Origin of the sequence: Rhizocola hellebori (genome assembly GCF_016862955.1) — a bacterium.
Classification (GTDB): domain Bacteria; phylum Actinomycetota; class Actinomycetes; order Mycobacteriales; family Micromonosporaceae; genus Rhizocola; species Rhizocola hellebori.
The window spans coordinates 1-57,671 of sequence record NZ_BONY01000056.1 but is presented as its reverse complement, the minus strand read 5'-3'; the positions used below and the strand labels follow the sequence as shown (position 1 = coordinate 57,671).

At 68.0% G+C, this 57,671-nt stretch carries 46 protein-coding genes (1 of these 46 running past the window's edge); 16 read left to right on the top strand and 30 right to left on the bottom strand.

What is annotated here, in order from left to right; genetic code table 11:
- Positions 1 to 739: the 3' portion of a dTDP-glucose 4,6-dehydratase gene (gene rfbB, locus Rhe02_RS34360; protein WP_203912615.1), read on the top strand. It extends 284 nt beyond the left edge of the window; the window shows 739 of its 1,023 coding nt (coding positions 285-1,023); its start codon lies off the left edge, out of view; its stop codon occupies positions 737 to 739.
- A gap of 131 nt (positions 740 to 870) precedes the next feature.
- On the opposite strand, the gene Rhe02_RS34355 is transcribed toward rfbB, so the two are convergent.
- From Rhe02_RS34355 to Rhe02_RS34345, 3 genes are all read right to left on the bottom strand, one after another.
- On the bottom strand, positions 871 to 3,120 hold the full coding sequence (locus Rhe02_RS34355; protein WP_203912614.1) for a serine/threonine-protein kinase: 2,250 nt from the start codon (positions 3,118 to 3,120) through the stop codon (positions 871 to 873).
- Positions 3,121 to 3,189: 69 nt separating this feature from the next.
- Complete coding sequence (locus Rhe02_RS34350) at positions 3,190 to 3,567, bottom strand: hypothetical protein (protein ID WP_203912613.1); 378 nt, start codon at positions 3,565 to 3,567, stop codon at positions 3,190 to 3,192.
- A gap of 47 nt (positions 3,568 to 3,614) precedes the next feature.
- A complete protein-coding gene (locus Rhe02_RS34345; RefSeq protein WP_203912612.1) occupies positions 3,615 to 4,817 on the bottom strand; it encodes a MalY/PatB family protein in 1,203 nt (400 codons plus the stop codon).
- Between the two features lie 62 nt (positions 4,818 to 4,879).
- On the opposite strand from Rhe02_RS34345, the gene Rhe02_RS34340 reads away from it, so the two are divergent.
- Positions 4,880 to 5,860 carry an aldo/keto reductase gene (locus Rhe02_RS34340; RefSeq protein WP_203912611.1) on the top strand — a complete coding sequence of 327 codons (981 nt, stop codon included), beginning with the start codon at positions 4,880 to 4,882 and terminating at the stop codon, positions 5,858 to 5,860.
- Positions 5,857 to 6,294 carry a hypothetical protein gene (locus tag Rhe02_RS34335; protein WP_203912610.1) on the top strand — a complete coding sequence of 146 codons (438 nt, stop codon included), beginning with the start codon at positions 5,857 to 5,859 and terminating at the stop codon, positions 6,292 to 6,294. The genes Rhe02_RS34340 and Rhe02_RS34335 overlap by 4 nt, the downstream gene beginning before the upstream one ends.
- 3 nt (positions 6,295 to 6,297) lie before the next feature.
- Here the strand turns inward: Rhe02_RS34335 and Rhe02_RS34330 are convergent, their stop codons facing one another.
- The 4 genes from Rhe02_RS34330 to Rhe02_RS34315 form a co-directional block, all read right to left on the bottom strand.
- Positions 6,298 to 6,846 carry a hypothetical protein gene (locus tag Rhe02_RS34330; RefSeq protein WP_203912609.1) on the bottom strand — a complete coding sequence of 183 codons (549 nt, stop codon included), beginning with the start codon at positions 6,844 to 6,846 and terminating at the stop codon, positions 6,298 to 6,300.
- Positions 6,847 to 6,898: 52 nt separating this feature from the next.
- The gene (locus Rhe02_RS34325) at positions 6,899 to 7,237 is read right to left on the bottom strand and encodes a YkvA family protein (RefSeq protein ID WP_203912608.1); all 339 of its coding nucleotides are present in this window, start codon (positions 7,235 to 7,237) and stop codon (positions 6,899 to 6,901) included.
- Between the two features lie 178 nt (positions 7,238 to 7,415).
- Entirely contained in the window at positions 7,416 to 7,958 is a 543-nt protein-coding gene (locus Rhe02_RS34320) for a CHRD domain-containing protein (RefSeq protein WP_203912607.1), read from the bottom strand.
- 114 nt (positions 7,959 to 8,072) lie between these two features.
- Entirely contained in the window at positions 8,073 to 9,446 is a 1,374-nt protein-coding gene (locus Rhe02_RS34315; RefSeq protein ID WP_203912606.1) for a glycoside hydrolase family 16 protein, read from the bottom strand.
- Between the two features lie 200 nt (positions 9,447 to 9,646).
- On the opposite strand from Rhe02_RS34315, the gene Rhe02_RS34310 reads away from it, so the two are divergent.
- Complete coding sequence (locus tag Rhe02_RS34310; RefSeq protein ID WP_203912605.1) at positions 9,647 to 10,114, top strand: VOC family protein; 468 nt, start codon at positions 9,647 to 9,649, stop codon at positions 10,112 to 10,114.
- A gap of 51 nt (positions 10,115 to 10,165) precedes the next feature.
- Here Rhe02_RS34310 and Rhe02_RS34305 read toward each other — a convergent pair whose 3' ends face one another.
- Positions 10,166 to 10,873 carry an SDR family oxidoreductase gene (locus Rhe02_RS34305; protein ID WP_203912604.1) on the bottom strand — a complete coding sequence of 236 codons (708 nt, stop codon included), beginning with the start codon at positions 10,871 to 10,873 and terminating at the stop codon, positions 10,166 to 10,168.
- A gap of 126 nt (positions 10,874 to 10,999) precedes the next feature.
- Between Rhe02_RS34305 and Rhe02_RS34300 the strand changes: the two genes are divergently transcribed.
- Positions 11,000 to 11,842 (top strand): helix-turn-helix domain-containing protein, encoded by an 843-nt coding sequence (locus Rhe02_RS34300; protein WP_203912603.1) that lies wholly within the window; start codon positions 11,000 to 11,002, stop codon positions 11,840 to 11,842.
- Here the strand turns inward: Rhe02_RS34300 and Rhe02_RS34295 are convergent.
- The 9 genes from Rhe02_RS34295 to Rhe02_RS34255 form a co-directional block, all read right to left on the bottom strand.
- A complete protein-coding gene (locus tag Rhe02_RS34295) occupies positions 11,826 to 13,316 on the bottom strand; it encodes a hypothetical protein (protein ID WP_203912602.1) in 1,491 nt (496 codons plus the stop codon). The genes Rhe02_RS34300 and Rhe02_RS34295 overlap by 17 nt on opposite strands.
- Before the next feature lie 32 nt (positions 13,317 to 13,348).
- Complete coding sequence (locus Rhe02_RS34290; protein WP_203912601.1) at positions 13,349 to 15,286, bottom strand: multicopper oxidase family protein; 1,938 nt, start codon at positions 15,284 to 15,286, stop codon at positions 13,349 to 13,351.
- The gene (locus tag Rhe02_RS34285; protein WP_203912600.1) at positions 15,283 to 15,738 is read right to left on the bottom strand and encodes a DUF6220 domain-containing protein; all 456 of its coding nucleotides are present in this window, start codon (positions 15,736 to 15,738) and stop codon (positions 15,283 to 15,285) included. The genes Rhe02_RS34290 and Rhe02_RS34285 overlap by 4 nt, the downstream gene beginning before the upstream one ends.
- A gap of 87 nt (positions 15,739 to 15,825) precedes the next feature.
- Entirely contained in the window at positions 15,826 to 16,590 is a 765-nt protein-coding gene (locus Rhe02_RS34280) for a M23 family metallopeptidase (RefSeq protein ID WP_203912599.1), read from the bottom strand.
- Between the two features lie 94 nt (positions 16,591 to 16,684).
- Complete coding sequence (locus tag Rhe02_RS34275; RefSeq protein WP_203912598.1) at positions 16,685 to 20,065, bottom strand: caspase family protein; 3,381 nt, start codon at positions 20,063 to 20,065, stop codon at positions 16,685 to 16,687.
- 13 nt (positions 20,066 to 20,078) lie between these two features.
- Positions 20,079 to 20,438 (bottom strand): effector-associated constant component EACC1, encoded by a 360-nt coding sequence (locus tag Rhe02_RS34270; RefSeq protein ID WP_203912597.1) that lies wholly within the window; start codon positions 20,436 to 20,438, stop codon positions 20,079 to 20,081.
- A gap of 97 nt (positions 20,439 to 20,535) precedes the next feature.
- A complete protein-coding gene (locus tag Rhe02_RS34265; protein WP_203912596.1) occupies positions 20,536 to 22,974 on the bottom strand; it encodes an XRE family transcriptional regulator in 2,439 nt (812 codons plus the stop codon).
- A gap of 121 nt (positions 22,975 to 23,095) precedes the next feature.
- Entirely contained in the window at positions 23,096 to 23,560 is a 465-nt protein-coding gene (locus Rhe02_RS34260; RefSeq protein ID WP_203912595.1) for an SRPBCC family protein, read from the bottom strand.
- A 20-nt stretch (positions 23,561 to 23,580) separates the two neighbouring features.
- Positions 23,581 to 24,414 (bottom strand): enoyl-CoA hydratase-related protein, encoded by an 834-nt coding sequence (locus Rhe02_RS34255; protein WP_203912594.1) that lies wholly within the window; start codon positions 24,412 to 24,414, stop codon positions 23,581 to 23,583.
- Positions 24,415 to 24,521: 107 nt separating this feature from the next.
- On the opposite strand from Rhe02_RS34255, the gene Rhe02_RS34250 reads away from it, so the two are divergent.
- From Rhe02_RS34250 to Rhe02_RS34240, 3 genes are read left to right on the top strand one after another with little or no spacing between them, the layout of a single operon-like run.
- Positions 24,522 to 25,754 carry an aspartate aminotransferase family protein gene (locus Rhe02_RS34250; RefSeq protein WP_239124239.1) on the top strand — a complete coding sequence of 411 codons (1,233 nt, stop codon included), beginning with the start codon at positions 24,522 to 24,524 and terminating at the stop codon, positions 25,752 to 25,754.
- Entirely contained in the window at positions 25,751 to 26,764 is a 1,014-nt protein-coding gene (locus Rhe02_RS34245; RefSeq protein ID WP_203912593.1) for an SDR family oxidoreductase, read from the top strand. The genes Rhe02_RS34250 and Rhe02_RS34245 overlap by 4 nt, the downstream gene beginning before the upstream one ends.
- Before the next feature lie 14 nt (positions 26,765 to 26,778).
- Positions 26,779 to 27,249 carry an SRPBCC family protein gene (locus tag Rhe02_RS34240; protein WP_203912592.1) on the top strand — a complete coding sequence of 157 codons (471 nt, stop codon included), beginning with the start codon at positions 26,779 to 26,781 and terminating at the stop codon, positions 27,247 to 27,249.
- Here Rhe02_RS34240 and Rhe02_RS34235 read toward each other — a convergent pair.
- Entirely contained in the window at positions 27,246 to 32,531 is a 5,286-nt protein-coding gene (locus Rhe02_RS34235; protein WP_444544534.1) for an SDR family NAD(P)-dependent oxidoreductase, read from the bottom strand. The two genes, Rhe02_RS34240 and Rhe02_RS34235, sit on opposite strands and share 4 nt — an antisense overlap.
- Before the next feature lie 122 nt (positions 32,532 to 32,653).
- On the opposite strand from Rhe02_RS34235, the gene Rhe02_RS34220 reads away from it, so the two are divergent.
- Both Rhe02_RS34220 and Rhe02_RS50140 read left to right on the top strand, forming a co-directional pair.
- Positions 32,654 to 34,297: a fatty acyl-AMP ligase gene (locus tag Rhe02_RS34220; RefSeq protein ID WP_203912590.1), complete on the top strand. Its 1,644-nt coding sequence runs from the start codon at positions 32,654 to 32,656 to the stop codon at positions 34,295 to 34,297.
- A 21-nt stretch (positions 34,298 to 34,318) separates the two neighbouring features.
- The gene (locus Rhe02_RS50140) at positions 34,319 to 36,463 is read left to right on the top strand and encodes an acyl-CoA dehydrogenase family protein (RefSeq protein WP_239124238.1); all 2,145 of its coding nucleotides are present in this window, start codon (positions 34,319 to 34,321) and stop codon (positions 36,461 to 36,463) included.
- Positions 36,464 to 36,467: 4 nt separating this feature from the next.
- Here Rhe02_RS50140 and Rhe02_RS34210 read toward each other — a convergent pair whose 3' ends face one another.
- From Rhe02_RS34210 to Rhe02_RS34195, 4 genes are all read right to left on the bottom strand, one after another.
- The gene (locus tag Rhe02_RS34210; RefSeq protein ID WP_203912589.1) at positions 36,468 to 38,561 is read right to left on the bottom strand and encodes an MMPL family transporter; all 2,094 of its coding nucleotides are present in this window, start codon (positions 38,559 to 38,561) and stop codon (positions 36,468 to 36,470) included.
- Positions 38,562 to 38,661: 100 nt separating this feature from the next.
- Entirely contained in the window at positions 38,662 to 40,386 is a 1,725-nt protein-coding gene (locus tag Rhe02_RS34205; RefSeq protein ID WP_203912588.1) for an AMP-binding protein, read from the bottom strand.
- 105 nt (positions 40,387 to 40,491) lie between these two features.
- On the bottom strand, positions 40,492 to 41,370 hold the full coding sequence (locus Rhe02_RS34200; protein WP_203912587.1) for an SAM-dependent methyltransferase: 879 nt from the start codon (positions 41,368 to 41,370) through the stop codon (positions 40,492 to 40,494).
- Positions 41,357 to 41,596: a hypothetical protein gene (locus tag Rhe02_RS34195; protein ID WP_203912586.1), complete on the bottom strand. Its 240-nt coding sequence runs from the start codon at positions 41,594 to 41,596 to the stop codon at positions 41,357 to 41,359. The genes Rhe02_RS34200 and Rhe02_RS34195 overlap by 14 nt, the downstream gene beginning before the upstream one ends.
- Positions 41,597 to 41,974: 378 nt before the next feature.
- Between Rhe02_RS34195 and Rhe02_RS34190 the strand changes: the two genes are divergently transcribed.
- The gene (locus tag Rhe02_RS34190; RefSeq protein ID WP_203912585.1) at positions 41,975 to 42,712 is read left to right on the top strand and encodes a hypothetical protein; all 738 of its coding nucleotides are present in this window, start codon (positions 41,975 to 41,977) and stop codon (positions 42,710 to 42,712) included.
- Here the strand turns inward: Rhe02_RS34190 and Rhe02_RS34185 are convergent.
- Positions 42,653 to 43,354 (bottom strand): hypothetical protein, encoded by a 702-nt coding sequence (locus tag Rhe02_RS34185; RefSeq protein ID WP_239124237.1) that lies wholly within the window; start codon positions 43,352 to 43,354, stop codon positions 42,653 to 42,655. The two genes, Rhe02_RS34190 and Rhe02_RS34185, sit on opposite strands and share 60 nt — an antisense overlap.
- Complete coding sequence (locus Rhe02_RS34180; protein WP_203912584.1) at positions 43,351 to 44,079, bottom strand: ABC transporter ATP-binding protein; 729 nt, start codon at positions 44,077 to 44,079, stop codon at positions 43,351 to 43,353. Before Rhe02_RS34180 ends, Rhe02_RS34185 begins: the two co-directional genes overlap by 4 nt.
- A gap of 200 nt (positions 44,080 to 44,279) precedes the next feature.
- Here Rhe02_RS34180 and Rhe02_RS34175 point away from each other — a divergent pair, with 200 nt between their 5' ends.
- Together Rhe02_RS34175 and Rhe02_RS34170 are read left to right on the top strand one after the other, a co-directional pair.
- On the top strand, positions 44,280 to 45,893 hold the full coding sequence (locus tag Rhe02_RS34175; RefSeq protein WP_203912618.1) for a peroxidase family protein: 1,614 nt from the start codon (positions 44,280 to 44,282) through the stop codon (positions 45,891 to 45,893).
- A 151-nt stretch (positions 45,894 to 46,044) separates the two neighbouring features.
- On the top strand, positions 46,045 to 46,401 hold the full coding sequence (locus Rhe02_RS34170; RefSeq protein WP_203912583.1) for an STAS domain-containing protein: 357 nt from the start codon (positions 46,045 to 46,047) through the stop codon (positions 46,399 to 46,401).
- 9 nt (positions 46,402 to 46,410) lie between these two features.
- On the opposite strand, the gene Rhe02_RS34165 is transcribed toward Rhe02_RS34170, so the two are convergent.
- On the bottom strand, positions 46,411 to 47,643 hold the full coding sequence (locus tag Rhe02_RS34165; protein WP_239124236.1) for an MFS transporter: 1,233 nt from the start codon (positions 47,641 to 47,643) through the stop codon (positions 46,411 to 46,413).
- A gap of 67 nt (positions 47,644 to 47,710) precedes the next feature.
- Positions 47,711 to 48,622, bottom strand: coding sequence for an ADP-ribosylglycohydrolase family protein (locus tag Rhe02_RS34160; protein ID WP_203912582.1), 912 nt, complete (start codon positions 48,620 to 48,622; stop codon positions 47,711 to 47,713).
- A 146-nt stretch (positions 48,623 to 48,768) separates the two neighbouring features.
- On the opposite strand from Rhe02_RS34160, the gene Rhe02_RS34155 reads away from it, so the two are divergent.
- Positions 48,769 to 50,247: a PQQ-dependent sugar dehydrogenase gene (locus tag Rhe02_RS34155; protein WP_239124235.1), complete on the top strand. Its 1,479-nt coding sequence runs from the start codon at positions 48,769 to 48,771 to the stop codon at positions 50,245 to 50,247.
- On the opposite strand, the gene Rhe02_RS34150 is transcribed toward Rhe02_RS34155, so the two are convergent.
- From Rhe02_RS34150 to aceB, 4 genes are read right to left on the bottom strand one after another with little or no spacing between them, the layout of a single operon-like run.
- Entirely contained in the window at positions 50,225 to 51,502 is a 1,278-nt protein-coding gene (locus Rhe02_RS34150; protein WP_203912580.1) for a (Fe-S)-binding protein, read from the bottom strand. The two genes, Rhe02_RS34155 and Rhe02_RS34150, sit on opposite strands and share 23 nt — an antisense overlap.
- 3 nt (positions 51,503 to 51,505) lie before the next feature.
- Complete coding sequence (locus Rhe02_RS34145) at positions 51,506 to 52,675, bottom strand: FAD-binding oxidoreductase (protein WP_203912579.1); 1,170 nt, start codon at positions 52,673 to 52,675, stop codon at positions 51,506 to 51,508.
- On the bottom strand, positions 52,675 to 54,135 hold the full coding sequence (locus tag Rhe02_RS34140) for an FAD-linked oxidase C-terminal domain-containing protein (RefSeq protein WP_203912578.1): 1,461 nt from the start codon (positions 54,133 to 54,135) through the stop codon (positions 52,675 to 52,677). Before Rhe02_RS34140 ends, Rhe02_RS34145 begins: the two co-directional genes overlap by 1 nt.
- Entirely contained in the window at positions 54,135 to 55,673 is a 1,539-nt protein-coding gene (gene aceB, locus Rhe02_RS34135; RefSeq protein ID WP_203912577.1) for a malate synthase A, read from the bottom strand. Before aceB ends, Rhe02_RS34140 begins: the two co-directional genes overlap by 1 nt.
- An 87-nt stretch (positions 55,674 to 55,760) precedes the next feature.
- On the opposite strand from aceB, the gene Rhe02_RS34130 reads away from it, so the two are divergent.
- Together Rhe02_RS34130 and Rhe02_RS34125 are read left to right on the top strand one after the other, a co-directional pair.
- Positions 55,761 to 57,014 (top strand): M50 family metallopeptidase, encoded by a 1,254-nt coding sequence (locus Rhe02_RS34130; RefSeq protein WP_203912576.1) that lies wholly within the window; start codon positions 55,761 to 55,763, stop codon positions 57,012 to 57,014.
- Entirely contained in the window at positions 57,014 to 57,595 is a 582-nt protein-coding gene (locus Rhe02_RS34125) for a GNAT family N-acetyltransferase (RefSeq protein ID WP_203912575.1), read from the top strand. Before Rhe02_RS34130 ends, Rhe02_RS34125 begins: the two co-directional genes overlap by 1 nt.
- Positions 57,596 to 57,671: the final 76 nt, after the last annotated feature.

Here is a 57,671-nt window from a genome sequence, read left to right as displayed (position 1 = left end):
TTTCCAAACCAACGTTCTGGGTACCCAAAACCTGCTTGAAGCCGCAAGAAACGTTGGCATTGCCCGCTTTCATCACGTGTCGACCTGTGAGGTCTATGGTGACCTGGCTTTGGACGACGCGAGCGCTTTCACCGAGGAGTCGCCCTATCGACCCCGCACGCCCTACAACGCGAGCAAGGCGGCGGCCGACCACGTGGTCCGCGCCTATCACGAGACCTTCGGCCTTCCCATCACCATCACCAACTGCGCCAACAACTACGGCCCCTACCAGTTCCCGGAGAAGGTGATCCCGCTCTTCGCGACGCGGGCGCTGACCGGGCAGACGCTGCCGGTCTACTCCTCCAGCGCCAATCGCCGCGAATGGCTGCACGTCGACGACCACTGCAGCGCGATCGAGCGGGTGTTGCTGGCGGGCACGATCGGGCAGACCTACCACGTGGGTTCGGGGGTCGAGGTCAGCGTCGCGGAGCTGGCCACACGCATCCTCGGCCAGCTCGGGCTGCCGCTTTCCAGGATCGAGACCGTGCCCGACCGGCCCGGCCACGACCGGCGATACCTGCTCGACTCGTCCAAGCTGCGCTCAGAGCTGGGCTGGCGTCCCGCCATCGATTTCGACGCCGGTCTGGCCGGCACGATCTCCTGGTACGCAGAGCACCGCGACTGGTGGCGGCCGTTGCTGGAACGCGCGCCGGTGGACGAGAAGGCATGGGCCACAAGCGTTGATGCCGCCCACGCCTGAGGCTGTCTCAGGCGAGGGCGGCACCACCATCGGGGGGATGGGTGTCACCGGGGGGTGACGTAAGTTCTTGCGGGCAAAATGTCGAATTTTTACCTTCGGTGTAATTTACCCGGAACCTGAGGCTTCGTCAACTAGGGCGTGGGGCTCGGTTCCGCGCTGGCCAGGTCCGGCCCGAGCTGGTAGGCGATCGCGTCGATCGGCGCGTTCGGGCCGCCGCCGGGCGACTCGCTGGGCCTGGGTTCCGGTGGCGGCCCGTTCGGCGGCGGCGGTGGCCCTCCGGGCGGGCCCTCGTCACGCGGGCGGAAGGTCACATAGGCGGTCTGGCTGTCGACATGGATCTGATCGGGCATGAGGTCACCGACCGCCGCCCGGAACGGCTCCTCCCACAGCGGCTCCCCGGTGGTGTCCCTTATGGACAGTCCGTTCTCGTTCACCACCACGATCGCGTCGCCCGCCTGCGTCACCGCCAGCCTGGCGCCGCGCACCTGCTTCTCCCAGATCGGCTTGCCATCGGCCAAGCCATAGGCGACCAGCCGATCGGCGGCCAGCAGGACCAGATTGCGGACCTGCTTCATCGTCACCACCGGGGTTGGCGAGGTCACGTGCCAGATCAGCTTGCCGGTCGACAGCAGCCGCACCTGCACCCGGGAACTCTCGCGCAGCACGAGATAGTCGCCGACGATGACGCCCTCCGAGGCCTTCCATGCCTCATCGCGCCCGCCCGGACCGGGCCCGGGCGGTGGGCCGGGCGGGCTGTCGGTGGCCCGCCAGATCGACTTGCCGCTGCTCATCTGGCGCAGGCCAACGCGTGAGGTGGTGGCCGTTTCCCGGGTGACCAGATGGGTCTGGGTGGCGAACAACGGCACCGGGATCGGGGTGTGCCGCCCATTGGCGGCCATCGGCCGGGGCATCCGCCAGGTGACCTTGCCCGTGCGATCGATGGCCAGCAGCGCCGTTCCCACGCTGAGCAGCGCCCGGTCGGGACCGACGAGGACCCGCTCCAGTTGCACGGCCATTCCGTCCGGGTTGTCCTGGGCGGCGAAGGGCTCCTCCAGCTTGGCGACATTGAGCTCCGGCCCGATGGCGCCGGTCTCGGCGTTCAGCAGCCAGAGCGAGTTGAGGTTGCCGACCAGCAGGACATCGTCCCACGGCCACAACTGAAGCGACGAGGTGGGCATCTCCTTCGTCCAAACAGGACGGCCCAGCACATCGGTGGCGAGAACGTTTCTGCCCGACGCGGCGATGATCCGCCGCCCCCGATCGATCACCACCCGGACCGAGAGGCTGTCCGGCGCGGGCGGCGGGCCATGGTCGGCATGGGAGGCCACCTGCCACAGCACCCGCGATGACCGGCCTGGCCGGGTGGTGCCCGAGGGGGTGGCGCTGGGCAGCGGCGAGGCCCCCGGCTGGCCGCGCTTGAGGTAGCTCCACGCCGCGGCGGCTCCCCCGCCCAGCAACGCCAGCCCGAAAGCGCCGCCGGCCACCAGCAGACGCCGCCGCGAATGCCGGGGCGGCCTCTGGAAATGCGTGCGGGTCGGCAGCGGCTCGCGCTCGGCCCACCAGCCGTGGGCGGGCTGGATCGCGCCGATGCCGACCAGAATCTGCACCAGCTCGGCCGCGGTGGGCCTGTCCTGTGGGTCCTTGCTCAGGCAGCGGGTGATCAAAGGCTGACAATTGACGGGTACCTCGGTCAGCTCGAACCGGCCCAAGGCGACCTGGATGACCTGCTCATAGAAGGTGCCGTCCTTGATCAGAGGCGACCCGGTCGCGGCGTAGAACAGCGTCGCGCCAAGGGAGAAGATATCCCCGGCCGGCCCGGCGTCGACGCCGTTGATGCGTTCGGGCGCCATATAGGAGGGAGTGCCCACCAGCATGCTGGTGGTAATCCGGGTGGCATCACCGGAAAGCGCAATCCCGAAGTCAATGATGTGCGGCCCGTTGATATCGATGATGATGTTGCTTGGTTTCAGATCGCGGTGCACCAGCCCGGCCTGATGGATCGAGGCCAGCGCCTCGGCCAGGCCAAGGGCAAGGGCCAGAACGGTTTCCGAGGTCAGCTTGCCGTGCTGGCCGACCCACTCCTCCAGGCTGGGACCGTCGATGTAGGTGGTGGCCAGCCAGGGTGAGGACGCGTCCTTGTCGGAATCCACGACCGCCGCCGTATACAACGGACTGACCAGCCGGGCCGCCGCGACCTCCCGCGCGAACCGCTCGCGATATTCCGGGTCCTCCGCGAAGTGTTCGCTGAGCACCTTGATGGCCAGACGTTTTCCGCTGCGCGACTGTCCTAGGTAGACCCTCCCCATGCCACCGCCGCCCAGCACGCCGAGCAGGCGGTAACTGGCGACAAAGTCGGGGTCGTTCTTGCCGAGTGGGAGCACGCAGCATGGTAACCATAAATATCTAGATCATTGCAGTGGCCTCAACGGCTGGAAACGTCCACAGCCTCGCTACTCCCGGAAGCCTCCCATGAGACGGCGGAAGAAGCCACCCTCCCGTGGCAGCGCGGGTCGTACCGGCGCGGGCCCGGAGCGTGGCCGGGCGATGGGCTCGTCATAGTCCGTTCGGGCGATCGCATCGATCACCTGCTCCTCGGTGAAATCCTCCGAACCATCGATTTTGGGAACGAACCCGACCAGCATCCCGTTGCGCATCACTTGGGCTTCCAGACCGGCCGTGCCGTCCGTGTCCCACAGCGCCTCGCGCCCGTCGAGCAGCACCACCCGCACCCCGAACTGCGAGATGCCCGCTCGCGGTTGGGCCATGTGCGCGGGCACCCCGCGCTCACGCAACACGTCGACGACCCGCCGGGCCCGCTTTTCATCCATCCCCATACGGTAACCGCGGCGGCTGTGCGCGGCCTGGGCGAAACCTGTTAATCGGAAAGCGCGGCGGCCATCCGGCGGACCGCCTCGGTGATCACCTCGGGCGAGGTCGCGTAGTTCAGCCGGACATGCCCGGCGCCTCCGGTGCCGAAGAGCAGACCGGCCACCAGGGCCACCCGCCCGCGCTCGAGGAAGACGTCGGCCGGCCCGCTGCTGAGCAGGACGTTGCCACGGTCGGCCGGGGCGATGCTGCCCTCCGGGATGCCCAGGGCGCGGCAATCGAGCCAGGACAGGAACGTCGCCTGCGGCGGCCGGAGCCGCACCGCGGGAAGGTGCTCGGCGATCAGCTCGCCCAGCAGCCGCCGGTTGTCGTCGAGCGCGGCCAGCAGCGAGTCGAGCCAGTCCACACCCCCGCGCAGGGCGGCGGTGTGGGAAAGCACGCCGAAGTGGCTCGGGCCGTGGCTCACCTCCTCGGGGATGCGGGCGAGGTCCTCGGCGGCGTCGGGCCCGGCGACGGCCACCGCCGCCTTGAGCCCGGCCAGGTTCCACGCCTTGGAAGCGGACATCATCGAAAACCCGTTCTCGGCGCCCGGCACGCTCAGATACGGCACGTGCACCGCGCCCGGCAGCACGAGCGGGGCGTGGATCTCGTCGGCGATAACCCGGACCCGGTAGGCCCGCGCCAGCGCGGCGACGGCGGCCAGCTCGTCTGCCGTGTGCACGGTGCCGGTGGGATTGTGTGGGCTGCACAGCAGATACGCGGCGCGGCGGCCGTGGGCGGTGGCCGCCTCGAACGCGGCCTGGATCCCGGCCAGATCCAGCCGGTGATCCTCACCCAGCGGCGCCTCGACGATGCCTCGGCCCATGTGCTCGACGAACGCGTAGAAGGGAGGGTAGACCGGGCTGTTGACGATCACCTGATCGCCGATGCCAGTGACGATCTTCAGTATCTCGGCGGTGCCCTGCATGACGTCGGGTACCACCATGGTGCGCTGCGCCACCACGCCTTCCCAGCCCCACCTCTTGCGGGCGAACTCGTCCAGCGCCTCGGCGTATTCGGTGCCCATCGGATAGCCGGTGTCGGAACGCTCGACGGCGTCGATGAGCGCCGACGCGATCGGTGGTGCGAGCCGCACATCCATCTCGGCCACCCATAGCGGCAGCACATCGGGCGGATACCGCCGCCATTTCACACTGCTGCGCGTTCTGAGTTCTTCCAGTGGTACCCAGCGGAAGGGCTCGGCAACTCCCATAGCGCCCAACCGTACCGTCCCCGCCCGCCGCGCTTTTTGTCTTCATGAGGAAGAATCGTTTTATGGATTATGTGCGCTTGGGCGACTCTGGCCTGAAGGTGTCCCGGATCTGCCTGGGCATGATGAGCTTCGGCGGCGGGCCCACCCGCGTATGGGCCCTGGGCGACGAAGCGGCCGAGCCGATCGTGGCGCAAGCGGTCGAGGCGGGCATCACCTTCTTCGATACCGCCGACACCTACTCCGACGGGCTCAGCGAGGAGATCACCGGGCGGCTGCTGGCCAGACTCTTCCCACGCCGTGACGACTACGTGCTGGCCACGAAGGTCTACAACCCGATGGGCGAGGGGCCCAACGATCGCGGCCTGTCACGCAAACACATCCTGTCCGGCATCGACGCTTCGCTTCGCCGGCTGGGGACCGATTTCGTGGACCTCTACCAGATCCACCGCTGGGACTACGAGACGCCGATCGAGGAGACCATGCGGGCGTTGCACGATGTCGTCCAGTCGGGCAAGGCGCGCTACCTCGGCGCGTCGAGCATGCATGCCTGGCAGTTCGCCAAGGCGCAGGAGGTGGCCCGCGCCAACGGCTGGACGCCTTTCGTGTCCATGCAGAACCACTACAACCTGATCTATCGCGAGGAGGAGCGGGAGATGATCCCGCTCTGCATCGACCAGGGCATCGGGGTGCTGCCGTGGAGCCCACTGGCACGCGGCCTGCTCACCGGCACCCGCGACCGGGGCGGCCAGGGCAAGACCGTGCGTTCGGCCAACGATCCGCTGGCCGGCAGCCTCTACAGCGCGGAAGACTTCGCGGTCGTCGACGCGGTCCGGGTGGTGGCCGAAAAGCGTGAGCTGCCGATGGCCCAGGTCGCCCTGGCGTGGCTGTTCAGCCGGGCGGGCGTCACCGCGCCCATCGTGGGCGCCACCAAGCCCGCCCATCTTCAGGACGCGCTGGCCGCCATGGAGGTCACCTTGACCGACGAAGATCTGTCCACTGTGGAAGCTCCCTATCGGCCGCACCCGGTGATCGGCCACTCATGACCGCCGGCGGGGAGTCGCTGGCCCGGGTTCGCGCTGCGCAAACGCAGGTGCGCCAGTTCGGCCTGGACCTGATCGCCTCCATCGGCAACGCCAGCCCGACGCTGGGCACGGTGCGCATCGGCCCGGTCCCCTGCGCCGGCGGTGGCGGCAGCTACCGCATCGAGGGGAGCTGGCAGGTTCCCCTCGCGCCGGAGAAACATCACGTCACCCTGCGCGCCGTCCGCGACTCATGGCCGGGTCTGGGCTGGCAGGTTCTGCTCTACGAGGAGTCCGGAAACAAAATCACGCTCGAAGGCCAGGACCCGAGATCGGGGATCACCTTCTCCATCTCCAGCACCACCCCGCCGCACGCCGTGAAGATCGCGGTTGCCACCCCGTGCACCCAACCCCCCGACGGCACGCTGCCCGCTCACAGCCTGACCGTCTTCGAGTAGGGCTCAGGCATGCGACTCTCGGCGGGCGCGCAGGCCAGCCAGCCGGCGCAGCCCCAACAGGTCGCTGCCGGTGCGGCGGTGCACGCCGCGCCAGCGGTCGGAGTTGGACTGCGCGGCCAGCTTGGCCAGCCGCCCTTGCGCGTAGAGCGGTGTCGCCGGGGAGCCCGGCCCGTCGGACAAGCCGTTGTCGCGCAAAGGTTTACGGCGCGCCACCAGCCACGCCTCGACGGCGTGGGCCAGGCTGCCGGCCGCCTTCTGCTCGGCCGCGACCCGCTTGCGCGCGGCTAGCCACGCCTGCACCACGTCCGGATCCCCACCGCAGGCCCGGACGAAAGCGGCGATTGTCGCCTCACGCGGCAGGCTTGCCCGCGCCAAGGCGCTGGCGATCGTGCTCTGCGGAAGCCTGTCCCCGTTAGCCCGCGCTTTACCTTCCAGCTCGCCATACGTCAGCGCGGCCCAGCTGCGCAGCGCCCGCATGGTGTGGACGAATTCGGCCGGAGTGCGTGCCCCGGCCGGGCTTGGCAGGTCGATTTCCGATGCTCCCTCGGACATGAGGTGGCTCATACCCGAAAGCCAGCCGGCCATAACCGGCTGTAGATCACTCCTACCTCGTTTTCCGGCCCGGCTCTAGTTCGGAGCGGCCGTCACGCTGAAACGGCGCCTTGCCGGCAGCGCGGCGACGGCGCGCCAGATTCGTCAGATAGATGAGAGCTGCCGCGAGAACGCCCATATCGTCCAGATAAATGGGATCGGGCAGCAGGTCCACCGGGAAGAAGGTGTAGAGAAGCGAGCCGTAGAAGGCGATCTTCCCGCCTGTTCCCAGCTCCCCCAGCATCCGCTTGGTCGCAAAAAGCTTGCGGCCAACCCGAAACGCCCCATATGCGGTGGCCACGGCGACTAGCGCGACGACGACCCCGACCACAATCCAAGCTTCACGCGACACGCCGCGCAATGTACCCCGTGACCGGGGAATTGATACATGCGCAGGCCGTGCCGACCGGTGCAGAAACCGCAATCAGCACGCCCGCAGTACATCCCTTTTCGTGCTGGCAGCTTCCCGCCCTGCACCGGCCGACCCGGCGCAGCCGCCGATGCCCGGTCGACGGCTGCGCGGTAAGGCTTCAGTGCTCGTGATCGAGCTGAGCCCGGATCTCGCCGCCCGGGTATAGCGACGAGTGCACGTTGACATAGCTGGTGCCGGCCCGGATGGCCGCCACGAACTCGTCGAACTGGCCTGCGGTAATGCCCTGTCCGGTCGGGCCGATGATGTCGGCCGGCGTGATCGTGCCTGTCACGGTGGCGGGCGCCGCCGGGCAGAGCTGGGTCCCGGCTGGGCCGTTGCCGTTGTTGGTGCAGAGGAACACCATGATTCCTCCACTTTGGGCACGGCCGCCGAGGTGGATGTGGGCTTGGGCGACGTTTCCTTCAAGACCTGTGTAGGAAAGCCTGTACGTGACCTCTTGCGCGCGTTCGTCGATGTTGACCCGGAACGTGCCCCGGCCGGTGGTGGAAAACACCAGCGGGTCCTCCTGGTATCCGGAGAGTCTCACATTCAATGTGCTGGAGTCGTTGTGGGCAAGGGCGGCGCTGCCGGCGGTCGTGGCTAGAACCGCCGCACCGGCCACCATCACGACCGCCAGAACGCGGGCGCGCTTAACTATCACCGGTTGTCTCCTTCCGAGAACATTGGTCCCTTCCAATGCTCACGCCCGATATAGCGAGCCGGTTCAATGCGTGACGGCCGCCGCCAAATTGGCAGCGGCCGTCACTCGATCGGGTTAATGCCTGAAGAGGAACCAGTCCACGTCAACGAAGTCCGCCGGCTGCCCACTGGTGAAGGTGAGATACACGCTATGGGTACCGGTGACCGCCGCGACGTTGCCCGGAACCTCGCGCCACGAGGTCCACCCGCCGGTGTTGGCGATGGCGAAGGAGCCGATCGGCGGCGCGGTCGGGCTGTCGATGCGCACCTCGACCAACCCGCTCACGCCCCCGGCCGCGCCGGAGGCCACCCTGGCGACGAAGTCGCGCGGCGTGCTGGAGCCGAAGTTGACCCCGTCGTATCGGGCCCAGTTTCCGTTGCCGATGCTGCCAATGTGGGCGCCGTAGTTCACCAGACCGCTCTGCGCGTTGAAGCTCTCGGCCTGGATCTGGGTGTAGGCGTCACGGTTGCCGCTGGGAGGCGGCGAAGACGGCGGCGGTGAAGAAGGCGGCTGTCCGCCACCACCGCGCGTCCACACGGCCACATAGTCCACCCGCATCGGCACGCCCGAGGCGGTGCTGCCAGTCGGCGTGCCGGTGCCCGCGAGCGCGTTCGGGAAAGCCCCGCCCATCGCCACGTTGAGCAGGATGAAGTAGCCCGCGTGGTTGGTCATCTGCGCCCAGGACGCGCCGACCTGGGACTGGTTGACGGTGTGGAACTGGGTGCCGTCGACGTACCAGCGCAGCTGCTGCGCGTTTTCGTTGGTGCGATCCCACTCGAAGCGGTAGGTGTGGAACGCCGACTGGCACGACGACCCGGGGCAGGCCCTGTTCGCGCCGAGGCCCGTGGTCTCGTTGCACGGCCCGCCCGGGCTGACCCCGCAGTGCAGCACGCCCCAGACCGCGTTGATGCCGTTGACGTTTTCCATGATGTCGAACTCGCCGATGCCGGGCCAGTTCCACCAGTTGCCCCGATAGGGCGCGCCCAAGGCCCAGAACGCCGGCCAGTAGCCGAGTGCGGCGGCGCCGGTCACGTTGGGCATCTGGATGCGGCCCTCGATGCGCAGCACGCCGCCGGCCGGAGCGGTGAAGTTGGACCGCTGGGTCTCGATGCGCGCCGAGGTCCAGCTGCTGCCGTTGCGGATCGGGGTGATCACCAGGTTGCCCGTGCCGTCCTGGCGAAGGTTGGCGGTGCTGTTGGTGTAGCTCTGGATCTCGCCCGTCCCCCAGTTGGCGGGTCCGCCGGGGTAACTTGTGCCGGTGTCAATGATCCAGTTGGCGCCGGACGGGAGCGTGTTGTTGGCACCGTTGAAGTCATCGGCGAAGGCCAGGGTCCAGCCGGTCGGGGTCGGCGGAACGGCGGCGTCGGCGCTGACGGTCAGGAAGAATCCGCTGGCTGCGGTCAGAACGGTGACAAGAGCGACGGGCAGCAAGCGGGAGCGTTTTCTCATATGCCCATGCCTCCTCGATATTGGCGAGAGAGCGCTCTCTCGTATGGTTAAGGCCAGGAAACACCGAGGAAACAGAGATGTCAACACATCGATATTGTGCGGCTCCTCCCGGTACCCAGAAAAAATCTTGAGAAGAGCTGTCGATCCGCCCGCACTTTGTTCGACGTATGGGTGAAGCTGACCTTTGGAAGGAGCAAGCCATGCAGAAGATCAGGCCTTACCTCTGGTTCGACAACCAGGCCGAGGAGGCCGCAAACCACTACGTCTCCATCTTCAAGAACTCGAAGATCACCGACGTGCAGCGCTACGGCGAAGCCGGGCCCGGCACACCCGGCTCGGCCATGATGGTCAGCTTTGAGCTGGACGGCCAGGAGTTCCTCGCCCTCAACGGCGGGCCGTTGCACAAGTTCAACCACGCCATCTCCCTGTTCGTCAACTGCGAGTCGCAGGCGGAGGTCGACGACCTCTGGGACAGGCTTGGCGAGGGCGGCGAGCCGGACGCGTGCGGCTGGCTCAAAGACCGCTATGGGCTGTCCTGGCAGGTCGTCCCGAAGCAGCTGGGCGAGCTGATGAGCAACCCCGATCCGGAAAAGGCCAACCGCGTCATGCAGGCGATGCTGGGCATGACGAAGATCGACATCAAGGGCCTGGAAGACGCCGCCAAGTAGACACGACGACGTCCCGGCCGGCTGCGCAACCACGGCCGGCCGGGACGTTGCCTATATGGAAGCCATCTGGTGCTCCAGCGCGGCAGGGTCGCTGCGCCACAGGTCGTAGCCGTTGCGGGACATGGGGTCGGGGAAGATGTTGTCCTGTTTGGCCTCCAGCCCGTCCAGGATCGCGGCGGCCACCTCGGCCGGGGTGGCTTTCGGGATGGGGAAGGCACTGCTCATGTCGGTGTCCACGGCGCCCGGGAAGACGCCGTGGACGGTGATGCCGGTGCCGGTGAGCTGAGCGCGCAGAGCCTGGGTGGCCGAGGCTGCGGCCGCCTTCGAGGCGCTGTAGCCGCCGATCGCCGGGACAGGGGCGAAAGCGAGCAGGGTCAGCAGGTTGACGATCGCGCCCGGCGCGTTGGCCTGCAGCACCGGGACGAAGGCACGGGACATGGCCAGGGTGCCCAGATAGTTGGTGCGCCAATCGGATTCGACCGCCGCGAGATCGCCGGTGAGCGAGTCGGTGAAGGCCAGCGAACCGGCATTGTTGATCAGAAGCGTGACATCGGTGGCCAGTGCGGCGGCAGCGGCGATCTGGGCCGGATCGGTGATGTCGAGCTGAAGCGGGACAACGCGTTCGTCGGTTTGGGTCATCGCGGTGCGGCTGGCGGCGTAGACGCGGCGCGCTCCCCGATCGAGCAGCGCGTCGAGCAGAGCGCGGCCGATGCCGCGGTTGGCGCCGGTGACGAAGGCGGTGCTGCCAGAAATTTCCATTTCCTTCTCTCCTAGGTCGGTGTCCTTCCAGGCTCGGCTGGAACGACACCGCTACCCAGGGCCCGGCTTAACCATGGGTCTGACAGAACCAGGATGGCGAAGCCGCAGGAGGCCATACTGGACCGCATGGATCGACGCAGTGAGCTGTCGGAGTTCTTGCGCTCCCGCCGCGGCCGGATCAGCCCCGGCGAAGCCGGCGTGGCCGGGCACGGGCAGCGACGCCGGGTGCCGGGGCTGCGCCGCGAGGAACTGGCCCAGCTCGCGGGGGTGAGCGTCGACTACTACGTGCGCCTGGAACAGGGCCGCGCCACCAACGTTTCCGACCAGGTCCTCGACGCGGTGGCGCGGGTGCTCAAGCTCGACGCCGACGAGCGGCTCCACCTCGACCGGCTGGCCAAGCCCGGACGCGAGCCGCGGCGGGTGGTGCCGCAGCAGCAGGTGCGTCCGGGGTTGCAGCACCTGCTCGACGCGATGTCCGATGTGGCGGCCTACGTCATCGGGCGGCGCACCGATCTGCTGGCCTTCAATGCGCTCGGGGCAGCGCTGATCCCAAGCCTGCAGACCACGCCTGCGCGCCAGCGCAACTTCGCCCGGCTGCTGTTCACCGACCTGGCCACCCAGTCCCTCTTCGTCGACCTGCGCAGCAAGGCGCGCGACGCGGTCGCCTTCCTGCGGGTGGCGGCCGGCCGGTTCCCCGACGACCCCGCCCTTGCCGAACTGATCGCCGAGCTGGACCTGCGCAGTGAACTGTTCCGGCGGTTGTGGCAGGAACATCCGGTACGCGACAAAGGCCACTCGCTCGTGCAGGTCAACCATCCCGTGGTGGGGCCGCTGTCGCTGGGCTATCAGGCGCTGCGCCTGCCCGATGAGCCCGATCAGACGCTGGTCACCTACAGCGCCGCGCCCGGTTCGGAGTCGGCGGGTTCGCTGCGCCTGCTCGCCTCATGGCACCTCACTGATAAGAGATGAACACCGGCGACGGGTTCAGCTCGACGGTCTGGGCCGGGGTGAAGGTGGGCGTGTCCTCGTCGTAGAAGTTCTTCCAGCCCCACCGCACGTTTGGCGGCGGCGAGACGCGCAGGAACCGCCACGTCTCAAGCTTCTGGCCGCGTGAGCCGAAACCGTCGGCGTGGATGACCACCTGCAGCTCATCGTGGGATGTGTCCAAAGTGGACCGATTGGTGATCATGTCGAGGCGGAACTGGTGCAGCATGAGCAGTTTCTGCGGCAGCTTGCGTTCCCGGGTGAGCTGCGCCAGCCAGGCCGAGGTGGCGTTGACCTCGCCCGCGGAGACCGAGCCGATCTGTTCCATGTGCCGCTGGCCGGGTTTGAGCCGCCATTCCGGGTCCAGCGCCAGCCCGACATGGGGCAGGGCAAGCAACTCGGTGTAGCGCTTGGCCTGGGTGAGAAAATCGGTCAGACCGGGTTGCAGATCCAGCACCACGTACATGCCCGCCGCCCCGGCCGCGTCGACCCAGGGACGCAGGTGAGCCAGGCTCGACTCGCTCGAATAGTCACCGTCGGGTCCGGCCCCGCCCGAGGCGACCGTCGCGATGATCTCGAAGGCCGGCACCACCGGCTCCTTGACCAGCGAGGCATAGCCGGCCGCCACCTTCTTCGCCCGCGCCACCGCCTCCGGCACGCCCTGCTCGCCCAATGAGCCGAGCTTGGTGTCGCCGGGGTGGCCGTAAAGGGCGACCATCCGCCGGCCGGGAAAGAGCACCTGTCCGCCCGCGGGCAGCAGTATCCCGCCGGCCGCGGTGTCGACGCGCTGGCGAAGCCGTTCCGGCGGGCCGAAAGCGCTGCCGAGGCCGAGCACGTGATCGACCGGCTGGCCCGCCAAGGCCTTGATGGCCGGGGCCTCAGCACGCGGATCGAACTGCGTCATGGTGAGGATGCGGGCGCCGCTGGCACGCACCGTGGCCAGAGCCGCCTTGCTCAAAGCATCGTCGACGGCGAGCACCAGCACCCGGTTAAGGGGCGGATCGGGTTTGATGTCGCGCAGGGCGGCGTCGAAAATGCTTGGCGGCGCTGCCGAGGCCGAGGGGCTGACCTGTGCCCACTTGGCGGCCTGCGCGCCGATCGTCACCAGCGACCCCGTTTGGAGCCGGACCAGCTCGGTGCGCAACGGCCCACCGTCGCCCGCGCTGGGCGTGAGCAACAGCGGAACACCCATCCTTATCGCCGACTCGGCCGCCTTCGGCAGCTCAGCCTGATTCTCCTCGCCCAGCAGCACGACCGCCGGGGCACGGCGGAAGAGCACTCTGCTGGTGGCCAGGGCCACCTCCGCGGCGGTCGCGCCCGCGGCCACCAAGGTCGCCTCGGCCGGGACCGCTGTGCGCAGCTGGCCCGGTAGCACCATTCTCGGCGGATCGTCCTTTGTGCACGCGGAGATCACCAGCATTCCTGCGAGCATCATCGCTGCCAGCCCGAGCCGGGTCACATCAACCGAGCCTACACTCCAGTGAAGGCGATCTATTCGGGGTGGTTGTCGCCATGGTGGTGATAATTTGGCACCAACCCTTCGTACCGAATGTGCAGCATCATGCCCTGGGCGGCATGCTTCAGATTGTGGCAGTGAGCCATCCACACTCCTGGATTGTCGGCCCGTAGCGCCACCTCCCAGGTCTCGCCGGGCAGCACCTCATAGGAGTCCATCCACAGCGGACTGCCGGTGGGCGCGATCCCGTTGCGGCTCAACACAAGCACCTGATGCCCGTGCGGGTGCATCGGATGCGCCTCGCGGTCGCGGTTGACCACGGTCAGCTTGACCAGCTCCCCTTTTCTGACGATGAGCTCCGGCGCTTGCGGCCAGGTGCGCCCGTTGACCGTGTAGGCGTAGCCGGGCAGGCCTCCCATCAGGCGCAGCTGACGATCGAGCACTACTGTGTGCGAGCGGTCGAAGGCGACCGGGGCCGCCGTGCCGGGTTTGCCGTAGCCGAACAGGTCAAGGTCGGGCACTCCCATCTCCACTGCCGACGCGGGCGCCGACAGGCCCAGCCGGGGCTGGCCGTCCACCCCCAGCTGCACCGCTCCTTCGGGCATGGTGAACGTGACGTCGTACCGGCCACCCGCGGCCAGCCGCAGCGCCTTCCCCGCGACCGGCCCGGGATCGATCAGGTCGGTGCCGTCCACCGCCGACAGTCGCCAGGACACGCCGGTGAGCAGGAACCGGTGGGTGACATCGTCGGCGTTGATGAGCCGCAGCGTGACCGGTGTGCCCGCGGCCACCTGCCGCGAGGCGGCACCGGTGACCAGCCGGTGGGCGAAGATGAGCACCTCTTCACCGGGCTCGGGCCGCTCCTGGATGATCAGCGCTCCAAACAGGCCCTTCTTGACGCCCGCATGAGAAACCTGATGGGTGTGATACCAGAACGTGCCGGCCTTGTCCGCAGCGAACCGATAGACGAACTGCTGCCCCGGCATCACCGCTTCCTGAGTCACCCCTGCCGTTCCGTCATCTCCATTGGGTACCGGATAACCGTGGAAATGAAGGGTCACCCCCTCCTCGATGTCGGTGTTGCGCAACAGCACCTCGACCGTGTCACCCTTGCTGGCCCGCAGCACCGGCCCGGGTGTCTGCGCGTTGAAACCCCAAGCGCCCGAGGCAAGGCGGCTCGCGGTGAGCTCGAATCGTGACACCGGCCCCAGGGCCGCCGAGGCCAGCCGCAGCGGCGCGGCGTCCACTCCGTGCAACGGCGCGGTGAAGGTGCTCAGCAGCGCCGACCCGGGCCCGGCCAGCAGGGCGGCCACCAGCAGGCCCACCGCCACCGGACGCCGGTAACCGATGATGAGCAGGAAGACGGCCACCGTCAGCGCGACCACGATCACGCTGTTGAAGAAGGTTGCCGGATAGCCCACCACCAAGGTGACCACCACCCCGGCCACCGCTCCGCAAGCGGCCGCGATCGCCGGCAGCACGCTCGTCCGGCGCGCGAAAACCACCACCGCGATCGCGGGAAGAACCAGCAGCGGCAAGGAAAGCAGCGCCTTCTCCTGAACGAAAGCCCATCCCCTCTGCGCAAGCAACCCGACGAGCAACACACGCAACGCCGTGAGCCCAAGCGCCGCAGCGGTTACCGCGATCGCCGCCACCCTTCCGCCGACAGCGCCGCCCTCACCGCCTTGGCCTGCACCGCCGCGTTGGCCTTCCGCACCGCCGCCTTGGCCTGCACCGCCGCTCTGGCCTTCCGCACCGCCGCCTTGGCCTGCACCGCTCTGGCCAGCACCGCTGCTCTGGCTTTCCGCGCCGCTCTGGCTTTCCGCGCCGCTCTGGCCGGCGCCGACCGGGGCCGGCTTCCCGGCGTTGGCTGTGGCGCCTCGGTGGGCGGCCAGGACTGCGGCGGCTACCCAGGCCACCGCTACCAGGATCGTGGTGAGCAGGTCGAGGGCCAGCAGCGCTTGCGTGCTCATGCGGTTGCGGGAGCTAGGCTCCTCGCCTTGTCGTGCTTGAGCGCGAGAATGAATGTCCGCACCGACGCGGCCAGAACGGCCAAGGCGTTTACGGCGTGGAAGGCGACGATGAGATGCGCCGCCGGGGTCGATACCGGCGGCACCGAGTCGATGTCGGCTCCGGCCGCCCCGGCCACAATGAAGATCACGATCTGGAGCACGACCAGCAACATCGGGGTGAGCGCCAGCATCGCGATGCGCCAACCGGCCTTCGCCAGAAACGCTGCGGTCATCGCGAGCAGCGAGAGCACCATGATGGTGTCCGCGTTGGCCGAGTGCAGAAAGAACGCCTCGTGATGGTCCTCGGTCGTGATCGGCCACGGGACGGTGAAGCTGCCGTAGGCCGCGAAGTAGAACTGGAGCACCACCGCCAGCAGCATCAGCCCGCTGATCGCCACGAACACTTTACGCATAGAGCACATAATAGAGTAATTCGGACTAACCCTACAAGGAAAGCCCGGCACACCTCTCGGTGGCCGGGCCTTCGCCGATCGCCTTGCTCAGCAGCGCGGCACTCCGGGAATGAACCCGTCGTACCCCGTCAACGCATAGGTGTCAGAGATGTAGCCGCTGCCGATGTTGTCCCAGATGTTGCTCGTGCCATAGGTGCCGGTGACCGTCGTGCCGGTGGTCTGACAGCGAATGGTGACCCTCGCGCCGTCCGCCACCGAACCCACGACCGCGTAGCCCGTGCCGGGCCCGGAGCGCACATTGAGATTCGCGCCGGCCGTGTTCACGGTGGCCGTCGCGCTGCCGCCGCACGCGTTGTCACTGGTGTAGTTCTTCGTCCCCCAGTAGAGGGCGAGAGCACCATTGAACCGGGCCTGAATCGCCGACCCGCCCGAACGCTGCTCGTAATGCAGATGCGGCCCGGTCGAGCCGCCGGTGGTGCCCACCCAGCCGATGACCGAGCCGTACCCCACCGATGCGCCAACGGACACATTGAAGCCGTTAAGGTGCGCGTAGTAGGTGGTGTAGCCTCCGCCATGGTTGATCCGCACATACTTGCCATAGCTGGTGTTGCCCAGGTTGGTCACCACGTCCACCGTGCCGGGCGCGCTCGCCACGACCGGGTCGCCCAGGTCGTCTGTGCGGTTGAAGTCGATGGCGTTGGCCGGGCTGTGATTGGTACGGGTCTGCCCGGACCAGGTCTGCCCACAGGGGAACGGAACCTTGAAGTTGGGCGCGGCCAAAGCCGAGCCAGGCGCCACCACCACGGCCGCCCCCACCAACACCGCGATGATGCCTATCCGCAAGGTGCGCATACCATCTATCACCTTTCATTCGAGGTGATCGAGATGGTAGGGCCGCCGCTTACAAATCGTCTACAACAGACCCACATGAGGTCAGATGCGCTGGCTAAACCTCCTCCTCTTTCTCAGCTGCGATGCGATCTATCGCGGCAGCGACTTGGTCTTCCCAGGGCTGCGTGGGATGGTGCGCCGGGTCGTAGGGAGGCAGCTTTGGAATTTGCGCTCCCAGTTCCTCCAGAAGAGACTTTGCACATGACAGCGGGAACCTTCTGACGTAGGGATCCCCATCGGCCCAGGCGCGCCGATAGGCCGCGTTGGCGTGGTGGATCGCCGCCTGGGTATCTCCGACAGCCTGCCAAAGTCGGGCCAGCTCTAGGTCGGCTTGAACCGGGACAGCCGAAAGGCGATGGGCTTCCTCCCGCGCGACCTCATGTTGCCGCAGGATCTGAAAGCGCGCCAACGCAAGCAGGGTGTCCGAACTGGCGTCCTGTATGCCAACTTCATTCGCCATACGCACCGCTTCCTCAAGGCTCTCCACTGCCAGAGCAAACTCGCCGTGATCGAGCAGCCACCTGCCTCGCACGCTGTGTAGCATGCGAGTGACTCGCCGATTGTGTCCCTCACGAGCCAAATCCTCGACCGCCGCGAAGTCGCCCACGCTCACTTGCCCACGTGGGTAGCGAAACTCCTGCAGGTATGCCAGCTCGGCGCGCCCAGGCCGATAAACGTCCAGCGACCATCCTCGCCCCATCGAATCGAGGAGATTCCAGGTCTGTTCGGCTTCTTCCCAAAGGCCCCTTACACAGAGGGCAGTGAACTGGTTTAGCCGAGTAACGAACAACTGCTGCGGGTCTTGGATCGCTTCAGCCAAGCGGACAGCTAGCGTCGAACATCGCACAGCCAGCACCATTTGATTTATTGTGGCGTAAGAAACCGATAGGTTATGCACTGCCATGGACAGCGCACGCCAATCCTCGGATCGAACATAAATTTCAGCTTCCAAATGCCCAAGTTTCAGTGCCTCGTCGAAATGATCCAGCCCGTGCAGACTATTTGACACAGTATTGAGCATGAGACCTAAGTCTGGGTCAAAGAAACCTTTCGGCGATGAGTCCCAGCCGCGCGGGAAGAAGGGGCGCATTAAGGAAAGCACTTCGACATGAGCTTCAATGTTGAAATAGAGCGCACTCAGCAAATTACTATAGATCGTATCCCATGCATCTTCGAATCTGCCAAGGTGCAGCAAGGTTCGAACGACGGTGAGCGCATTACGCAGATCACCGAGTGTCTCCGCCTCTTCATATGGATTGTGTGGCTGTTGCGAGAAGTGGTCGACGATCTGCTGCCCGACAAGGTCCCGGGCCTCGCCGCCAAGACTGGTGGCGGCTACTGCTCGCACGACTGGGTGTAGATCCCAGCGGCCAGCGTGACGGTCATATTGGAGCAGGCCGCGTTTTTCGAGGTCACGCACGGTTCTAGTCAACGCCGCCGGGGCATCGCGCGACTCGAGCGATCGCTGCCAATCAATGTGCTTCTGTTGGTGCTCACGCCACCATTGCATGTCCTCCTGATGTTTTCGCTTAGCATCAACACGCGCCTCGGGCGACATTACTTCCCAATACGGATGCTGCTCAGGATCTTCCGGCTCGAGTATCGGCGGGGGCGGGGGCGGTAGATGCGGGTTGAGGGCCTCCAGCGTGGAATAGTCCAGGGTTCCGTGGACCAGGCTCATGGTGCACAACAACTCGCGGCTCTTCTCGGGAAGGGCTGCCATCGCCGTGGTGAGGATGTGGTTGCGCTTTTGGACTAGGTCGAGGCTGGCGAGGTTGAGCTGGCCGCCGTGTTCGGGGTCGGTTGCCCATTTGTCGAAGTCGCCTCGGGCGGGAAGGTAGTCGTTGATGAGGCCGGCGAGGATTCCGGTGACGAGTGGGTGGCAGTCGCAGTGGCGTTGTAGGTAGTCCTGGATGTGGTTCGAGTCGCCTTGGACGCCGCAAGCACGGATCAGGGCTTCAGCGGCGGCGGGGCGCAGGCCTGGGAGGCGTTCGTGGAGGACTCCGGGGACTGGCTGGCTCGCGGAGTTAAGGAGGACACGAGGCACGAGTCGTGAAGTGATGAGGATCTTTGATGGGCTTGCGGCGGCCAATCGGCGCAGCAGCTCGTCGTCCATGGGACGTATTGCGCTGCAAGGGTCGCGGCTGGCGATCTCGTCGGTTTGGCCGGCCTGTTCGTCGGGCAGCTGTGGGGCGTCGTAGCGGTGGTAGGCGACCAGGACCCGTTCCAGGCCGTCGAGGATCAGCAGCCATGGTCGCGCATGCAGTTGGCGCAGCAGCAGCTCCGTCAGGATGGTCTGCTTCAGCTCTTTGAAGGTGTCGCGCGGCTGGCCGGTCATATAGGCCAGCGCATGCCGGCAGAAGTCGGCCATGACGGCGCCGTCTTCATAGAACGAGTACCAGAAACGCCCCGCCCAGTCGTCGCGAACACCGGTGGCGTGGCGGGTGGTCCACTCCCAGGTGAGCATGCTCTTGCCGGTGCCGCCGATGGCTTCGAACAGCAACAGCGGATGGGCTTCGGCGGGGGCGGCCCAGTCGCTCAGAGTGTCCAGTTGCGACATTCGGCCCACGAAGTCGTGGGAAGCCATGTAAATCGGCTCCGCGTATAGCGCTGGTGGCGCCGGAATCCCGTCACCGGCGTCCGCCTTCTTCGATTTTCCTTTGCCCAGCGCGATCGGCCGCCGCGGGCCGGGGACGAACGAGAGGTTCTTCAGCCAGGACAGCTGGCTGGCCCAGGCGACGTCGTTGTGGACCGGCTTGTGTTCGGCGGGAAGCAAATCCGTCAGCGCCCGCCAGACATCGGCGGGGGTCAACAGCTCCCGCGTGTCCGGCGCGCCTTCCAGGGCTTGCAGCAAGGCGGCGGTGAATAGTGTCGTCTCGCCGTCCTGGGGCGCGGACGCTGGGGTCCCGGCGTCTGCCGCGCCCACGAAATACCAGCCGGCCGTGTCGTCGAGCTTTACCGCAACGCCAGGCAGGTGACGCGCGGCGCGACCGGAGTAGCAGCAGTCGAGGATCAGCATTCGCCTGTCGGTGGGCCTGCCGCCGACGGCGGTTACCAGGTCGGCGATGGTCACCATGGTGGCTTTGGCGTTGGCCCGATCGGCATCCGTCATGGCCATGCAGAGTTCCGCGCCCACTGGCTCGGCATGCCCGACGAAGTACACCAGAAGGAGTCCTTGCCGGCCAACCAGTTTGCCGGCGTCGGCGATGGTGCGCAGGACGGCAGCGCGGTCCGGGTCGAGGAGTTCGACGAGCCGCAGCGGGCGCGTCAGGCCCCACGCCTTGCCCGCCAAGGCGGCGGCTAGCCGCTTGGTGTTCTCGTGTGCCGCGAAGACCGGAGGAAAGTCTGACCCCGGATATTCGGCCACGCCGATCAGCACTGCCACCGACTGACCGGGATCTATGCGCTCGAGTTGATCAACCGCCGTTTCGGTCACGCTGGCTCATCCTTCACGGCGTCAGCGCGTCGCGGACCATTTCCACGGCCGCTTCCGGGGTGCCGGTGAATTCCACCTCTACCCGGCGGGTGCCGTCCGGGAGGTCGGTGCGGGTCAAGACCAGCCGTGCCTTGTCCGAGCCACCGCGAACCCGCCCGCGCAGGAAGTCGTACAACGCCTGAACGGCAAGGGGAAGGAGAGCATCGGTAGCGATGAACTCCAGCACTTCAGGCGCGCCAAGCGAACCTGGCCGCACGGCCGGCTGGCCCCGCTGCACCGTCGCGTCGTCCAAACGCGAATCGGCTTGAAGGAACGCGAGCAGCTCGGCTAGCCCTTCGTCGGCATCGTCAACGAGTTCAACCTCAACCCGCACAGCATTCCTCCACACCAAACTATGTTCAGGTTGACTACGTCGGCCAGCCTGACATGATCGGGAAGGGATCAGAATCCCCCAACGGGCTCCAAATGCGTCAGCAACCCGACAGCAGCCGGCGGATCTGGTCGGCATCGGTAGGTGAGAGTTTTTCGTAGAGGGCGAGCGCCTGCTCCAGGTGTGGGGTGGCCCTGTCCCGTCGATTGGTGTGCAGGTGGGCTTCGGCGGCCTGGTGGTGGGTCTGGGCTTGGCCGTAGGCGTGATCGAGGCGTTCGAAGAGGGCCAGCGCCTGGTCGATGTTGGCTTGCCCTTCGGGATCGCCGGCCTTGATGCGGGTCGCGCCGAGGTTCTTGGACGCCTCGGCCTGGCATTCCAGGTCGCCCAATTCCAGGGCGATGTCCAGGCTCTGGTGCTGGCAGCGGATCGCCTCGGGCAGATCGCCGAGGCGATCATGGATGATGCCGACGTTGGCGATGCTGATGGCCTCGCCGCGGCGATCGCCCATCCGGCGGCGCAGCTCGAGGCACTCATGATGGCAGGCCAGCGCTTCGGTGAGGCGGTCCTGGCCGCCCAGAACCACGCCGAGGTTATTGAGGATCACGGCCTGGCCGCGCAGATGTCCCAGCTCACGGAAGAGTTCCAGGGTGCGCTGCTGGCTGAGGATGCCCTCGGCCACCCGGCCCTGCTTGGCGTAGACGATGCCCAGGTTGCTGTGGCAGGCCGCGGCGCCCAGCTTGTCGATGAGGCGCTCGCGGATTTCGAGCGCGCGCAGGTGACATTGCTCGGCCATGGCCAGGTCGCCCTGCCGATCATAGGCCACGCCCAGGTCGCCGACGGCCAGCGCGAGAGCGGGCAGGTCGTTGTTCTTCTCGGCGAGCCCGACCGCGATCTCCTGAATGCGAATCCAGGTCTCGGTGTGCCCGCGCACCCGGAAGAACGCGAACAAGGCCTGCGCCAGCTGGAAGGTGGCCGCCGCCGGGGCCCGCTCGCAGGCGGCGGCCTGACCGATGAGCGCCAGCAGGTTGGTGCGCTCCTCCTCCAGCCATTCGATCGCCGCCGCCGCCGAGTCGAACCTCAGGCCGGACCCGGCCCACCTTCCGTCGATATTGGACAGTCTTTCCGCGCCCGGCATCAGCAGGGCGCTCGCCGCCCAGGCCGAGCCGATGGCCAACGCCAGCACCCGTTGCAGGGCCTCGGCCTCACCGCTCGGGGCGAGGGTGCTCGCGGCGAGCTCTTGGGCGTAGAGGCGCAGCAGATCGTGCAACCTGTACCGGCCCGGCGCGGTCGCCTCCAGCAGGTGCACGTCGACGAGGCGTTCCAGCACCTCCTGCGCGGAGGCGGCGTCGAGCTCCATCAGCCGGGCCGCGGTCGCCACCGCGATATCGCCCCCGTCCGGGATTCCCAGCAGCGGGAAGGCGCGCGCCGCCTCCTTGTCCAAGGGTTCGATGCTGCGCTTGAGGTCCTCATAGGACACTGCGAAGCTGGCCCGCACCCCGGTGTCGCCCGCGTTGAGGGCGTCGAGCCGGCCGCGCGCCGCCGACAGCTGCTCGACCAGGGTGCTGACCTGCCAGCTCGGGCGGCTGTTGAGCCTCGTGGCCGCTATCCGCAACGCGAGCGGGAGCCCGCCACACAGGCTCGCCACCATGGCGGCGGCCTCCTCCTGCGCCGCGACCCGTTGGCCCGCAAGCTGTTGCAGCAGCGCCACCGACTCGGCCGGGTCGAACATGGCCAGGTGAACGTGAAGCGCCGCGGGAAGGTCGGTGAGCATGCGCCGGCTCGTGGTGATGACCGCGCAGCTGGACGCCCCCGGCAGCAGCGGGCCGATCTGGGCCGAGTCTGCCGCGTCGTCGAGCACCATGAGCAACCGCTGCCCGGCCAGCGCGCTGCGCAGCGCGGCAGCCGCCTCGTCGAGCTCACTGGGAATCTGCGAAGTGTCCACGCCGAGCGCGCGCAGGAACCTGCCCACCACTTCGAGAGGGCGCAGCGGCAGCTGCCGGGGCGAGGCGCCCTGTAGGTTGACGTAGAGCTGCCCGTCGGGGAAGCGGTCGCTGAGCCGATGCGCGGCCTGGATGGCCAGGGCCGACTTGCCGACCCCGGGTGAGCCCTGAATCACCGCGACCGGGCTGGGCCCGGACCCGGCGGGTGTGGCGAGCAAACTCTCAAGTTTGGTCAAATGCTCGGCCCGGCCGGTGAACCCCCACACCGCCTGCGGAAGCTGACGTGGGCCGGTGGCCCGGCGCTCCACATTGGAGGTCTCGGTGCTCGCCTGCTCGTAACGCCTTGCCCGCAACCATAGCTGGTGCAGCTCCACGAGCTGCTCGTTGGTGGTGCCGTGCACCTTGGCGAAGCGCAGGATCGCGGTGAACTCCGAGGGCACCGATTCCCCTGTGCAATAGCGGTGCAGCGCGGCCGCGCTCATCAGGCTGCGGCTGGCCAGCGCCCGGTAGCTCTGGCCGGTGCGCTCCTTGATCTCGCGAAGCGTTTTTGCGAACACCATCACCGGGTGTCCCGAGTCGTATGTGGACACGCTGGTCACCGGCCCCCCTTTGTCCCCCTGTCCCTGGATACTGCCAGACGCTATGCCTGCGCATCACCCCTTCGGTTTACTTGAGGTCATCGGGTAACGACGCGAGTATCCACAGTGGACTATCCGAGGGCTAGCCCGCTTCCAGCTCCTTCTTGAGACGGGCCAGCGTTTTAGCCATATTCCCCCGGTTAGCGGCCGGGCGGTCGTGGGCCACCTTGCCGGTGAAGATCCGGCCAAGGACCATTCCCGCCCGGCCGCGACGGTCCTGCCAGTATTCGGTGACCGTGGTGCCCTCCCCCTCGGGGGTGAGCCGGTAGCCCCAGCGTGAGATGGGCTGGCCGAAGCTGGTGACGTCGAAGGCGAATTCACTGCCCGGCTTGGCCACGGCCACTTGGCAAGTGGTGAACCAGATGTAGCCGGCACGCCTGTTCCAGCCGACGAAACTCCTCGGCAGACCGTCGGGGCGGCGGCCGAGGACCCACACGGCGAAACATTCCGGGCTCCACCGCGCCATCCGCCGCACGTCGCTGACCGCCGCGTAGACCCGCTCGGCCGGGGCCGCGACCGTGATCTGCTCACTCACCTCTGTCGTCATGCCCACACCATAGACATCGGTCAGTCGTGCAGCCAGGGGAGGTAGCCGGGCAGATCGCCGGGCACCCGCCCGGTGAACTGCGGCTCGCGCTGTTGCTGGAAGGAGGCGAAGCCCTCGGCCGCGTCGTCGTTGCCGACCGCGTCGGCCGCCAGCAGCGAGTCGAGCCGATGCGCCGGCATCGGGGAATCCATGGCGCTCATGCGGTACAGCATCTGGCGGATCACGGCCACCGAGACCGGCGCGGTCTTGGCCGCGATGGTGAGGGCTAGCTGACGTGCCTTGGCCATCAGCTCGGCGGGCTCGTACACGCTGTGCACCAGACCGGCCGAGAGCGCTTCCGCCGCGCCGAAGGCCCGGCCACTGATCATCCAGTCCAGCGCGCATCCCATGCCCACAAGCCGGGGCAAGAACCATGCGGATGCGCCTTCGGCGTAAATGCCGCGACGGCTGAACACGTAACCAAAGCGGGCATCGGTGGCGGCGAGGCGATAGTCGCAGGGCAGGACGATGGTGGCCCCGGCACCCACCGCCGCGCCCCGGATGGCGGCGATGACCGGTTTGTTCATGGCGAAGATGCGCATCGAGCAGCGTCCGGCGGGCTCGGCCCACTCCGGTGTGGACTCGGGCGAGTGGTCCAGCTCGGAGATGGTGAGGTCGAGGCCGGAGCAAAAGTGCTCGCCCTCGCCAGTGAAGATCACCACTCGGACGGTGTCGTCGTTGTCGGCCCGCCCGAACGCGTCAGCCAGCTCGTCGGCCATCACCAGCGTGTAGCTGTTGCGGGCCTGCGGGCGGTTGAGCGAGATGGTGGCGATGCGCTCGGCAACCTCGTATTTGATCTCCCGGTACGAGTCCACCTTCGCCACCCTAGGGCTCGCGATCACCGCTGGCAATCACTAACCCGACTGCACAGGGTCCGCCAACTGCCTTGATAGGCAGCGATCTCTACGGCAGACTTCGATGCGTGCCTAGCAGGATCATCGATCTCTACCGCCGGCACCTAGGCGACGGGCAGGGCCGCGTCGCGGCCATGCTGAACACGCCGCTGGAGGCCGCTGCCCAGGGCGCCCTGCTGTCCACAGTGGATGGACGGGAGATGCTCAACTGCGGCGGGTATGGGGTCTTTTTCGTGGGCGCGGGACATCCCACCGTTCTCGGCGCGGTGCGCACACAGCTTGAACGCCAGGCACTTTCCACCCGGGTGCTGCTCAACGAGCCCGCCGCGCTCGCGGCGCAGGCGCTCACCTCGGTCGCGCCGGCCGGCCTGAGCAAGGTGCACTTCTCCTGCTCGGGGGCGGAAGCGGTGGAGACGGCCATCAAAATCGCTCGCGCCAACGGGCGTAACCGGCTGGTGTCCATGGCCAACGGCTACCACGGCAAGACCACCGGCGCGCTTTCGCTGACCGCGCGGGCGCTTTACCAGGACCCGTTCCGGCCCTTGCTGCCCCAGGTGTCGCATGTGCCGTTCGGCGACCTCGACGCGCTGGCCGCGGCGCTGGGCGAGGACGTATGTGTGGTGGTGGAGCCGGTGCAGAGCGAGGGTGGCGTGGTGGTCGCTCCGGCCGGGTACCTCAAAGCGGTTCGCCGGCTTTGTGACGAGCACGGTTCGATGCTCGTGCTCGACGAGGTGATGACCGGGCTGGGCCGGCTGGGCACGTGGTGGGGCGCGGATCGTGACGGGATCGTGCCCGACATCCTGCTGGCGGGCAAGGCGCTCAGCGGCGGCCTGGTACCGGTGGCGGCCACACTGGCCACCCCGCAAGCATTTGCGCCTTTTGACCGCGACCCCTACCTGCACACGTCGACCTTCTCGGCGGCACCGCTGGCCATGGCCGCGGTCAGGGCCACCGTCGAGGTGATCCGCGACGAAGGCCTGGTAAAGCGAGCCGGCCAGATCGGGGAAAGATTGCTCGCCGGGCTGACCGCGATTACCGCCGCCCAGATCCCCCATCTCGTCAGCGAGGTGCGCGGGGCGGGTCTGCTGATCGGGGTCGAATTCCGTTCCGGGCACTACGCCGCCGAGTTCCTGATGGATCTGCTCGACAACGACGTGATAGTCAACCATTCGATGAACGCCCATCCGGTGATCCGGCTGACCCCGCCCGCAGTGCTGACACCCGAGCAGGAAAGCCGTTTGCTGGAGTCATTCGAGTCCGCCTGCAAGGCACTGGCCGCCAAGTTCGAGGCCGCGGCATGACGGTCCTGGTCACGGGGGCCAGTGGTGTGGTGGGCACCGCGGTGCTGCGCGAGCTTTCCGGCTACGAGGTGGTCGCCGGGGTCTACCGGCGCCTGCCGACCGGCACGGACCGGATGGTCCGGCTCGACCTCAGCGCTCCCCTGCTTGGCCTGGATCCGCTTGCCTATCAACAGCTTTGCGCCGAGGTTGAGGTCATCGTGCACTCGGCGGCGATAGTCAACTTCTCCGCCGACCAGGCCGAGGTGGATCTGGTCAACATCGAGGGGCTGGGCCGGGTCATCGAGCTGGCGGCCGAGGCCGACGCGCTGCTCGTGCACATCAGCACGGCCTACGTGTCGCGCTACGGCAAGGCCGGTGGCGGTGACCGGCTGGGCACCGCGAAACCGGCGGCGCGCACCGACGAATACGTGACTTCGAAGTTCCTGGGCGAGCAGATGGTCCGCGACAGCGGGGTGGACGCCGTGATCGTGCGCCCGTCGGTGGTCATCGGTGACTCGCGCAGCGGGGAGATCCGGCAGGCCCAGGCCGTGCACACGCTCGCCGAGTATCTGCTCAAGGGCCAGCTTCCGTTCCTGCCCGCGCATCCGGGCTCCTATTTGGATCTGATCCCGCAGGACCTGGTGGCGCAGGGGGTGCGCGCAGTGCTCGACGCGGGGTTGCGCAAGGGCGAGTTCTGGCTCACCGCCGGGCCGGCCGCGATGCCCGCGGAGCGCTTTCTGGAACTGGTTGCCGAGGAAGCCACCCGGTTGGGCCGGGTGGCCGCCAAGGGCAGGCTGGCCGACCCCGGCATCGTGGACCGTCTGGTGCGTCCGGCTTTTGCTGATGTGGTACCAAAAGACGACCTCGCCCGCCTGGACAGCGCGGTGGCCGTATGCGGGTTGGTGATCATCACGGATCTCCTGCCCACTTCGCTCGGCCGGCTTCCCGGTGGTCCGGCCGCGCTCACCGTCGCCGACGTCGAGCAGGCGTGGCGAATCTCGTTGCGCCGGTTGATCCCGGACCTGACCTAACTGGAGGCCCTGCGATGGAGTGTTCGGTCGTGATGCACGCGGTCATCCCGCGTGGCGACGTCAAGAAGGCCTTCGACCGGCTGGCAGACTTCGCGGCCTATCCCGATTTCACCGCCACTGTGCGCACGGTCGAGGTGGTGACGCTGAGCCCGACCGAGGTCGAGTCGACCTGGGAGGTGAACTTCCGCAAGGGAATCCTGGTCTGGAAGGAGCGCGACGACATCGACGCGGTGACCCGGCGCATCGCGTTCCAGCAGACCACCGGCGATTTCGCCACGTTCACCGGCTCCTGGCTGGTGCTCGAAGAGGGCGACGACGTCCGGGTCGAATTCGCCAGCCGCTTCGACCTTGGCATCGCCTCGCTGGCCTCGCTCGTGGACCCGGTGGCGTGCGCGGCGTTGCGCGACGCCGTCCGAGACATCCTGCTCGGCCTGTTCGGCGACCAGATCGAAATCCGGGTGATCGAGGCGGCCCCGGTCGGCTAGCCGGTGAGCAGGTCGTGGAAGTCGTCTCCAGCCGCATCGATGACGTCCCGCCGCCCCGAGTCCACTTTGGACAATAGGCTGGTGAGGGTGTCGGTCAGCCGTTTGCGAGCCACTTCGTCGATGGTCAGCTTCGCCACGCCCGCCTCCAGCCGGGTCAGTTCCTCGATCAGGCCGATCGCGGAGGCCGCCTCCTGCGGCACCAGCTCGCCCAGCAGGTGGGCCACCAGGGAGTCGATGGCGGGATGGTCGAAGACCAGCGTGGCGGCCAGCCGCAGCCCGGTCGCGGCGGCAAGCCGGTTGCGCAGCTCGACGGCGGTGAGCGAGTCGAAACCCAGATCCGGCAACGCTCGCGTGACATCCAGCTCGCTCGCGGAGGCATGGCCCAGCACCTTGGCGGCCTGCTCCACCACCAGCTCGCGCAGCAGGGTCTCGCGCTGCGACGCGGGCATCCCGGCCAGCGTCTGCGCCAGGCCGCCCGCAGCCTGGCCGGCAGGGTCTGCCGCCCCGGCCCGCCGGGTGGCCGGGCGGATCAGGTGGCGCAGCACGGCCGGGATCGCCTCGGGATCGGCCCCGCCCATGGGCGGAGTGAAATTCATGGCCACCAGTGCGGGGATCCGCTTGCGCAGCGCCTCGTCGAAAAGGGTGAGCCCCTGTTGCGCCGTCAGCGGGGTGAGGCCAACTCCTCGCATCCGGCGAACCCCAGCCGGGGTCACCTCGGCGGCCATCCCGCCTTCGGTCTCCCACAGCCCCCAGGCGATCGCCTGGCCCGGCAGCCCGCAGGCGCGCCGATGCGCGGCGAGCGCGTCGAGATAGGCGTTGGCGGCGGCATAGCCGGCCTGACCCGGGGAGCCGAGGATCGCCGCCGCCGAGGAAAACAGCACGAACGCTTCCAGGTTGGCTTGGCCGGTCAGCTCGTGCAGGTGCCAGGCGCCGGCGGCCTTCGCCCGCATCACCGCCTCGATCCGCGAGGGCGTCTGTGATTCCAGCATCCCGTCGTCGAGCACCCCGGCCAGGTGAATCACGGCCACGAGCGGATGTTCCGGCGGCACTTGCGAAAGCAGCTGGGCCACGGCTTGCCGATCGCCGACATCGCAGGCCACCACGCGCACCGCGGCGCCCAGCCCGGTCAGCTCGCCGGCCAGCTCCGCGGCCCCTTGCCCGGCCATGCCTTTCCTACCGGCCAGCAGCAGGCTCGGTACCCCCCATTGCAGGGTTAAATGTCTTGCCACCAAGCGACCCAGGGCTCCGGTGCCGCCGGTGATGAGCACCGTGCCCTTGAGTGCGGGCGGAGTGGCAGGGCCGGTCTCGGCCAGCCGGGTCAGCCGGGGCACGAGCAGCCGGCCGTCTCGAATGGCCAGTTGCGGCTCGCCTGTGGCCACCGCCGCGGCCAACAGCTCCTCGCTCGGATCGGCGGCGTCGAGGTCGATGAGGGTGAGGCGGCCGGGATGCTCGGACTGGGCGGCACGAGCCAGGCCCCACACCGAGGCCTGGGCAGGGTCCTGCTCGGCGTCGCGGGTCAGCAGCGCCAGCCGGGACTGACCCGCCAGCCGATCCTGAATCAGGGTAAGGGTTTGCGCCGCCGTCGTGGCGTGCAGGTATTCCGCTTCCACCGCCTCGCCTAGCGAAGGTTCGATGGGCAGCCAGCTGAGCTGAAAGCCGGTGGCAGGCGCCGGGCGCTGTGCCATCATCGGGCGCATTTGCACATCTCGGATGGTGGCCACCGGCATCCCGGCCGGATCGGCCATCGCCAGCGTCAGCCGATCGGCTTGGCGGGTAAGCCTTACCCGCAGCGTGGTCGCCCCGGTTGCGTAGAGGCTGACCCCGCTGAAGGAGAAGGGCACCATCACCTCGGCCTCGGTGGGGCGGGCAAGGCTGAGCGTGTGCAAAGCCGCGTCCAGCAATGCGGGATGCAGCCCGAACTCCCCCGGCTCGGCAATCGTGGAGACCTCCGCGAAGGTCTCCTCGCCGCGTCGCCAAGCCCGTTGCAGCCCTTGGAAAGCCGGCCCGTAGTGATAGCCGTGCGCGGCCAGCTCGTCGTAGAGGCCGTCGACGGCAAGCGGCATCGCCCCCGGCGGCGGCCACACCTTGAGCCGCGCTGCGTCGGCGGGACGGGCCGGGCCGAGAAGGCCGGTGGCGTAACAGGTCCACGGCTGTGCCTCGCGGCGGGCGTGGATGGCGAAGGGCCGCAAGCCATCGGCTGGCGCGTCGACCACCACCCGCAGCTCGATACCCTCCTCCACCGGCACCGGCAACAGCTCGCGCAGCAACAGCTCGGCGAGCACCGGCGTTTCGGTCTGCTCGGCGGCTTTTAGCGCGAGCTCGGCGAAGAACGCGCCCGGAACCACGGTCGCGACACCAACGCGGTGGTCGGCCAGCCAGGGCTGCGTGCGCAGCGACAACTTCCCGGTGAGGACCAGGCTCTCTGTCCCATCCGCCGCGGGAACGCCGATCGCCCGGCGCAGCGCCGGCCCGCCCGCCGGGCTGAGCCAGAAACGCTTGCGCTGGAACGGATAGGTGGGAAGATCGGGCAGGATCACCTGGGCACCGGCGGCTTTGGCCCAGTCGACCTCCATGCCTTGCAGGTGCAGCTGGGCCAAGGCGGCAAGCACCGCCTCGGGCTCAGGGCGGCCCGCCCGCAGCAGCGGCACGGCCACCCCGGGCAGCAGCGCGGTCAGCACACCCGGACCTATCTCCAGGTACCAGGTAACGCCTTCAGCGGCAAGCAGCTCGACCCCTTGTGCGAAGCGCACCGGCGCCCGCACGTGACGGGTCCAGTGCCCAGCTTCGAAGGTGGTGACAGGCAGCCCGGTGAGGTTGGAAACCACTGGCACCGCCCCGGGTTGCGGCACCAGGTCGCGTTCGGCTTGCGCGAAAACGGCCAGCATCGGCTCCATCAGCGGCGAGTGGAAAGCATGGCTGACCCGCAGCCGGGTGGTGCGCCGGCCTTGTTCGGCGAAGCCTTCCGCGAGCGCGGCCACCTCCGCCTCGGCCCCGGAAAGCACCACCGAGCGCGGCCCGTTGACGGCGGCCAGGCTCCACTGCCCGGGTGGCAGCGCCGCGACCTCCGCCTCGTCGGCTTCCACCGCGATCATCGCCCCGCCTTCGGGCAGGGCCTGCATCAGCGCGGCCCGCGCGGCGACCAGCCGGCACGCGTCGGGCAGGCTCAGCGCGCCCGAGACATGCGCCGCGGCCAGCTCGCCGATGGAGTGCCCGATCAGGTAGCTCGGCCGCACACCCCAGGCCAGCAGCAGACGGGCCAGCGCCACCTCGATGGCGAAAAGCGCGGGCTGTGTGTAGCCGGTTTGGTCCAGCAGACCGTCATCGGCGTCGATGACGCTCCGGATCGGACGGTCAAGGTGCTTGTCCAGCTCGGCACAGACCGCGTCGTATTCAGCCGCGAACTCCGGCCACGCCGCGGCCAGCTCGCTGCCCATGGCTCGGCGCTGCGCGCCCTGGCCGGCGAAAACCAGGGCCAGCTTGCCGGGGGCCGACTTCACCACCTCCGGCTCGGCCAGGTCGGCGGGGCCGAAAGCGGCGGCGCGCCACTCGAAGACGCTTCGCCCGGTGGCTGCGGCCGCGATGCTCTCCCAGTCGTGGGTGGCCAGATGACCGCGCCAGCGCGTGGCCTGCTCCCGCACGGCCGCCTCGCTTCTTCCCGAAAGCAACAGCGGAATCCTCCTCGGCAGGGCCGCCGGCAGCGGGGCGGGCGCCTCCTCCAGGATGACGTGAGCATTGGTGCCACTGATGCCGAAGGACGACACCGCCGCGCGCCGCACGACCTCTCCCGCGGGCCACGGCTGCTCCTGGGTCAGCAGCCGCAGCGGACCGGCGGACCAGTCGACGAAAGGACTCGGCTTGTCGACGTGCAGAGTGCGCGGCAACATCTCGTGCTGCAGCGCGAGCACCATCTTCATCACGCCCGCCGCTCCCGCGGCGGCCTGGGTGTGGCCAAGGTTGGACTTCACCGAGCCGAGCCAGAGCGGACGTTCCCGCCCACCGCCGTAGGCGGCCTGCAACGCTTGCGCCTCAATGGGATCGCCCAGCCTGGTCCCCGTCCCGTGCGCTTCCACCGCGTCGATCGCCTCCGCGCCGAGCCCGGCGTCGGCCAGTGCGTCGGCGATGAGGCGTTGCTGCGCCGGGCCATTGGGGGCGGTCAGCCCGTTCGACGCGCCGTCGGAGTTGACGGCACTGCCCCGGATGACCGCCAGCACCGGACGATGGTGCCTGCGGGCCTGGGAAAGGCGTTCCAGCACCAGCACCACCGCGCCTTCGGCCCATCCTGTCCCGTCTGCCGCCTCGGCGAACGATTTGCATCGCCCGTCCGGGGCCAACCCGCGCTGGCGGCTGAATTCGGTGAAGACCGTGGGCTGAGCGAGCACGGTGACCCCGCCGGCGAGCGCCAGCGAGCATTCCCCGGCGCGCAGCGCCTGGACCGCCAGGTGCAGCGCCACCAGCGAGGAGGAGCACGCGGTGTCGAGGGTGACCGCGGGGCCTTGCGTGCCCAGCAGATAGGCAATCCGTCCGGACACCACGCTGGTGGCGTTGCCCGCCAACAGGAAACCGGCCACCTCGGCCGGGATCCGATCACCTCGTGGCGCGTAGTCGTTGCCGATGACCCCGGTGTAGACACCGCTCCGGGTCTCCCGCAACGCGCTCGGGTCGATGCCGCCGCGCTCAAGCGCCTCCCAGCAAACCTCCAGCATTATTCGCTGTTGCGGATCGGTGGCGAGCGCCTCCCGCGGCGACAACCCGAAGAACGCCGGGTCGAATCCGCCCGGGTCGGCAAGAAAGCCGCCGTGCCGGACATAGGAGGTGTGCGGGTGGTCCGGGTCGGGGTGGAACAGCTCGGGCGGCCAGCCCCTGTCGGTCGGGAAAGGACCGATTCCGTCTTCGCCTTGGGCCAGAAGCCGCCACAGCTGTTCCGGTGTGCTCACCCCGCCGGGCAGGCGGCACGCCATGGCCACGATGGCAATCGGCTCATGGGAACGGGAATGTGTCGTCTCTGCGCCGGTCTGCTCGCCTTGCCCGGGTGCGAGCTGTGCGGCCAGATATGCCGCCAAACTTGCCGGATTCGGATAGTCAAAGGCGAGTGTGCCGGGCAGGGCAAGCCCGGTCAGCGCTCCCACCCGGTCGGCCAGCTCGAGCGCGGTCAGCGAGTCGAAACCCAAGTCGGCGAAGGCTTGCGACGGGCCTACCGACTCCATCGGGCAGCCAAGCACCTCGGCGGCCTGGGCGCGGATCAGCTGCAGCAACCGCTGTTGTTCGGTCTCGCCCATCAGCACATTGTGCCCCGGCTCGCACAGATTGCTACAGGCCAATTCCTGACTATACGAGTGCGGACATACGACTAGTGTATGTAGATGTTTCTCCCTAGGCTGTCCGGCATGACTCTGGACGGCAGCGCGTGAGCCGCTTCGTCGAAGCGGTGGCCGCCACGGCGGCCCGATCGCCACAGGGCATGGTGACCGGTGAGCCGCAACAGCCGCTGACCCGCAGCTGGGCCCAGCTGCACCGGCTGGCGCGACGTCTCGCCTCGGGTCTGGCGGCGGCGGGATTGCAGCCGGGGCACGCCGTTGCGGTGCTCGCCGGGCAGCCGGCCGAGGTGGCCCCGGTGGCACAGGCCATCTGGCTCGCCGGCGCCAGTCTGACCATGCTGCATCAGCCCACGCCGCGTACCGATCTGACGGTGTGGCGCGATGACACCGTCCGGGTGCTGCGGATGATCGAGGCCGAGGTGGTGCTCATCGGCGCGCCCTTCGAGCCGATGGCCGACGTGTTGCAGGCCGAAGGCATCAAGCACCTGATGATTGCCGACATCGACGGGGAGGACGACTTCCTCATCGTCGATGTCGATGAGGGTTCGACCGCGCTGCTCCAGCTCACCAGCGGCTCCACCGCGGAACCCAAGGCTGTACGCATCTCGCATGGCAACCTCTACGCCAACCTCACCGACGCCGCAGCCCACCTGGAATGCGACTTCACGCGCGACACCATGGTTTCCTGGCTTCCGCTGTTTCACGACATGGGAATGGTGGGCTGCCTGTTACTGCCCATGTTCAGCGGCATCAACCTGGTTGCCATTACTCCCACCGACTTCCTGACCCAGCCTCTGCTGTGGGCACAGTTGATGGACCGGTACCGGGGAACCATCACCACCGCCCCGAACTTCGCCTGGGCCATCCTCACCCGCCAGCTGGAGAGGGCGGAGCCGCAATCGCTTGACCTGTCAAGCATGCGGGTCACCGCCAACGGCGCCGAGCCGATCGACCCCGCGACGATGGCGGCCTTCGTGGCGGCGGCCGCCCGGTTCGGGCTGCGGCCGGAGGCGGTCAATTGTTGCTACGGCGCGGCGGAGAGCACCCTGGTCATCTCGATGGCATCGCTCGCCGAGCCGATGCGCCTGGACGAGGTGAGCGCGCAGGATCTCGAAACCGGCCGTCGTGCGGTGCCGGCTGCTCCCGGCGCCCCCGCGGTGAGGCGCTTTCCCCTGCTGGGATCGCCCTTCCCGACCGTGCGGGCGCGAGTGGTCGACGATGACGGGCTGGTGCTCGGCGAGCGTCAGGTCGGCCGCATTCAATTGCGCGGCGCTTCGGTCACCGAGGGGTACCTGACCGAGGCGGGCTTCGTCCGGGCCGTGGACGAACACGGGTGGCTCGACATCGGTGACGAGGGCTACCTAGCCGACGGGCAGATTGTCGTTTGTGGACGGCGCAAGGACGTCATCATCATGGCCGGGCGCAACATCTACCCCACCGACATCGAAAGGGCCGCCGCAGCGGTGCCCGGCGTACGCGAGGGCAACGTGGCCGCGGTGCGGCTGCTGGCCGGCGATGGGGTGGCGCGCGAGTCGTTCAGCGTGCTGGTCGAGTCCCGCCAGGCCGGGGACGCGGCAGCCGAAGCCGCCATCGTGCAGGCGGTGACGGCCAGGGTGATCGCCGAGGTCGACGCCCGGCCGGCCCGCGTCATCGTTCTTCCGCCCGGCAGTCTTCCCAAGACCCCGTCGGGCAAGTTGCGCCGCGCCGCCGCGGGCGCCCTCGCCAATCCTTAAACGCCGCTGGAGGTTTTGAAGATGCGCTCCCTGGATCAGGCCCGCCATGTCTGCGAGAACTATCTGCCCGGCCTGATCGACGGCCTGGCCGCCATCCCCTTCGAGCAACGGGAAGCCCCCGGCGGCGCCACCCTGCCGGTCTTCCGGTCCAGCCGCGGGCCGAGCCTGGTGATTCCGCGTGACTACGGCGGGCTCGGGGCCACGCCGCTGGACGCCATCCGAGTGGCGCGCGCGGTGGGCTCCTATGCGCCATCGCTGGCGGTCGCCACGACCATGCACCACTTCTCGGTGGCGACCCTGTTCAGTTTCGCCGAAAGCGTGCAGAAGTCCGGGATGGAATGGGCGCTGCTCGAAGCGATCACAGGTAACAATCTTCTTGTCGCTTCGGGCTTCGCGGAAGGCCGGCCCGATCAGGGCATCCTGTCGCCCACGATGACCGCGGTGAAGGCCGACGGCGGCTACCTCATCAACGGGTCGAAGAAACCGTGCAGCCTGAGCCATTCGATGGATCTGCTGACCGCGAGCATCGCGCTTCCGGTCAACGGCACCGGCAGCGAGACCGCGTTCCTGCTCATTCCCTCGTCGCTGCCCGGCATCTCACGGCATCCGTTCTGGGCCAGCAGTGTGCTGGCGGGCGCGGAGAGCGACGAGGTGCGGCTCACCGACGTCCTGGTCGAGGAGGAGCTCATCGTGCGCACCGAGGCCAGCCCGGACGGGACCCTCGACGGCTTGCAGACCATGGGCTTCATCTGGTTCGAGCTGCTTATCTCCGCTTCCTATCTGGGCATGGCCAGCTCCCTGGTGGAGCGGACCTTCTCCAACAAGCGCGGTTCGCTTTCCGACCGCGCCGCGCTGGGTGCGCGTCTGGAGACGGCAACGCTTCTGCTCGAAGGCGCGGCGCGGGCCGTGATGGCCGGCCAGACCGACAACGACGCCCTCGCCGATGTGCTCATGTCGCGTTACGGCGCGCAGGACGCGATCGGCGACGCCACCCGCCAGGCCGTGGAAATGCTGGGCGGCATGGCCTTCATCGGCGGCGGCGACGTGGGTTACCTGGCCGCCGCCTGCCAATGCCTGGCGTTCCACCCGCCCTCGCGCAGCAGTCTCGCCGATTCTTTGGTCGACTATCTGTCGGGTACGGGGCCACTGCTGCTCGCCGATCCACCCGCCCCCAAACCCCAGCCGGAGCCCGAGGTGACCGTGGATCCCGTGCTGCCCGCGGAACAGGCCGCCGATTGGGACAACGCGGCGTCGCTGTTCGATGGCGCGGAGAACCTGCGGCTGACCGCCCGCGACTGCGACATGAAGTACTGGTTCGCCAACGTGCCTCAGAAAACGTTGCGCGGCAACGTGGTCGGCTATTCCCCCGACCTGGTGACACCGGACTTCCTGCGCGCGCCCGGCCCCCTCAACGACGCTCTCATGCAGGAGGTGGCCTTCCGCGCGCTGGCCGAGGAGCGGGCGGCCCGCGCCATCGGCTACGTGATGGCCTGCGCTCCCGACTCGACCACGATGGAGTTCTACGCCACCCAGCTTTTCGACGAGACCCGGCACGCGATGATTTTCCGCAATCATCTGCAGAACCTCGGGGTGTCGGAAAAGGACGTCCCGGAAATGATCGAGCTGCTGGCCGGCGGCGACCGGGAGACCATCCTCAACCCGCTGGAGGAGTTCGGCCTGCCGATCGTGCGCGACAACTACGACTTCATCGGCGGCGTGGTGCTGCTGACCGTTCTCGTGGAAGGTTTCCTCGCGCCCTCGTTCGAGCTGAGCGAGCGCAAATGGCGCCCGCTGGACCCGATAATGGCCGACATGGAAAAGGGCGCCGGCATAGACGAAGTGCGGCATCTCGCGGTGGGCAGCTCCATCATCCGCGAACACCTCGACAACCACCCCGAGGACAAGGAGCGCCTGCTCGAGCTGGTGCGCGGCGGCATGATGATGTGGGCGGCGCTGCCCGTCTTCGACCAGCTCGGCCGGTGGGAGGCGCTGTTCCAGGAGGGCATGATGGCCCACGCCGACCTCATCGGCGACTACGAGATCTGGCCCGGGCAGAAGCTCATCGAGTCCACCCCTGAGGACCGGATGCAAAAGGCGCTGGAGCTGACCGGGATGGTGCACACCACCCGCCTGATGGACATGGGCCTCGGTGAAGCGCTGATGTAGCGCTTCACCCTCTTTCCCTTATCCCCCAGCGGTTGTAAAGCGGACGCAGCGGGCCGGGCACCCACCAGTTGAGCCGGCCCAGCAGCCGCATGGTCGCCGGCATCAGCAACGCCCGCACGATGGTGGCGTCCACCACGATGGCGATGGCCAGCCCGATGCCGATGATTTTGACCACCAGCACCTGCGACGTGGCGAAGGAGAGGATCACCACGACCAGCAGCAGGGCCGCGCTGGTGATGATGCGGCCGGTGCGCTGCAGGCCGATCGCGACCGCTTCGGTGTTGTCACCGGTGAGGTCATACTGCTCGCGGATGCGCGACAGCAGGAAGACCTCATAGTCCATCGACAGTCCAAACGCGACCGCGAGGATGAGGATGGGCTGCACGACGTCGATGTTGCCAGTCGAGGTGAAGTCGAGCAGGCCGGTCAGGCGACCGTCCTGGAATATCCAGACGACGGCGCCGAAGGCCGCGCTCAGGCTCAGCACGTTCATGACGATCGCCTTGACCGGCAGGATGAGCGAGCCGAAGGCGAGGAAGAGCAGGACGAAAGTGGTGAGCACGACAAGCAACGCCATCCACGGCAGCCGTTGCTCCAGCATGTCCATCAGGTCGGCGAAGCCGGCCGCATCACCGCCGACCAGCACCTCGCCGCCGGGGGACTCGACGCCGCGTACCGCCTCGACCAGCTGCCGCCCCTCGGGCGAAATCGGCTCGGCGGCAAAGCGAACCGTGACCCTCGCCGCGTCCTCGGTCAGGCCGGTGACCACCGCGCCGTCGACGCCGTCGAGCCGGGCGAGGGCGTCCACATAGGTGGCGAGAGCCTCCTTGCCGCCGGGCTCGCGGACAATCGCCTCGATCGGGCGGGTCACGCTGGCCGGGAATTGGTCCTCCAGCATCTGCTGCACCTGGCGGCTGGACGCCGAGGCGGGCAGCACCCTGGTGTCGAGCCAGCCGTAGGAGATACGCAGGAACGGCAGGCCCATCACCACGAGCACGGCGATGACAGCGACACCGACCAGCACCGGGCGGCGCATGACGCCGCGGGCCACCCGCGCCCACAGACCGCTGCCCCCCTCCTGCGCGGGCTGCTTGCCACGCAAGCGCTCGCCGAGGACGGCTAGCAGCGCGGCCATCACCGTCAGCGAGAACACCGCCGCCAGCACCACCGCCGCTATCCCCCCGAAGCCGATCGAGCGCAGGAACACCTGGGGGAAGACGAGCAGGCTGGCCAGGGCCAGCGCCACGGTCACCGCCGACACGGCTATGGTGCGCCCGGCGGTGAGCATGGTGCGCCGTAACGCTTCTGCGACTTCGTGTCCTTGGGCCAGCTCTTCCCGGTACCGGGAAACCATGAACAGGCTATAGTCGATCGCCAATCCGAGCCCCAGCAGCGTCACCACGTTGACCGCGAAGATGGAGACCTCGGTGGCCAGGGTCAGCAGGCGCAACCCGGCCAGCGAACCGACGATCGCCATCAGTCCAATCACGACGGGCAGCAGCGCGGCCAGCAGACTGCGGAAAATGAGCACCATCAACAGGAACAGCACGGGCAGGGCCAGCGCCTCGGCCCTGGTCAGATCGGCCTTGCTCTGCACGTTGACATCGTCGAACATAGCCAGCGGGCCGCCGATGAAGACCTGGAGGTCGGGGCTGGTGAGCTTGTCCTTGATGGCCAGATAGCTGGTGAGACGGTCGTTTTCGCCCTCGCCCGCGACCTGGATGGTGGCCAGCGCCGCGTGCCGGTCGGTGCTGACCAGCTCGGGCAGCTGTGAGTGCCAGAAGTCCACGACACCTTCGACTCGCTGCGCGGGTACAGCGGCGAGCGTCTTCGTGGCAGCCTGCTCGAACCGGGGATCGTCCACGGTCCAGCTTTCGCTGCGGAACACCACCACCACGTCTGCGTCGTTGCGCCCCAGCGCCTCGCGTTCGAAGTCAGCAGCGCGAGAGCTTTCGCTTGCCGCGTAAGTGAACCCGCCACCGGCCAGGTCGGCGAAAGCGTTAGCCCCCCAAGCCCCGGCCAGCACCATGAACACCGCAGCCGCTCCCAGCACCCACCAACGCCGGCTGAACATGGCCCGCCCCAGCAGATCCAGCATCGTGCCCGCTCCCCTCCCCACCACCAAAAATTCCCACCCGCAACAATGCAGCGCCGCTTTGAGGCGGCGCTGCCGCGCGTTGCTTTAGCGCGCCATTTACTCAAGTCCAGCGGCCGATGCCGATGGCTTTCGCGTCTTTGAGCAAGGTCTCGCGTAGGTGTACGCGGCGGATCTTCCAGGTGCCGGTCCGCGGGAACTCGTCCCACTTGATTTGGATTGGTGACTCCATCGGCGCCAGGTCGGCTACTGCCGCGGCCCAGTCGGCGGGCTTGAGCGGGATGTCGTTCTCGGTGCTGACCACTGGCACGGGCAGGCCTCCGGCGACCGGCAGGATGACCACCTCGGTGGTGTAGGCGATCCGGTCGAGGATGAGGTCCTCGAACTCGATCGCGCTGCCGCCGGGGATGCGGTCGATCTCGCGGTCGACCAGGCGTACGGCGCCCCACTTGTTGATGATCCCAAGGTCGCCTGTGTTCCACCACCAGCCGTTGCACTTGATGTCGTGGCGGTCCTGCTCGCCCACGTAAGCCAGGCAGCGGCCGGGCTGACTGATCTCGATGATCCCGACCTGGCCGCGCGGCACCTCCTTGCCCGTCTCGGGGTCAAGCGAGCGCAGCTTGGCGTGGAACGGAATCGGCCAGCCGATCAGCTGGGTCGGGGGCGGCCGGTGTCCCTTGCGGCGCACCACGAACCGGAAGTAGGGCCGGATGCACAGCGCCCCGTTCTCGCTTTGGCTCCACGACTGCACCCAGACCGGGAAGCGTTTCTTGGTGGCGTTCATGAAGGTGCGGATGGTCCGGGTGTGGATGGCGTCGAACGAGTTGACATATTCGCGAACGTGCTGGAAGTAGCCCTCTGGCTCGCGTGTCAGCGGCTCCCACGCCAGATAGATGTTGGGCAGCGCCTCGACGAGGGTTGGCTTGTGCTGCACCAGCAGCTCGCGCAGGTTCGGCCCGAACGGTTCGGACAGGAACAGCACGCGCGGGCCCACCCGGGCCATGGCGAGCTGCATGGTGGTCAGCCGCTCGTGCGTGTACGGATCGCAGAAGGCCACCACATCGCTTCGGCGAAGCCCGAATTTGGGCCACCGCTCGGTTTCCACGATGGCCATCGCGTAGATGGACTCGGCCGAGTGCATGACCAGTTTGGGAATGCCGGTGGTGCCGGAGGTGTGCGTGATGACCACCGGCTCCTTGAGCTCACGCATGGCCGGCTGCACCGGCGGCGCGTCTTTGAATTCGCTGAGCTGAACCACATCGGAGCGACCCGGGACGGCGTCGCAGCTGATGGTGCGCACCGTGTCTGCGCTGACGACCTCGGGGGTCAGCCCGCATTTCTCGATGTGCTTCTGATCGGTGATGACGAAGGGGCGTTCCAGCCGTTTGAGCATGGGCACGAACGCTTCGGGCCCATACGATCCGGAGAACATGCAGGGGATGGCGCCGATGCGGGCGATGGCACAGCCCAGAATCACGATGTCCAGGTGGTTGGCCTTGACGATGGCGACCCTGTCCCAGGGGCGTACCCCGGCGAGGTGAAGCGAGGCAGCCATCTGGTCGACCAGCGCCGCCCACTGGGTGTAGGTGCGCGACATGGGGCCGTCGGGGTCGATGTCGGCTGGGCGGTCCACGATGACCAGCTCGTCGGGCGCGGTTTTGGCAGCGACGTGCCAGGTCTCCCCCATCTTGGAATGGGCGGGGGTGCGCGAGAACGGGCTGAGGCGGCGGCGCCACCGGGTCGGGGTGAACTCGGTCAGAAAACGCGGGATCGGACGTTGCGGCTCAGCGCCGTCTTCGACGGGCGGCGCCTCGACTGGCGAAGCCATTGGCGTTCCTCCGGCTCTAATGATCGACATCATTAAAATTATCGATCACCATAGCCGATGTGCTACGCGCTGGTAACCCGTCAATCGGCTTCCCGCCTCAACCCTTTACCCAGGCACTCTTGCGTGCGCGATGGGTGAGAAGGCCAGCATGCGCGGATCGCCGTCGGTGTAGCGGGCCGACAGCTCCGGCCCGGCCAGATTGGAGCTGAGCCGCAGGCCGCGTTGTGCCACAAAGGCGGGCACATAATCCTGATCGATGCCGAACACAATCAGCTCACCGTGTTTGGCCGTGTAAGCCTTGTACTTCAATACGTCGGGATAAACCGGCGGTTCTGCGAACGCTTCGCCGTAGAAGTAGTCGAAGACGATGCTGGAGCGCGCCGGAAACGTGGCCACCTCGGCCAGGGTCGCGTCGACCGCGGCCGCGGTCAGATAGTGGGTCACTCCTTCCCACAGGAACAGCGCGGGCTTGGCCCGGTCCACACCGGCCCGGTCGAGCGCATCGGCCAGCGACTCGTGGTCGAAATCGACGCCGGCGTAACGCACGTGGGCGGGCAGCTCGCCGAAGAGCTTGCGCACGCGCCGCTGCTTCCAGGCCGAGGTGAGCGGATGATCCAGCTCGAAGACGGTGCTGCCGGTCAGCTGCGCGGCGAAACGATAGGCGCGGCTGTCCGCTCCCGCTCCGAGGATGACCACCTGTGTCACTCCACTTTGGACTTCGCCGAGCAAGATCGAGTCGAAATGCTTGGTGCGCGCGACCACGAAGCGGTAGAAGCCCGGCAGCAACCGCTGGATGGTCCAGACCGTCAGCGGCCGGACCGGTTTCCAGCAGGCGCGCAGCCAGAGCAGAGGGCCGAGGAACCGCTCGGCGAGATAGTCGGGGTTGCGCAGTCTCGGGTCTGCGTCGCGGTGAGCAGTCGCACGAACAGCCGCCGCTCCCTCCGCGGTGTGACTGCGCCGTGATCTCCGTTCATCGGGCATCATCCATTTTCACATCGACCCCCACCCGGGCGGGACGCACGGTCTGCAACAGGCCGTGCACGAACCACAGCTCGTGTCCGGCGAGCGTCACCAGCCATTGCGAGGGGATGTCCGGGTCGCGCTGGGAGGCCGACGGATAGCGGGTCATCACGTCGCCCACGACACACGACCACGGTGCCAGCCTTTCGGGCTCGGGCAGCTGCGGCACCTGTGCGGAGGTGGCGCGCACCAGCCCAGCCGTGCAGCACCACCCGCTGCACTCCGACCGTGGCCTGCCAGCGCAGGTCGGGCCATAACCCGGGCAACCGCCAGGCGCACTGGGTCACCGTCGCATCGCCGAAGCGCATCTCCTGCTCTTCCTCGGGCGGCCCGAGGGTGGCCACGTAGAGCTCCAGCCCGCGCGGCGCCCGAGCCGACCTGAGCATGGACTGCCATCGATTGTGCGCGGCCATGTATTGGGCATGGGTGACGCCGAGCTCGTCGCAGGCGGCGCTCACCAGCTCCGGCTGGAAGTCGGCCATGCGGCGCAGCAGCATGAGCTGAAATTCACGACGGGCAAAGCCTTTCATCGGCACGAGCATAAGCCCGGCCGTATACGCTGCCTGGTATGGCGCTAGTTGCCCGTCATCTGCGCTTCGGACAAGCACTGCGTGATGCCTGGCGACTGTGGCGAAGCCACGAGAGGCTGTTCCTCTCGATGGCGGTCGCGGTGGTGACGCCGCTGCTCGTGCTTGACCAATTTCTGCAGCGCCGCTGGGACAACGAGGGACGGGCACCCGCGGCGGCCCTGCTCCTGCTCACCGGCTTGGTGCTGGCCGCATTCGGGGAGGCGCTGTGCGCCGGGCTCGCCGAGCACGCCCTGCGCGACGAGCTGATGGACCGGCCCAGGCGGCCGCTGCGCGTGCTGCTGCCGCTGTTGCCCCTGGGCACGCTGAGCGTGCTTGCCTTCATCGTCGGCGTGACCGTGACCCTCGGCCTGGCCGCCCTTTTGCTGCCAGGGCTCGCCATTTTCGCCTGGCTGGCCTGCGCCAGCCCGGCGGCCAGCTTCGAGCGGCATGGCGTGCGCGCGGCGCTGGCGACCAGCGTGCGGCTGGTGCGCGGCCGCTTCTGGCGGGTCGCCGCGGTCACCAGCGTCACCTTCCTGCCGACGGCCATCGGCGGCGCTGTCGAGGCGTGGCTGCATTCCTACCATCCGCCGCTGTGGCTGATGATCGTGGTGGAGGCTCTCATCGAGTCCGTCGTCATCAGCTACACGGCGGCAGTGGTGGTGATCGTCTATCACACGCTAAGGGCGGAAGCGGCGCAGCCGGACGTAGCCGTAGATGGCGATGGCGCTCCAGGCTAGGGACCAGAGGGTGAGCAGGGCCGCGGTCGACACATCGACCTGGTTCACTGTTGCCCGCGCGGTGGCCATGAGCGGTGGCACCAGCCAGGGAACGGGTGAGCCCTTGAGGCCGAGCACGATCGCCAGCACCGCGCCACCGGTGAGGACGAGCGCGCTGACTCCGGCCGAGCGGCTGATCGGCCTGCTGGCCAAAGCCCCGAGCGCCACCGCGGGCGGGATGGCCACCAGGTGCGCCCACAGCCCCAGCACCAGCGACGGACCCAGCGGCACCTTGGCGTTCAGCTCCGACACGCCGCCGAGAAGCCACGGCAGCACCATCCCCAGGCCCACCGTGACCAATGTGGTGACCGCACCGGTCAGCAGGCCGTTGCCCATCTCACGAGCCCGTGAGCCAACCGCGGTGATGGCGATGTGCCGCTGCACATCGGGCTCCACGTCGAGCAGGATCTTGACCTGCCAGGCGAAGATCGGGAAGAGCACCACCGCGGACATGCCGTAGGCCTCGGCGGGCTCGGCCTGCCCGCCGCCGTAGAAGATGCCCAGAATCGCCAGGGCCACCAACAGCGGGGCCAACGCCACCTGGGCGCGCACGTAGGCGCTGAGCCGCATGGCCATCAGGCCGGTCATGCCGTAGCCGCTCACAGCCGCACCGCCAGCACGTCGTGGCCGTCGGCGCGCAGCCGGGCCGCGGTCGACTCGGCCTGCGACTGCGCGACCGAAATCTCGATGACACAGCGCCTTTCCGCCTCGCCCGCCGCGGTCACGGTCAGCCGGCCGTCGTGCACCAGCCACTGGGTCGTGTGCGGCATCTTCACCGTCTCGCCTCGGTGATCGCTGACCAGAACCATCCCGCCGGCCGCGGTCACCTCGGCGATGAGGGCCGGGATCTCTTCGCGCGTCTGCGCGTCGAGTCCTTCCCACGGCTCATCGAGGACCAGCAGCCCCGGCGGCACCAGCAACGCCTGCGCCAGCCCGACCTTTTGCGCGCTTCCTTTGGACAGCTGGCTCATCTTGGTACCCAGAAACGGTGTCAGATAAAGACGTTGCGCCCACCGATCCACCGCGGCACGGGCGGCCACGGCGGTCAGGCCACGGATTGCGGCCATCTGCAGCAGATACCTCCGAGCCGTGAAGGGCTGCGCGGCGGCGAACCGCTCGGGCACCCAGCCCACCACTGTCGGCCGGTCGTCGACGGTGCCCCGAGTCGCCGGGCGGATGCCAGCGATCACGCTGAGCAGGGTGGACTTGCCCGCGCCGTTGCGGCCGGCGACTATGCCCACCTCCCCCGGCTGCAGCTCGGCGTGCACTTCCCGCAGCACCCAGGGGGCGCCGCGACCATAGTGGACCCACAGGTCGCGCAGATGCATGACGCGAGAGTATGTCAACTTCGCGGCCCCGCCCGCCCCGGCAAACCACCCCCTTAATGGTCTTCCGCCCACCTAGGGTGATTTCGTCCTGTGCGCACGGGTGTCGATATCCAATAATTAGCCGTCACTAATTGGAAGCGATCCAAATAGTGAATCCGGGCGATCCAGCGGAGGTGCACCAACAACTGGAGGCAGAAACAATGTCACAAGACAACGACGAAACCTCGTCCCATAGCCGGCGCAAGTTCCTGGCCGGCGTAGGTCTGGGAGCAGGAGCGGTGGGAGCGGCGGCGCTGACGCCCAACCAAGCGCTCGCTGAAATGGTCCGCGGGGAGGCCGCGATCGCGGCGACCCAGCCCGACCGCTTCGGTCGCATGTTCCCCAACCTGCCATCGTTCATGACCACCACCCAGCCCAACTTCCAGCGCGTGGTCGACGCCCTCACCGACATCAGTCAATTCGGCGGTTTTCTCGACGCCAAAGACCCGCTGGGCCGTGGCCCGATCGAGCTGATCACCGATCCGGCGGCCAACGTCAACAATCCCAACAACCCCACCCACACCGCGGGCACGACCTTCCTCGGTCAGTTCCTTGACCACGACATGACCTTCGATGCCGCATCTCGGTTGACCGTACCGACCGAGCCGCTGACGTCGGTCAACACCCGCACCCCCGCCCTGGATCTCGACACCCTCTACGGTTTCGGTCCCACGGCAAGCCCGCAGCTCTACAGCACCACCGACCGCGCCAAGCTGCGCATAGAAAGCGGCGGCAAATTCGAGGACGTACCTCGGATGGCCAACGGAACGGCGATCATCGGTGACCCCCGCAACGATGAAAACGTCGTCATCAGCGGTTTGCAGGCCGCGTTCATCAAGTTCCACAACCGAGTAGTCGACCAGGTTCGCTCGCAGAACCCGGGCGGCAGCCCCGACGCCATCTTCCAGCAGGCGCGAACGATAGTGACCCACCACTATCAGTGGATCATCGTGCACGAGTTCCTGCCCCAGATCATTGGACAGGACCGCGTGAACCAGTTCCTTGCCCAGCGCCGCTTCTACACCCCGCCCTCTGGACAGCACTACATCCCAGTGGAGTTCCAGGGCGCGGCCTACCGCTTCGGCCACAGCATGGTCCGGCCGTCCTACCGAGTCAACCTGGCCGGAAACAACAATGGCGGCGCGTTCTTCGCGATGATTTTCGATCCCGCAGGCGAAGGACAGGCCGACCCGGTCGACATGCGTGGGGGGCGACGCGCGCCCCGGCGCTTCATCGGCTGGCAGACGTTCTTCGACTTCGGGCCTCAATTCACCGACCCCGGCGCCACCACACCGGCGGTCAAGCCCAACAAGCGCATCGACTCCAAGATTTCCACCCCGCTGTTCCGGCTGCCGCTAAGCGCCATCGCCAGTGGGGATCAGCCGATCTCGCTCCCGCAGCGAAACCTGTTGCGTCACATCACCTGGCAGATCCCATCCGGTCAGGCCATAGCCCAGGCCGCCGGACTGCCCTTCCTGGGGGCTGCCAACTTCACCGAGTTCCGCGGCTACAACGTGGGCTTGGACAGCAACACTCCACTTTGGTACTACGTGCTCAAAGAGGCCGAGCTGATGGAACAGGGCCTGCGGCTAGGCCCGGTCGGCTCGCTGATCGTCGGCGAGGTCTTCATCGGCCTGCTGCAACTCGCACCCGGCTCCTATCTGCGCGACAACCCCGGCTTCCGGCCCACCCTGCCCAGCCGTGTCGCCGGAAACTTCACCATGGTCGACCTGCTTACCTATGCGCAGGTGGACCCGGTGAGCCGCGGGCAGTGATCCGTTAACGCCAGCTGTTCCGGAATCTTGCCCGGATATTCCGGAACAGCTGCGTTCACCTCTGGTAGCGAAGCTCGTGACTTTTGGTAGTCTGGTGCCTGCCCGGCCAGGGTTTTAAGCGCGCTCATGGTCGGTAAATAGAAGGGCCACCATGGCTACACCCCGATACTCGATGGCGCGCCAGCCCATTGCCGACGGCGGTCAAACACGTCTTGTCATCGCCGGCGAAATAGACCTCGCCGCGCACGACACCCTGCTCGCCGAGATCCTCCAGGTGGTCAATGGCTCGGCGACCGACCTCGTGGTCGACCTCGGTGCGGTGACCTTCGTCGATTCCGGGGGCATCGGCGTGCTGGTAAAGGGTTTCCACTCGGCCAGCGAGGCGGGATGCGGGTACAGGGTGGTCAACCCACAGGGCATCGTGCGCCAGGTGCTGGAGATCACCGGGGTGTTCACCATCCTCAGCGACGGCGCCCAGTCTCAGCGCGATCGTTCCGCAGCCGGCTGACCGGGCTCGTCACCCGAGGGCGGTAGCCAGCTCGGGCTCGCGGGTGCGTTGCGCCCACCGGGTCGCCACCGGCACCGCCATCCCGCTAGCGGCGAAGAGGAACCCGAAAAGTGCCCAGCCCGGCCAGCCCCAGCCGATGACGACCGTGGCGAGCACGGCCGGAGCGATCACGTTGGCGAGGGCGAAACCGGTGCTGTACAAGCCTTGGTACTGGCCCTGGGCGTGCGATGGGGCCAGGTCGAAGGAGATCCCCCAGGACCCGGCCGCCTGGCGCAGCTCGCCGAGGACGTGCACCGCCGACGCGATGAACAGAATGCCGACCGCCACCCACATCGGCTTGCCGGCCGCCAGCGCGTAGAGCACGCACGCCCCGGCCAGCAGGAAACCCGCGACCCGTTGCGCCGCAGCGGCACCGGTCGCCTCCCCCGCGCCCCGGCTCGCCCGCACCTGTAGGAAAATCACCGACACCGCGTTGAGCAGACCAAGCCCGCCCACCACCCAGGCCGGCGCGCTGGTGCGCTGCACCACCCAGAGCGGGACAGCCACATTGAGCATTCCATAGTGGACACACAGCACCGCGTTGAGCACGGTCAAAGCCAGATAGGGCCGGTCGCGCAGCACGACGAAGGTGGGCCCGTCGTTGCGCTTGGCCGCGGCCGCCACCGCCGGCACCCGCAGGTCGAGCAGAGCCGACAGCAGAAAGAACGCCACACATACCAACAGCAGCGTCGTGTACCCCGCCCGCGTGTCCGCATGCAGCGCAAGACCCGCGCCGATCGCCCCGATCGCCCAGCCCACGTTGGTCACCGAGCGCAGGATCGCCCTGGTGCGCACCCGCTCCTGGGCCGGAATGGCCCCCGCCACCAGCGCGCCGTGGGCCGCCCCGCTCGCGGCGTCGAGCAGCGCCAAAGTGCTTGCCACGGCGACGAATCCGGCGAATTCGTGGACGAGGAGGTAGCCCAGCGGGCCAACGGCGCGCAGCGTCGCGAACACCACCAGCGTGTTGCGGGGGCCCATCCGGTCGGCGAGGTGCCCGGCCGGAACACCCGCGAACAGGCCGCACACCGCCGCGATGGTCAAGCCGACGCCGACCTCGCTCGCCGACAGCCCCACCGACCGGGTGAAGAAGACGACGCTCATCGTGATGAACAGGGCCCGTCCGCTCGACCCGGCCAGCGTGCTGTAGATCAGAGCCCTGGTCGCCGGATGGGAGGGCAGCAACCTGACCAAGCGTGAGGGCATGGGCGCAGGCTAGCCCAGCGCCCCGGTTGCTCGCGCGCCCATTTCACGTGGCCCGCCTCACTTCGCCCTAGAGCTCGAGCCACCCGGGCAGCGGCTCCCGCGCCTCGATCCAGGTCTGCGGGATGCCGGGCTGACCTGTATACGCCGCAACGATTCCGCCCACGATGGCGGAGGTGGTGTCGATGTCGCCGCCCGCGGTGACACAGTCGGCGATGGCCTGCGGGTAGTCCGCCAGACGCCGTGCGGCCACCCACAACGCGAAGGGCACCGTGTCCTGCGCCAGTACCAGATGGCCGCTTCCCAGCTCGTAGGCCACTTCCGCCACAGGCAGGTGCAGCATCTTGCGCGCCCGCACGATGCCGCGGCGGGTCTGGCTCTCCGGCGCGGCGGCGATCACGGCATCGAGGAACGGACCCGGCTTGGGTTTCGCGCCCGCGAGCCGACCGGCCGCGGCCCGGCTTGCCGCCACCGCCACCGCGATCGCCCCCGCCACTCCCTCCGGATGGGTGTGGGTCACCTGAGCGCTGAGCCGTGCCTGGGCAACGGCACGCGGCACATCGTCGGCAAACCAGGCCCCCAGCGGGGCGATGCGCATCGCCGCGCCATTGCCCATCGACCCCTGGCCGTCGAAGACGCGCCCGGCCGCTTCCAGCCAGGGCATGCCCTGGCGGATGGCATGCAGGATCACGAATGCGCCCGCGCCATAGCCCCGATTCGGCTCGCACCGCTGGGCGAAGGCCGCGGCCAGCCGCTCCTGGTCGATGTGACCGGCCGTGGCGAGCATCCACACCACGGAACAGGCCATCTCGGTGTCGTCGGTCCATTCCCAGACCGGTGGCGGGACCACGCCCGCCTGCAGATCGCCGACCTTGCGGCCGACCATGAAGTATTGCGCTCCAAGCGCATCCCCGACCGACAGCCCGGTGAGGCTGTCGAGGGCGTATCCCAGCCGCGTCGACTCCGTCAGAATCATTCTCATCCTGAGAAGATCCTGCCACTGATGACCGGCTTGGGCAACGGAGACCGGTACCCACATATTGATTTTCCGGAATGTTTCCGGAAGGATTCTGCACGGAGCCGATTGCGCACGACAGCGGGCATCTCCCAACCCGTCGGAGGTTCACTATGCGCAAACGTTCCCTCTATGCCCTTTTCGCGGCGGCAGCCGCGGCGGCCAGCACCATCGTCGTCACGATCACCGGTAACTGGCCAGCGTCGGCTCAGATCGCCGGCGGCTTCAACTTCACCCAACCGCAGACGGTCGCCTCCGGGCTGGTGGCCCCATGGAGCATGGCCTTCCTGCCCGATGGCAGCGCCCTGGTCTCCGAACGCGACAGTGGCCGGGTGCTGCAGGTGCGGCCCGGCTCGGCGCCACAGGCGCTGGGGACGGTCCCCGGCGTGGTGCCCGGCGGAGAGGGTGGCCTGCTCGGGCTGGCCGTCTCGCCGACCTACGCCCAGGACCAGTGGGTCTACGCCTATTTCACCGCCGCTTCGGACAACCGGATCGTGCGGTTCCGGCTGGCGGCCTTCGCCACCCAGCAGGTCCTCGTCTCCGGATTGGTGAAGAACACCATCCACAATGGAGGGAGGATCGCCTTCGGGCCCGACGGCATGCTCTATGCCGGGGTGGGAGACGCGGGCAACACCGCCAACGCCCAGAACACCAGCAGCCGCAACGGAAAGATCCTGCGGATGACGGCGACCGGCGGCGTGCCCGCGGGCAACCCGTTCGCCAACTCGCTGGTCTACAGCTTCGGCCACCGCAACGTGCAAGGCCTCGCTTGGGACTCGCAGGGCAGGCTCTTCGCCACCGAGTTCGGCCAGAACACCTTCGATGAGGTCAACCAGATCGTCAGCGGCGGCAACTATGGCTGGCCCACCTGTGAAGGCACCTGCAGCAACCCCGCGTTCCGCAACCCGATCGTCACCTGGACGACCGCGGAGGCATCGCCGAGCGGCGCCGCCATCGCGAACAACAACTTCTTCGCGGCGGCCCTTCGCGGCACGCGGCTGTGGGTGGTTCCCATCACCGCCAGCGGCGGCGCCGGAACACCCGTTGCCGAGCTGCAGGGCCAATTCGGGCGGCTGCGCGACGTCAAACTCGGGCCGGACGGGTGGCTGTGGGTGGCCACCAGCAACCGCGACGGCCGGGGTACCCCAACCGCGCAGGACGACCGGATTCTGCGCTTCCCACCGGTAGGGACAAGCCCGTCGCCGTCGGCTTCGGCGTCGCCTTCGCAGAGCCCTTCGCCAAGCCCAAGCCCGAGCCCGAGCCCGAGCAGCCCTCAGCCAGGGCAGGGTTGCACGGCCACCTATCGGATCGCCGGTCAATGGCAGGGCGCCTTCCAAGGTGAGATCACGGTCCGCAACACCGGCACCACCAGCACAACCTCGTGGACGGTGACGTTGGTCTTCCCCAACGGGCAGGTCATCACCCAGCTGTGGAACGGGCGCTTCACCCAGACCGGCAACACCGTGGTGATACGCAACGAAACCTATAACGCCGTCATACCGCCGAACGGAAACGTGATGGTTGGCTTCCTCGCCAACTGGAGCGGCACCAACGGCGTGCCCAGCAGTATTACTTGCTCAAGAACGCCGTAGACAATCCCTGGATTGAGGCGTCGAGTATTTGTGCCGTGTGGGCCAGGCCAATGGTCTGGCCCATGCGGCGCATCGACGACGAGATCTGCATCAGACAGCCCGGGTTGGCGGTCACGAGCAGCTTGGCGCCGGTGGCGATCACGTTGCGGGCCTTGCGTTCACCGAGATCACTGGCGGGCTCGGGATTGAGCACGTTCCAGATTCCCGCCGAGCCGCAACAGATCTCGGCATCGGCGATCTCGCGGACCTGCAGCCCGGGGATCCCGGCCAGCAACGCTCTAGGCTGCGCCCTTACCCCCTGGGCATGGGCCAAGTGGCAGGCGTCGTGGTAGGCGACCGTCATCGGCAGCGGGTGGCGCACCGCCACCGGGCCCAGCTCGACCAGGATCTCGCTGAGGTCTCTCACCTTGGCCGCCAACGCTTCAGCGCGGGGCGCATACCCGGGATCGTCGCGCAACAACTCACCGTATTCCTTGAGCGACGAACCACATCCCGCCGCGTTGACCACCAGGTAGTCGATCTGCTCCCGCTCGAAGGTGTCGATGAGCGAACGGGCGAAGCGGCGCGCTTCCTCCGCGCGTCCGGAATGGACACTGAGCGCACCGCAGCAGCCCTGCCCCTTCGGCGCGATGACGTCACAGCCCTCCGCGGCCAGCACCCGGGCCGTGGCGGCGTTGACCTCCGGGAAGAAGGTGCGCTGCACGCACCCGGTGAGCATGCCCACCACCGCGCGCCGGGGCCCTTGCGCCGCAAGGCGTTCGGGCGTCTTCTCGGGTTTGCTCAAGCGCGGCGCAAGCGACTCCAGCATCGCCAGCGTCGGCGCCTTCGCCAGCTTGATCCGAATACCTATTTTTTGGTACGCACGCAGCGGCCCGCGCAGCAGGCGAAGCCGGCGTGGATACGGGAATAGCCCGAACACCAAGCCGCGCAACGCTTTCTGCCGCAGACCGCGCGGATGACGGCGCTCCACCTGCGCTCGGGTCGCCTCGATGAGCCGGTCGTACTTCACCCCGGACGGGCACGCGGTCACGCACGCCATGCACCCCAGGCAGTTGTCGAAATGCTGGACCATCGAGTTGCTGAGCGGCTCGCCGCCACGCACGGCCTGTTCCATCAAGTGGATCCGGCCCCGCGGCGAGTCCATCTCCTCGCCCCACAGCACATAGGTCGGGCAGGTGGGCAGGCAGAATCCACAGTGGACACAGTCGGAGATCAGATCCAGGCTGGGCGGGTGCTGCTCGTCGAAGGCCGTCACGGCTCAGATCCCTCCCACGAAGCTTCCGGGCGCGAAGCGGCCGCCCGGGTCGAACTGCTGCTTCACCCGGCGCATCAGGTCCAGCCCCGGCACCGGCCCCCACATGTCGATCTGCTCCCGCGAACCGGGCGGCGCCATCAGCACCACCGCATGCCCACCCGCCGCGTGCGCCGCCGCCCGCAACTGCTCGACGACATCCACCACCGACCCCCCACCCGCACCAACGCCGCCGGCATCGATCGCCGCCGGCCTTGCACCCGAGCCGGGGCCGGGCACCGCCTGCCCGGCCGGGGTGAGGCCGGCGTAAAGAACGCCCACGCCGAGCGAGCCTCGTAGGTGCACGGAATGCTTCTCCCGCAAGGCGAGCAGCAGGTCGAGCTGCGAGAGCGCAGCGGTCAGCTTGAGCCCTATTCCGCCGGGCTGCCACGGGTATTGGCCCCACCACGGTGGCGGCTCGTCGGTCAGCTCGCCGCCGATAAGCGCTCGGGCCGCCTCCGCGCGGGCCGGTGTCCCTTCGAAGAGCACGGCCACCTCGGCTTCGCCTCCCGGCGGGGCGTCCACCTCGATGGCGGTGGCGACCAGCTGCGAGCTGCGGATCAGCGCCGCGGCCCGGGCCGGGTCGCTCAGGCCTTGGCAGCGAAGGAAAGTCGAGGCCGTCGGCAACGGATGCAGCCGGAACGCACACTCGGTGATCAGGCCCAGCGTGCCGGAAGAACCGGTGAACAGCTTGCCCAGGTCGTATCCGGCGACGTTCTTGACCACCTTGCCGCCCGATCGGGCCACCACACCGTCGGGGCGCACCACGGTGATCCCGATCAGCAGATCCCTTACCGTGCCGTAGAGCAGGCGGCGCGGACCGCTCGTGTTCGCGGCCACGCTTCCGCCCACAGTGGCTTGCGGGAAGGGCGAGTCGAGCGCCAGCTGCTGGCCGGAGCGGGCAAGCTCGGCTTGCAGCTGCGCCATCGGCGTTCCGGCCCGCACCACCACGATCAGATCCCCGGCCACGTGCTCCACAATGCCGATGAGCCCCTTGGTATCCACGGTCAAGTCCACTCGCGACGGTGGCGTGCCCCAATCGTGTTTGGTGCCCGCCCCCGCGATCTGCACCACCCGAGCGTCCTCGCGCAGCAGGGCAGCCGCCTCCTGCGTCGAACCTGGAGCGACCACCGTCATCAGAACACCTCCGCTATCCCGGCCTCCTGCAGCGGATGCGCGCCCTTGCGCCGCCCGGGCGCCTCCCCGCACAGTCGCGGAGTCGGGAAAACCTTGCCGGGATTGGCTATTCCGGCCGGGTCGAATGCGCATCTGAGCAACTGCATGGTGTCCAGGTCGTCGGAGGTGTACATCAGCGGCATGTGCTTGGCCTTGTCCATGCCGACCCCGTGCTCGCCGGTGATGGAACCGCCGTGCTCGATGCACAGATCGAGGATGGCCGCCGACACCTCCTCGGCGTGGGCGGCCGCGCCCGGCACGGCGTCGTCGAAGAGCACCAGCGGATGCAGGTTGCCGTCGCCTGCGTGAAAGACGTTGGCCACCCTGACGCCGTGCTCCTGCGAGAGGAGTGCTATGCGCCGCAACACCTCCGGCAGCGCGGTGCGCGGGATGACCCCGTCCTGGACGATGTAGTCGGGGCTGATCCGCCCGACCGCGGCGAAGGCGGACTTGCGGCCCTTCCAGATCAGCGCTCGTTCCGCCTCGTCGCGGGCGACCCGGACCTCGAACGCGCCGTGCTCGCGCAGCAACGGCTCCACCCTGGCGAACTGGGCATCGACCTCGGCGGCCGGACCGTCGAGCTCCACTATCAGCACCGCCCCGGCGCCGGCCGGGTATCCACAATGGACGGCCGCTTCGGCCGCCTCGATGGCGAGGGCGTCCATCATCTCGATGGCGGCCGGCACCACCCCTGCCGCGATGACGGCTGAGGTCGCGTTTCCGGCTTCCTTGGCCCCCACGTAGCCTGCCAGGACAGTGCAAACCGCCTCCGGCGACCGGGTCAGCCGGACAGTCACCTGGGTGGTGATGCCCAATGTTCCCTCGGAGCCCACGAAGGCGCCGATCAGGTCATAGCCGGGCGGGTCGGGAGCACGCCCGCCCAGGCTCACCAGCTCCCCCTGCGGCGTCACCAGCTCCAGCCCGGTCACATGGTTGGTGGTGAACCCATATTTGAGGCAGTGGGCACCGCCGGAATTCTCCGCGACGTTGCCCCCGATCGAGCAGATCTGCTGGCTCGACGGATCGGGGGCGTAGTAATAGCCATGCGGCCGGGCCGCCTTGGTCACGTCAAGGTTGATGACACCCGGCTCGACGATCGCCCTCTCATCGGCGGCCGCCACCTCCACGATGCTGCGCATCTGCGCGGTGACGATCAGCACCCCCGCCGCGTGCGGCAGCGCGCCGCCGGACAGCCCGGTGCCCGATCCCCTTGCCACGAAAGGAACCCCAAGCTCGGCGCAGTGGCCGACGATGGCCGCGCATTGCGCCGCGTCGTGCGGCAGGACGACCAGGCCCGGGATGACCCGGTATTGCGCGAGCCCGTCGCATTCGTAGGTGCGCAGCTGCTGCCGGTCGGTGATGACCTGCGCGGGGCTCAGCAACCCGCGCAGGCGGGTGGTGAGCTCCTGCAGCGGATTCATCACGGCATCCGCTCATACGCGGGAAGGGTGAGGAAGTCGACGTATTCGTCGGCGACCGCCACCTCCATGAACAGGTCGACCGCCCGCTTGTCGGCGTCGGGGCATTCCTGCGCCGCTATTCGTTGCACCAGTTCCGCGGTGACCTGCTCCCCGGTGTCGTCGAGCACGACGTGGTTGTGCAGCCATTGCCACACCTGCGATCGCGAAATCTCCGCGGTGGCGACGTCTTCCATCAGGTTGAAGATGGCCACCGCGCCGGTGCCGTTGACCCAGGCGGCCAGGTATTGGATGCCGACGCTCACCGCGTTGCGCAGCCCGGCTTCCGTTCTGCCGCCCGGGGTTTCGCCGACCGACAGCAGCTGCGCGGCGCTCACCCGCACCTCGTCGCGCTTGCGCGCTATCTGGTGCGGGCTCGTGCCGAGCACGGAGTCGAAGACCTCGCGGCAGATCGGCACCAGATCGGGATGCGCCACCCACGAGCCGTCGAACCCGTCGCCGGCCTCACGGGTCTTGTCGTCGCGCACCTTGGCCAGCGCCACCTCGTTGATGGCCGGGTCGCGGCGGCTGGGAATGAAGGCCGCCATCCCGCCGATGGCGTGCGCGCCACGCCGGTGACAGGTCTTGACCAGCAGCTCGGTGTAGGCCCGCAGGAAAGGCGCGGTCATCGTCACCGCGTTGCGGTCGGGGAAGACGAACCGGCCCCGGAAGTTCTTGATGACGCTGAACATGTAGTCCCAGCGCCCGGCGTTGAGACCTGCCGAGTGCTCACGCAGCTCGTAGAGAATCTCGTCCATCTCAAAAGCAGCCGGGATGGTCTCGATGAGCACGGTGGCGCGCATGGTGCCGCGGGCCAGGCCGAGGGTGTCCTCGGCGAAGGTGAACACGTCGTTCCAAAGCCGGGCCTCCCGATGGCTTTCCATCTTCGGCAGGTAGAAGAACGGCCTTGTGCGCTGGGCGCTGTGGAAGGCGTAGAGGCCGAAGTCGACCAGGCTCGCCGAGAGGCGCTCAAAGCCGTGCAGCAGGTGTTTCTCGGTCAGGTGCCAACCGCGCGGGCGAAACACGATGGCGGGCCGCGGGCCTTCATTCAGCTCGTAGCGCTTGCCCTCCGGGCTGGTGTGCGACAGCGTCCCGGCGATGGCGTCACGCAGGTTCAGCTGGCCTTCGATGACATTTTCCCACAGCGGCGCGTTGGCGTCCTCGTGGTCGGCCAGCCACACCTTCGCCCCGGAGTTCAGCGCGTTGATAGTCATCTTGGCGTCGGTCGGCCCGGTGATCTCGACCCGCCTGTCCATGAGCTCCGGCGCGGGCGGCGCGACCGTCCAGTCGCCTTCGCGGATCGCCCTGGTCTCCGCCAGAAAGCCCAAATCACCGCCCGCGGCAAGGGCCAGCTGGCGCACCTTGCGCGCCGCCAGCAACTCCACCCGGCGCGTCTCGAAGCGGTCGGCCAGCTCCGCGAGGAAGCTCAGCGCCTCGGGTGTCAGAATCTCGTCATAGCGTTCACGCATCGGGCCTTCGATGCGAGCCTTGCCTTCTGTCATCACGCCTCCTGGGACTTCACTTCGAATCCTAGGGCCTTACCATGGAGCCCGCCGAGTGAGCACGCGCGGCTGATGCGGGAGGGATCGATGATCTACGTAGTCGGGCTGGTGCTTTTCGCCCTCGGGATTCTGCTGTCGCTGCTGCTGCACGAGGCGGGCCACTTCTTCACCGCCCGCGCCTTCGGGATGAAGGTGACCCGGTTCTTCGTCGGCTACGGGCCCACCCTGTGGTCGGTTCACCGCCGCGGCGTCGAGTATGGAGTCAAGGCCATCCCGGCCGGCGCGTTCGTCAGGATCGTCGGGATGACGCCGCAGGACGACGAGGTCGCCCCCGCCGACGAGCCGCGCGCCATGTGGCGCTTCCCGGTGTGGAAACGCACCATCGTCATGGGTTCCGGCGCGGCGACCCACTTCCTGCTTGGCATCCTCATTCTCTGGGGGCTTTTCTCCTTTGTACCGCTGCAGGACTCGGCCCGGTTGCAGAGCGAGCCCGTGCGCATCGACCGGGTCTCCGAGTGCGTCGACGCGCGCTGGAACAGCCCGTGCACGCCGGGCACCGACCCGGCCAGCCCGGCCCGCCAGCTCGGGTTGCGTACCGGCGACGTGATCACCGCGGTCGACGGCAGCCCGGTGCTGGGCTGGGACGCGCTGACCGCCAAGGTGCGCGCCGCGGGCGGGCAGCGCATCGAGCTCACCTATCTGCGCGACGGCCGGGCCGCCACCGTCGCGGTGACATTGCCGATGGTGCAACGGATCCGGCTCGACGTGCTCAACGATCCGAAAAGGACGGTCGATTCGGTCACCGACGCCGATCTGGAGCAGGTGGGCTCGTTCGGCATCACCCCGGTGATCCCCACGAGCACGGCCGGGCCGATCGCCGGCGTGGGCAAGGCGTGGGAGCAGACCGGCACCATGTTCGCCAACACCTTCGCCTCGCTGGCCCGGTTCCCGGCTAAAATTCCCGCGCTCTGGGCATCGGTGACCGGCGGTGAGCGCGACCCGCAGACCCCGGTCAGCGTCATCGGGGCATCCCACATCGGCGGCCAGCTCTTCGACCGCGGCGAGATCGCCTCCTTCCTGCTCCTGCTCGCCGCGCTGAACTTCTTCATCGGGCTGTTCAACCTGCTGCCGATGCTTCCGGCCGACGGCGGCCACATCGCGATCTTCTGGTTCGAACGCGCGCGGGCCTGGTTCTATGCTTTGCTGGGCAAAGGCGACCCGGGGCGGGTCGACTACTACAAGCTGATGCCGATCACCTACGCGGCCATCCTCATCTTTGGAGCATTCACCGTGCTGACCGTCGCGGCCGACCTCATCAACCCGATCACCCTGCCATTCTGATGACCGATCTCCTCTACGAAGTCGAGCAGTATTTGCGCGCCACCACGCCCAAGCGTGCCTGGCGCACCACCGCCTATCTGCCCGACGGGGTGGTGCAGGCCGCATGCCAGCCGCTGCTGGTGTGCACGGCCGACACGTTGCGCCCACCCCGGCCGACCGCACACCTGGAAATCCTCGAGCTCGGCCCCGGCGCGCAGCTGGCCGAGCTGAAGGAAAACCTCGACCTGAACGCACGCGGATTCGACCCGGAGGCACCGCTTTCCTCCGACGAGGAAGCCGCCGAGTTCGGGCGCAGCCTCGGCACGGCGACGGCCTTCACCGCACGGCTGTCCGGCCAGGGCGCAGGCGCGGGAATGTACCTAGCGCCAGTGGCCGCCGTCACCGAGCTGGTCGGCATCGCCACCCTGGAGCCGTTGCGCGGCCAGGGCGTCGGCGCCGCACTGACCGCAGCGATGGCCCGTCACGCGTTCAGCCAGGGCGTCACCGTAGCCTTTCTGGCCACCGACAACCCCACCGCCCAACGCGTCTACGAACGCGTAGGCTTCCGCCCCCTAGGCAGCATCCGCGAAGGCACGCTGTAATTCTGGCGCGTGCGAAGCAACGCGCGGCAGCGCCGCTCGAGAGCCACTGCCTTCCCTCACGATCATGAAAGCAAAG

What these genes read in the sequence shown, in the direction of transcription:
- Rhe02_RS34350 (WP_203912613.1), bottom strand. Translation starts at nt 3,567, where the DNA reads ATGGATGAAAAGCGGGCCCGGCGGGTCGTCGACGTGTTGCGTGAGCGC.
- Rhe02_RS34345 (WP_203912612.1), bottom strand. Translation starts at nt 4,817, where the DNA reads ATGGGAGTTGCCGAGCCCTTCCGCTGGGTACCACTGGAAGAACTCAGA.
- Rhe02_RS34340 (WP_203912611.1), top strand. Translation starts at nt 4,880, where the DNA reads ATGGATTATGTGCGCTTGGGCGACTCTGGCCTGAAGGTGTCCCGGATC.
- Rhe02_RS34335 (WP_203912610.1), top strand. Translation starts at nt 5,857, where the DNA reads ATGACCGCCGGCGGGGAGTCGCTGGCCCGGGTTCGCGCTGCGCAAACG.
- Rhe02_RS34330 (WP_203912609.1), bottom strand. Translation starts at nt 6,846, where the DNA reads ATGTCCGAGGGAGCATCGGAAATCGACCTGCCAAGCCCGGCCGGGGCA.
- Rhe02_RS34315 (WP_203912606.1), bottom strand. Translation starts at nt 9,446, where the DNA reads ATGAGAAAACGCTCCCGCTTGCTGCCCGTCGCTCTTGTCACCGTTCTG.
- Rhe02_RS34310 (WP_203912605.1), top strand. Translation starts at nt 9,647, where the DNA reads ATGCAGAAGATCAGGCCTTACCTCTGGTTCGACAACCAGGCCGAGGAG.
- Rhe02_RS34305 (WP_203912604.1), bottom strand. Translation starts at nt 10,873, where the DNA reads ATGGAAATTTCTGGCAGCACCGCCTTCGTCACCGGCGCCAACCGCGGC.
- Rhe02_RS34300 (WP_203912603.1), top strand. Translation starts at nt 11,000, where the DNA reads ATGGATCGACGCAGTGAGCTGTCGGAGTTCTTGCGCTCCCGCCGCGGC.
- Rhe02_RS34290 (WP_203912601.1), bottom strand. Translation starts at nt 15,286, where the DNA reads ATGAGCACGCAAGCGCTGCTGGCCCTCGACCTGCTCACCACGATCCTG.
- Rhe02_RS34285 (WP_203912600.1), bottom strand. Translation starts at nt 15,738, where the DNA reads ATGCGTAAAGTGTTCGTGGCGATCAGCGGGCTGATGCTGCTGGCGGTG.
- Rhe02_RS34280 (WP_203912599.1), bottom strand. Translation starts at nt 16,590, where the DNA reads ATGCGCACCTTGCGGATAGGCATCATCGCGGTGTTGGTGGGGGCGGCC.
- Rhe02_RS34260 (WP_203912595.1), bottom strand. Translation starts at nt 23,560, where the DNA reads ATGACGACAGAGGTGAGTGAGCAGATCACGGTCGCGGCCCCGGCCGAG.
- Rhe02_RS34245 (WP_203912593.1), top strand. Translation starts at nt 25,751, where the DNA reads ATGACGGTCCTGGTCACGGGGGCCAGTGGTGTGGTGGGCACCGCGGTG.
- Rhe02_RS34240 (WP_203912592.1), top strand. Translation starts at nt 26,779, where the DNA reads ATGGAGTGTTCGGTCGTGATGCACGCGGTCATCCCGCGTGGCGACGTC.
- Rhe02_RS50140 (WP_239124238.1), top strand. Translation starts at nt 34,319, where the DNA reads ATGCGCTCCCTGGATCAGGCCCGCCATGTCTGCGAGAACTATCTGCCC.
- Rhe02_RS34210 (WP_203912589.1), bottom strand. Translation starts at nt 38,561, where the DNA reads ATGCTGGATCTGCTGGGGCGGGCCATGTTCAGCCGGCGTTGGTGGGTG.
- Rhe02_RS34205 (WP_203912588.1), bottom strand. Translation starts at nt 40,386, where the DNA reads ATGGCTTCGCCAGTCGAGGCGCCGCCCGTCGAAGACGGCGCTGAGCCG.
- Rhe02_RS34200 (WP_203912587.1), bottom strand. Translation starts at nt 41,370, where the DNA reads ATGATGCCCGATGAACGGAGATCACGGCGCAGTCACACCGCGGAGGGA.
- Rhe02_RS34190 (WP_203912585.1), top strand. Translation starts at nt 41,975, where the DNA reads ATGGCGCTAGTTGCCCGTCATCTGCGCTTCGGACAAGCACTGCGTGAT.
- Rhe02_RS34180 (WP_203912584.1), bottom strand. Translation starts at nt 44,079, where the DNA reads ATGCATCTGCGCGACCTGTGGGTCCACTATGGTCGCGGCGCCCCCTGG.
- Rhe02_RS34175 (WP_203912618.1), top strand. Translation starts at nt 44,280, where the DNA reads ATGTCACAAGACAACGACGAAACCTCGTCCCATAGCCGGCGCAAGTTC.
- Rhe02_RS34170 (WP_203912583.1), top strand. Translation starts at nt 46,045, where the DNA reads ATGGCTACACCCCGATACTCGATGGCGCGCCAGCCCATTGCCGACGGC.
- Rhe02_RS34165 (WP_239124236.1), bottom strand. Translation starts at nt 47,643, where the DNA reads ATGCCCTCACGCTTGGTCAGGTTGCTGCCCTCCCATCCGGCGACCAGG.
- Rhe02_RS34160 (WP_203912582.1), bottom strand. Translation starts at nt 48,622, where the DNA reads ATGAGAATGATTCTGACGGAGTCGACGCGGCTGGGATACGCCCTCGAC.
- Rhe02_RS34155 (WP_239124235.1), top strand. Translation starts at nt 48,769, where the DNA reads ATGCGCAAACGTTCCCTCTATGCCCTTTTCGCGGCGGCAGCCGCGGCG.
- Rhe02_RS34145 (WP_203912579.1), bottom strand. Translation starts at nt 52,675, where the DNA reads ATGACGGTGGTCGCTCCAGGTTCGACGCAGGAGGCGGCTGCCCTGCTG.
- Rhe02_RS34140 (WP_203912578.1), bottom strand. Translation starts at nt 54,135, where the DNA reads ATGAATCCGCTGCAGGAGCTCACCACCCGCCTGCGCGGGTTGCTGAGC.
- aceB (WP_203912577.1), bottom strand. Translation starts at nt 55,673, where the DNA reads ATGACAGAAGGCAAGGCTCGCATCGAAGGCCCGATGCGTGAACGCTAT.
- Rhe02_RS34130 (WP_203912576.1), top strand. Translation starts at nt 55,761, where the DNA reads ATGATCTACGTAGTCGGGCTGGTGCTTTTCGCCCTCGGGATTCTGCTG.
- Rhe02_RS34125 (WP_203912575.1), top strand. Translation starts at nt 57,014, where the DNA reads ATGACCGATCTCCTCTACGAAGTCGAGCAGTATTTGCGCGCCACCACG.